General features: G+C 69.5%; 8 protein-coding genes and 1 pseudogene. 3 read left to right on the top strand and 6 right to left on the bottom strand.

All coding sequences use genetic code 11. The annotated features are described in order from the left end of the window. On the bottom strand, positions 1-1547 hold a 1547-nt coding region (locus tag ACIRJT_RS29440), incomplete at its 3' end, for a condensation domain-containing protein (protein ID WP_403914896.1). A gap of 14 nt (positions 1548-1561) precedes the next feature. After that, a complete protein-coding gene (locus ACIRJT_RS29435) occupies positions 1562-10039 on the bottom strand; it encodes an SDR family NAD(P)-dependent oxidoreductase (protein ID WP_403914894.1) in 8478 nt (2825 codons plus the stop codon). A gap of 842 nt (positions 10040-10881) precedes the next feature. Here ACIRJT_RS29435 and ACIRJT_RS29430 point away from each other — a divergent pair. Further along, positions 10882-11640 carry an SDR family NAD(P)-dependent oxidoreductase gene (locus tag ACIRJT_RS29430; RefSeq protein ID WP_403914891.1) on the top strand — a complete coding sequence of 253 codons (759 nt, stop codon included), beginning with the start codon at positions 10882-10884 and terminating at the stop codon, positions 11638-11640. A gap of 161 nt (positions 11641-11801) precedes the next feature. Beyond that, positions 11802-13064, top strand: coding sequence for an acyltransferase family protein (locus tag ACIRJT_RS29425; RefSeq protein ID WP_403914889.1), 1263 nt, complete (start codon positions 11802-11804; stop codon positions 13062-13064). A gap of 26 nt (positions 13065-13090) precedes the next feature. Here the strand turns inward: ACIRJT_RS29425 and fabD are convergent, their stop codons facing one another. From fabD to ACIRJT_RS29410, 3 genes are all read right to left on the bottom strand, one after another. After that, positions 13091-14998, bottom strand: a complete 1908-nt coding sequence (gene fabD / locus ACIRJT_RS29420) for an ACP S-malonyltransferase (RefSeq protein ID WP_403914887.1) — start codon at positions 14996-14998, stop codon at positions 13091-13093. A 166-nt stretch (positions 14999-15164) separates the two neighbouring features. Further along, positions 15165-25748 carry an amino acid adenylation domain-containing protein gene (locus ACIRJT_RS29415; protein ID WP_403914884.1) on the bottom strand — a complete coding sequence of 3528 codons (10584 nt, stop codon included), beginning with the start codon at positions 25746-25748 and terminating at the stop codon, positions 15165-15167. Beyond that, complete coding sequence (locus ACIRJT_RS29410; RefSeq protein ID WP_403914913.1) at positions 25745-39442, bottom strand: SDR family NAD(P)-dependent oxidoreductase; 13698 nt, start codon at positions 39440-39442, stop codon at positions 25745-25747. The genes ACIRJT_RS29415 and ACIRJT_RS29410 overlap by 4 nt, the downstream gene beginning before the upstream one ends. Here ACIRJT_RS29410 and ACIRJT_RS29405 point away from each other — a divergent pair. Further along, positions 39386-39640, top strand: a complete 255-nt coding sequence (locus tag ACIRJT_RS29405; RefSeq protein ID WP_403914916.1) for a hypothetical protein — start codon at positions 39386-39388, stop codon at positions 39638-39640. The two genes, ACIRJT_RS29410 and ACIRJT_RS29405, sit on opposite strands and share 57 nt — an antisense overlap. A 132-nt stretch (positions 39641-39772) precedes the next feature. Here the strand turns inward: ACIRJT_RS29405 and ACIRJT_RS29400 are convergent. Further along, positions 39773-40072 (bottom strand): annotated as a pseudogene (locus tag ACIRJT_RS29400) (GNAT family N-acetyltransferase); the annotation flags it as partial. Positions 40073-40620: the final 548 nt, after the last annotated feature.

Raw genomic sequence — 40620 nt, 5'->3', positions numbered from 1 at the left:
TCCTCGAACCACTCATGCACACACCGCCCCGGAGCCACCCAGCCCGCCGGCCCCTCATTCCACTCCACCAACACCCGCCGACGCTCAACCGCCGGGAAGGCCAGCCGCGAGACCTTCTCCTGCGGGTCGGCGGCGACGGAGGCGAGCAGGGTGGTGTAGTGACCCACCAGACGTCGAATGGTCTCCGGGTCGTACAGGTCGGTGTTGTACTCGACCTTCCCGACGAGCCCGTCCGGCGTTTCCCGCAGATCGATCGTCACGTCGAACTTGGTGACATCGATATCGAACTCGACCGGCAGGACATGGAGTTCGCCCAGACTCTCCTCGCGCCCCGTCTGCGCCTCCTGGAGCACGAACATCGTCTGGAAGACCGGCGAATGGGCGAGGCTGCGTTCCATCTGCAGAGCGTCCACCACGGATTCGAAGGGCACGTCCTGGTGGTCGTACGCTGCCACCGCGGTCCTTCGCACCTGGGTCAGCAGGTCGCCGAAAGCGGGGTCGTCGGACAGATCGGCCCGCATCACCAGGGTGTTGGCGAAGAAGCCGATGAGGCCCTCCACCTCACTCCGGTTGCGATTCGCCACCACCGTGCCGACGGCGATGTCGTTCTGCTGCGTGTAGCGGTGCAGCACGACGGTGTAGGCGGCGAGCAAGGTCATGTACAGCGTGGCGTCGTACCGCGCACCGACGGCCCGCAGCCGCTCCAGCAGTTCGGCCGGGCAGCGGAAGACCTCCCGGGCTCCGCGATACGTCTTGACCGGCGGGCGTTCCCGGTCCGTGGGCAGTGACAGCCTCGGATCGACCCCGGTGAGCTGCTTCCTCCAGTACTCCACCTGGCGCGTCCGCACACCGTCGGCGAGCCACTGGCGTTGCCAGAGCGCGTAGTCGGCGTACTGGACGGGCAGCGGCTCCAGTGGGGAGGGCCGCCCCTCGCAGAACGCCTCGTACAGGGCGACGAGATCCCGGAAGAGGACACCGACCGACCAGCCGTCCGAGACACCGTGGTGCATCGTCACCAGCAGCACGTGCTCCTGCTCGGACTCCCGCAGCAGTCTCGCCCGGAACAGCGTGTCACGCTCCAGGTCGAAGAGGGCGGCCGCCTCCTCCGCACAGATACGGGGCAGATCCGCGGGGTCCGCCAGCTCCTCCGGGCGGACCGCGAAGTCACGGCCGTCACCGATGTGCTGGTACGGGACGCCGTCGTGGTCGACGAATCGGGTGCGCAACGCCTCGTGCCGCTGCACCACGGCTTCCAGCGCGCGTACCAGCGCGGAGCGGTCCAGGTGCCCGCGCAGCCGCACGGCCATCGGGATGTTGTAGGCCGCGCTGGTCCCGTCCAGCTGTGCCAGGAACCACAGACGCTGCTGGGTGAAGGACAACGGCACCGGTTCGTCCGCTGACCGGGGCGAGGGCGTCATGAGGTCGAGCGCGGAGAGATCGACGCCCTGCTGCCTGAGGAGGGCTATCAGGGCGCGCTGTCGTACGCCGGACAGGGACCGGATCTTGTCGATCAGGGTCCGCTCGTGGTCTGGAGAGATGGTGCCCATCGTCGTCCCCTTGCCTAGTTCTCGATGAGCAGAGCTTCGAGCTCTTCGGCGCTCATGCTTTCGATACGGGCAATGCTCTGGAGGATTCGCTCCGTATCCGCGGCCCCTGTGTGCCCGGACGGCGTGCGGCGCTCCAGCTCCGCCGCCAGCTCGGCCACCCGGGGAGCGTCGAAGACGGCCTGGACGGGGAGCTCGATGCCCGTCCGCTGCTTGAGCAGGTTGATCAGCCGGGTCGCGAGCAGCGAGTTGCCGCCAAGGGCCAGGAAGTTGCTCGTCGCGCCGAGCTCGTCGACGTCGATCTCCAGCAGCTCCGACCAGACGTCGACCACGGTCCTCTCGCTCTCGGTGAGCGACCGGCCCCGCAACCGCTCGACGCGGTCGTCCTGTGCGGCGCCCTCCGCCGGCGCGGGGTGCTCGCCCTGCCCCGGGTGGCCGACGGGTGCGGTGCGACCGGCGGCCCCAGACCTACGACCGACCCAGTAACTGCCCTTCTCGAACTCCGTCGGCGGCAGTGAGATCATTCGGCGGCTCCCCCGGTGGAGCCCGCTCCAGGGCACGGAGACACCACGCACCCACAGCTGGGCGAGGTGGTCGAGGTCACCATCCGCGACGAGACCGGCGACGAACTGTTCGCCCCTCAGACCGGAGAGCACCATGCCCAGCGGTCCCGCACCGTCCTCCGTGTTGCCGTGGTGGACCCCGACGGCAGAGAAGACGCCGCCGTCGGCCTCGGAGCCGGCCGACAGGTGCCGCTCGAGCACCCGTTTCAAGTCGTCCAGGGAACCCGCCACCACGGCGAGACGCTCGGGCAGCGGTTCGCGGCCCAGCTGCGAGCTGTATGCGACATCGGTCAGGCCGACCGAGTCGTCGCGGTCCAGGAAGTCGGCCAGCCGCCGCACCGCCGTCCGCAGCCGGCCGGAGTTCCTGGCGGACACCAGGACCAGCTGAGGGCCCGTGTCCTGCGAGCTCCGGGTGTCCGCCTCGGTACGCGGCGGCGCCTCGACCACCAGGCTCACATGGCTGCCGCCCGCCGCCGCCGAGTTGATCAGCGCGCGGCGGGGAGCGATGGCGTCATCCCTGCCCGATGCGCCGCGCGGCTCCCAGGCGCTCAGCCGGTCGCAGAGCGTCAGTGCGCTGCCGTCGAAGTCGAGGGCGGGGTTGGGGGAGCCCACTTCTACCAGGGGAGCGAGCTGCTGGTGCTGCAGTTGCAGGACGACCTTGGTCAGCTGAGCGATGCCCGAAGCCGCCTCGGGATGGCCCATGTTCGACTTCACGGACCCGAGGGCCACGGGTTCCGTGACGCCCTCGAACACCTCGCGCAGGGCACGCAACTCGACGGCGTCGGAGAGCCGTGTCCCGCTGGCCGCGGACTCGACGTACCCGATGGAGTCCGGGGTGACGCCGGCCCGGTCCAGCGCCTGCCGCATGACCTTCGTCTGCGCGCGGTGGCTCGGTGTCATGAAGCCGTTGGACCGGCCGGAGTGCACGGAAGATGTGCCCTTGATGACGGCGAGGATCCGCTCGCCGTCGCGCAGCGCCGCGTCCAGGGGCTTGAGGAGCACGGCGCCAACGGCTTCGGCGGGCAGATATCCGTCCCCGTCGCGGAAGCTGCGGCTGCCCGGGTGGGTGCCGAGCAGTTGCAGCTCGGCCAGTGCCACGTACTTGTCCGGGTGGACCGTGAGGTTGACGCCACCGGCGACGGCCAGATCGCTCGCGCCGCTCCGCAGGTCGGCACAGGCCAGATGGATGGCCATCGCCGACGACGCGCACATGCTGTCCACGGCGAGACTGGGTCCCTCCAGCCCGAAGTAGTGGGAGACACGGTTGGCGATCATGTTGTACGAAGCCGCGGAGGTGAGCGCCGCGAGGGCGGGGTCCTCCTCGCCCGCGCGGTAGAGCTGGTAGGCAGCGCCCACGTAGACGCCGACGCGCCGTCCGTAGCGGTGCTCGATGACCTCCTGGGTCATGCCGCTCTGCTCCAGCAGATGCCACACGGTCTCCATGAACAGCCGCTGCTGCGGGTCCATCGCCGCGGCCTCACGTGGGGAGATGCCGAAGTGCAACGGGTCGAACCGGTCGATCCCGTCCAGGAACCCGCCGAACGTGCCGGTTCTCCTGGCCCCGGCACCCGCGTCGGCGCCGAGACTCGCGTCGTGATCCCACCGTTCGGCAGGGATCTCGGTGACGCAATCCCTGCCGTCGCGGAGGTTGGCCCACAGCTCTTCGAGATTGCCGGCCTGCGGGTAGCGGCCGCTGACGCCGATGATGGCGATGTCGCCATCGCCGCCGGCCCGGTTGTGCGCGCTCCGCTCCGGCGCGCTCTCACGGGGCGCCACGTTCTCGGCGCCCGCGTTCCGAATCTCCGTGTGCGCGGGCGGCGGAAGGTCCGCCGGAGCCACCGATGCCGATGAGGTGTCCGAGGCCGGCAGCGGCGCCGCGGGTTCTCCGAACAGCGTGCGCAGGGCCGGTTGGTGATCGGTCACGAAGTACCGCGCCAGGTCGCGGATCGTGTCGTACTCGAAAAGGAGGGTGCGCGACAGGGGGCCGAACGACTCCTCCAGCTGGGAGACGGCCTGCACCGCGATGACGGAGTCCATGCCGTACTGCTCCAGCGCCGTGTCCACGGCGAGGCGTTCCGGGCCGAGCTTGAGGGACGACGCCAGCACTCGCCGCAGGTGGCCGGAGACCCGCTCCTCCAGAACCCGGGCCGCATCGCCGTCGCGGGGCCCGGAAGTGGATGCGTCGCGCTGAACCGGCGCCACTCCACCGCCCCCGGTGAGCTGGGCCGGCATCCTGTCGCGACGGCCGACGACGACGAGCAGCCTGCCTTCCGTGGCGCCGGAGTCCACCGGGGTGAGCGCCTGGCGCAATGCCTCCAGGCCGCTGGGCGTGTCCAGAGTCGTGAGGCCGACGCCTCGCAGACTTTCCCTGACTGCGTCATCCCCCATGCCGCCCTCGTCCCACAGCGGCCAGTTGACCGACACGGTCCTGCCCTGACGCAGCCCGTCGTCGACGAGGCGGTTGCGATACACGGCGTAGGCGTCCATGAAGGCGTTTCCGGCGGCGTAGTCGGCCTGGCCGGCATTGCCGAAGGCGCCGGCTATCGACGAGAAGCACACGAACGTCTCCAACGGCTGCTCCCGGCTCAGCTCGTCGAGGTGGACCAGCCCGGCGACCTTGGGGGCCAGCACACGCGCCAGCGCCTCGGTGCTCTTGCGCAGGAGCAACGCGTCGTCGATCACTCCGGCGCTGTGCACGATGCCGGTCAGCGGCCCGTGGTTGTCCGTCACATGCGCCAGCGTGCGAGCGACGGAAGCCCGGTCGGACACATCGGCGCGCTGGTAGTCCACCGTCAGCCCCGCAGCGCGCAGGGCCTCCAACGAGCCGCGCTTCTCCTCGCTCAGCGGCGACCGGCCGGTGAGCACCACCGTGGCGTGGCGGACCGACGCCGCGATGTCCCTCGCCACGACCAGGCCGAGTCCCCCGGCGCCCCCGGTGATGAGGTAGACGCCACCGTCCCGCCACGGTACGGCGGCACGCCGGCCGGACGGTATCTCCGCCCACCGGCCGACGTGGCGCCGGCCGTCCCGGTGGCGTACCTCCGGCTCGGGGCTGGGCACGTCCTCGGACCGCAGGCGGGCGGCGACAACGGCCGGTGAGGCACCGTCGAGGCACTCGACGTACTGGGTGCGCAGCAATGGGTGTTCCAGGCCGGCCGTCCTCAGCAGACCCGCGATTCCACCGAAACATGCCAGACGTTCCCGTTCGACGTCCGAGGCGGCGGAGCCGGCCAGCACGACCTGGAGCAGCACCGGTTCCCGCAGGCCGCCTTCGAGGATCTTCCGTACCAGCGTCAGCACGCCCTCCGTGACCCCGGCGAACTGCCGGTCCAGCGAACCGTCCGCGATGTCCGCGTCGTGACAGACGACACCGGTGGGCAGGGCCGATCGCACGGCATCGCGCGCGGAGGCCGTGAGGGAGCCGATCAGTACAACGTGGTGGGCCGCGGAACTCTCCGCCCGGGCGGCGCGGGCGCGTGCGTCGGCGGGTGCGCCCTCCTCGACGACCCAGGAGGGACGCAGCAGGAGCATCTCGTCCTGGACCTCGGCTGCTCCCGCCCCCGGGGGCGCCGGCGCGACGGGGGCCGAGGAGGCGGGGAGGAGCGATTCCCGCGCGGCATCGTGGAGGTCGAGGTCGAACCAGCACCGCTCGCGGGCGAAGGGATATCCGGGCAGGCTGACGCGCCGCGCCGACGCCGTGAGCGTGGCCCAGTCCACTGTGGCTCCCTCGGTCCACAGGCTTCGAAGTTGGTCGTGGGCGCCGTGTTCGGTCCACTCGGACACGGCTGTCCGCAGCGCGAGACCGTCGGCCCCGGCAGCCATGTCACGGCCCCGGCGGGCGGTGCCGCGCGCCCATGTTCCCGGGCGCCGGGGAGCGGCGGCGAAGGCTTCCAGCTGGGCCCTGGCGTCAGCCAGTGACGTCGCGGCGAGGGCGAGCCGCTCGTCCAGTCCCATGCGCCCGACCTGGAGGGTCCATGCGACGTCGAAGAGGGAGTCGTCGGCCAGGTCCGCCAGACGGGTGTGGAGTCGCCTGGCCTGTTCGACGAGCTGGTCCTCGCTCCGCGCGGAGAGCACGAGCAGGGCCGGGTGGTGATCCGCCGCGGGCGGTACCGGGAGCGCGGCGGGCGACTCGTACTCGGCGATGATGACATGGGCGTTCGAGCCCCCCGCCCCGAAGCCGGAGACTCCGGCGAGCCGCGGGGAGGTGTGTCGTACTCCGTCGGTCTCCAGCGTCGGGCGGTGCCACGGCTCCGTGCGCTGCTGCACCCGCAGCGGCGTCCCCTCGGTGGCGAGGTGCGGATTGAGGGTGTCGGAGTGCAGGCTCGGCGCCAGTTCCCGGTGGCGCAGCTGCAACAGCACCTTGGTGACACCGGCGATTCCGGCCGCGCCTTCACAGTGCCCGATGTTCGACTTGACCGAGCCGATCGGGAGATCCGCCGGCGCGCCGCCCAGGGCATGAAGCGCCTTCTTCAAACCGCTGATCTCGATCGGGTCGCCCAGCGCCGTGCCGGTGCCGTGCGCCTCGAGGTAGCTCAGGGAACGCGGGTCGACGTTCGCGTCGGTGAGCGCCTCGATGATGACGTCCCCCTGCGCCGCCGGGGAGGGCACGGAGTAGCCCGAGGTGCGACCGCCGTGGTTCAGCGCGGTCCCCTTGATCACGCCGTAGATGTGGTCGCCGTCCGCCACGGCCCGTTCCAGGGGCTTGAGCAGAACCGCGCCGACCCCCTCGCCGGGTACATAGCCGTCGCCCCCCTCGCCGAAACTGCGGCAGCGGCCGTCGCCGGAGAGGAAGCGGCGCTGGCTCAGCATCAGGAATTTGTTGGGATGCGAGTGAAGATTGACCCCGCCGGCCAGAGCCGTCTCGCACTGGCCGCTCCTGATGGCCTCGCAGGCCAGGTGGATGGCTGTCAACGAGGATGAGCACATGGTGTCGACGGTCATGCTCGGACCGGTGAAGTCGTAGAAGTACGACACCCGATTGGCGATGCTCGCGGCGCTTCCCGACAGGGCGACCGGTCGGCCGGCGTACTGGGCCTGCGCCCCGTAGAGCTGGTACTCCTCGTACATCACTCCGGCGAATACGCCCACCTTGCCCGGCACTCCTCCGGCGTATCCCGCGTCCTCCAGGGTGTGGTGGGCGCACTGGAGGAACAGCCGCTCCTGGGGATCGAGCAGTTCGGCCTCGTGCAGCGAGATCTGGAAGAAGAGAGGGTCGAACCGGTCGATCTCGTCGAGGAAGCCCCCCCATGCCCCCGAGGAGGAACCTCCGGCGTCGGCGTACCGCCGGTGGTCCCAGCGCTCGGAGGGCACTTCCTGGATGCAGTCCCGGCCGGCGCGCAGGTTCTGCCAGAACTCGTCGAGGCCGGCCGCCTGCGGATAGCGCCCGCCGAGTCCGATGACAGCGATGTCGTGTGCGCCGTGGACCCGAGCCCCGGGCCGGTTCTCGCCCGTCCGCGCGGAACGGTGTACGTCTCGCGGAGCCCGGTCCGCCGCCACCGGGGGGTCCACCAGCGCACGTGTGCTCAGCCCGGTCAGCTCCGCACACACTTGTCCGCTCTCGTCGAACACCGTGACGTCCAGCCGCTCCGGAGCGGCGTCGCGCTCGCTCCCCGGCTGATGCCGGAGCCAGGCATATGCCGAGGCCGGCGTCTCGGCCACCGCCTCCATCCGCTGCAGGGCGAACGGCAGGGCCGGACGGGCATCCTCTCCATCCGACAGCCGCGCCGCCGGCAGAAGGCCGATGGTGGCCTGGAGGGCACCGTCGATGATGCTCGGGTGGAGTCGGTACCGGCCCGGGCGGTCCGCTGCCGCGGGCAGGCGCAGCTCGGCCAGTACCTGAGGCCGTCCTTCCTCGTCCGAGCCCACCCCCAGCTCCACCAGGGACTGCTGTGCGGGCCCGTACTCCATGCCCGCGCGGGCATACAGCTCGTACACGTCCGAGCCCTGGAGCGTCCGATCGGCACAGGCGGCGCGCAGCTCGGCAAGGCGCACACGTTCCGGGGCGTCGCCTTCCAGGAGCCTCGCACGGCCTTGGCCGCACAGGGTGCGTTCGCCGTCTCCGCCGACGCTGTGAATCGTGTACTCCCAGCCGTACCCGTGCAGTGATCGCACGTCCAGAGAGAGCTCCAGCCCGTCGGGGCCGCAGATGGCGGGGCGCAACCAGACGATGTCGTCGAGCCGCACATGTCCCGCGTGCGCTTCGCCGAGAAGACGTTCGACCGCCGCGTGTGCCATCTCCAGCTGCGCTACCGCAGGCAGCACCCGGGAGCTGTGGATGCGGTGATCTCGCAGGAACGGCTCCGTGCCGTCGAACCGCGTCCGACAGACGATGCCGTCGTCACTCCGCACGGCGTGGTGCAGCATCGGGTGCGGGCGCCCGGCCGTCTCCCCCGCCGGCACTCGGGAGTCGTCCGCGGCCGCCGCCCCGCCGCGGGCGGCGGCAACGTACTCGGCCACGGCCTGTGCGGTCCGGTGATCCGAGAAGACGGCGGGCGCGAGTGCCACTCCGAAGCGGTCTCCCAGCCGGGCGGCCAGCTGGGCCAGCGTGGTCCAGTCGCATCCGAAGTCGGTGAACTCGCCGTGGGGATCCACATCCCCGGCCGACACCTTCAGCAGTGCGGACAGCTCTTCGAGGAGCCCGTCACGGATGTCGTCCAGCAGGGCAGTGGGTTCCCTGCCGCTCTCTCGCACAGGCTTCGCCGGCAGCGCGGAGTACGCGGGTGTCCCGACCGACGGGGCATCGGGGAGAGACGCCCCTCGGCGTTCCGCGACGCGCTCTTCCAGCCAGACCGCGAGAGCCGCGACCGACCGGTACTCGAACATGATCGTCGGCGAGAGGGAGAGGGAGAGCTGGTCCTCCAGGGCGGGTACCAGCGACACGAGGTCCACCGAGACGAGGCCCAGTTCGTAGAACCCGCACTCGGCGTCGACCGTGGTCTCCGGCACCTTCAGACGCTCGGCTATCAACGTCCGCAGGACGCCGGAGACGTCCGGGCCGGTATCTGCCGGATCAGCGGGCGGCCCGGGCGTGGGGTACCCCGGGAGGGCCACCTTCGGGCGGCCCGTCGGAGACTCGTTCCGAGCGTCGAGAGCCGACACGTCACGGACCCGCTTGGCCACGAGCCGGCCGACCTCTGCGATCTTGAGACCGTCGGCGTCGTAGAACTCCACCGACAGCCGCATGAGTTCGTCGTCCCGCTGCGTCGATGCCGCCGGGACGCGGACGTAACAGCGATCGCCCAGTGGGGCGGCGGCGCGGAACGACTCGAAGACCAGCGGCAGATAGAGCCCCTCGCCCTCACTGCCCTCGTAGAGCATGTGGTTGCCGACGCTGCCGCCGAGCAGACCCGCCTCGAACAGGGCCGGATGGAAGAGGAAGGAGTCCGCGCTGTCGCGGTACGCCGAGGCCAGATCCAGTTCGACCACCCAGTCGTCGTGGCGCCGGTGCACCACCCCCTCGGACCGCATCAGGCCCGAGTGCACCAGATCGTTCCGCCGGAGCCAGGTGTAGATCTCGGCCAGCGTGGCGATCCGCTCCCCCACGCCGGCCGGTAAGGACAGCCGTTCCTGAAAGGCCGCCGGTGGACACACGTGTGCCGTCACCACCGCGTGCAGCACGGGCAGCGAGTCCGTCCGACGCCGGCTGCGCACCTCGATCCGCTGCCCCCCGGCCGGCGCGGGCCGCCCCTCGACAGTGGTCAGAACCTGCTCACCGGGCGCCGCGACGAGCGGCGCCAGAATGGTGAGGTTGCGCAGTTCGACCTCCGCCATGGCGATGCCATGGCGGGCGAGGACCTGTAGGACAAGATCCACGTAGCCGACGCCGGGAAGCAGGTGGAGGCCGTGCACGACGTGACCCCGCAGCAACGGGTTGTCGGTCGTCACGGTAAAAGTCTCGGTAAAAGAATCGGCAAAAGTCGCGGAGTTGGCCATCGGTTTCCCCCAGTCGATCGGTAACCAGCGCAGGACAGCGCCCTAACGGCGGTGATGCGCGCAGGCGGAACCGACAACGGGAAGGCCCGGGGTAAGTGAAAGAACCTCGGCGTCGCATTGCCGCGCACCGGCGCGAAAAGAATGAGAACGGATACCCGTCAACCCTGCACAGGCATGCACGCAAGTAAGGCCGGGAGGGCGGCGTTCACCACACGAAGGAAATGATCAGGCCTGGACGGCACCCAAGAGGCGCGGGAGCGCCGTCGAAATGTCGAGCGAGGCCCGCATAAATCGCAAAAACCCATTGAAATCCACCCCCGTGGCCCGCTGTTCGCAGCTCGGGCCGATCCACCTGGGGGCGGCCCACGCGATCCGAATGAACGTCGCGCTGCACTTCGCTGCTCCGCACGCTACCCGAACACCGGAAGGAAGATCAAGGAACACAGTGTGACGACCTCCCTCAGGAATGAGAGCGGAGCGTGACGCACCGGCCGGCCAGGACCGTTTTCTTCCCTTCATCCGCACATAGACTTCCATGAACCACCGACTCAAGAATTCCGTGCATCGATCGTCGCGCACAACAGCCGGCATCGGTAAGGTGCTCCCGGTGCGCGCTCCACAGGAATCCGGCACAGCAGTACGACGGGGGAAATGTCCGTCACACCGGGACGCACATGACGCTTACCGACCACCCTGCCGCCGGTCGTCAATCCTGGGTCTCTTCACATGAAATCGCGGCCGTGGCCGATGTCACACATCGCTCAGCTGCCCGCTCGCCACCGGCCCACCGGGGCGGGAGGTCCCGGCCATTCGTGCAGCCCTTTACAGAACAGGAACAACACGTGCGGATCGAAGGAAACGTCGCACTGGTCACCGGCGGAGCATCCGGCCTCGGGCTGGCGACGGTCAGGGAGCTCCGGAACCGCGGAGCGTCGGTGGTCATTCTGGGCCGTTCCTCACGCGGCAAGGAGGTCGCGGAGGAACTGGGCGAGCGTGTCGCGTTCTCTCCCGGAACCGTGACGAGCGAGGAGGACGTCACCGCCGCGATCGACCTCGCATCGAGCATGGGGCCTCTCCGCATCGCCGTGAGTTGCGCCGGAATCGGCAACGCCATCAGGACAGTCGGTAAGAACCGCCCGTTCCCGCTGGCCGCGTTCGACGAGGTCGTCCAGGTCAACCTCGTAGGAACCTTCAACGTCATCCGCCTGGCCGCGGCGCGGATGGACCAGGCCGACGACGTCGGCGAGGAACGTGGCGTCATCATCAACACCTCCTCGGCGGCAGCCTTCGACGGGCAGACCGGGCAGGCCGCGTATGCGGCCTCCAAGGCGGGCATCGTGGGCATGACTCTGCCCATCGCCCGCGACCTGGCCCAGTCGAGGATCCGCGTGGTCACGGTCGCGCCGGGGCTCTTCCGTACCCCGATGTTCGACTCACTCCCGAAGTCCGCCCTCGATACGCTCGGCCGGCAGGTGCCCCATCCGGCCCGGCTCGGCGACCCCGCGGAATTCGCCTCGCTCGTCGCACACATCGTGGACAACCCCATGCTCAACGGGGAGACGATCCGGCTCGACGGCGCCCTGAGGATGGCTCCGCGATAGCCGGACTTCGCAATGCGTTTTCAGCCAAGTATCGTGCCGTCACCTGAAGCTATGGCCCGTTCAATGCTGGTGGCCGAATCCCGTCTCCACTTTGATAATGGCCGGCAGCCGTTCGCTCCGGACGACCACGGACTGCCCAGGCCGGCCCCTCCCTCGTTCGCGTGCCGCGACGCGCCGGTGGTTTCGAAAGGCTTTCCTGTCCCGGCTCCCGGGAGCAGTCGCATTTCCGACACACCCCTATCCAGGAGGAGAAGTACCCCATGGCCAACGAGCTCTCCACAGGAAGTCGTCTACCGTCGCTGACGAGTCTGCGGTTCTTTCTGGCTCTAGTGGTGGTGTGGTACCACGTGAGCTTCGTCTCGGGATTATTCGACGGCGCCCTTCAGCAGGGCCTCGGCGCCGCCTCGCCATTCGCCGCGGGGGCGGTGAGCGGATTCTTTGTCCTGTCCGGATTCGTACTCACCTGGGCACACAGACCGAGCGACCGGTTCGGCGCATTCTGGCGGCGCCGTTTCTGGAAACTCTTCCCCAACCATCTGCTGGCCTGGACAGCGGTGCTGGTCTTCTTCGCCGTGACCACAGCCGAAGTTCCCATGACGTCACCCCCCGGGGACAGTGCGGGCGCAGCCATCGCGAATCTGCTGCTGGTCCAGGTATGGATACCGTACGCAAGCATATTCTCCGGCTTCAACACACCCGCGTGGTCGATCGCCGTTGAGCTGTTCTTCTACGCGCTCTTCCCCGCCCTCCTCATGGCCGCCCGCAGGATTCCCGCACACCGGCTGCGAGGCGCGTGGACCGCGCTGGCGCTGTTGATCGTTCTCATGCCGCTGGTTGCCACGACCATCCCCGGACCGAAGATGTACGACTGGCTTCCCCTCAACGAACGCAGTCTCTGGTTCATCTACGTCTTCCCGCCTGTCCGGCTGCTGGAGTTCATGCTCGGCATCGTGACCGCCCGTCTCCTTCAGACCGGCGCCTGGCCTCGCGTCAACCGCCTTGTGGTGACCGCGGCCTTCCTGCTGTTCCTGGCCGTGCTGCCGGCGTTGCCCCCGCAGTACGCGATGGGCTCGGCGATCGCTCCGGCGCTCGCCGCGGTCATCGCGAAGACCGCACTGGCCGATCTCGAAGGCCGCACCCGGTTGCTGCCCCGCCCCTCACTCATCGCTCTGGGCGAGGCCTCCTATGCCCTGTACATCACCCACTTCCCCGTGATGATGGCCATCCGCCATCTGATCGGGCCCGACCCGGACCTGACCGTCGGGGCGCGCTTCGCGATCGTCCTCGTGGTCATCGGCCTCTCGGTGGCGCTGTCCCTCCTCGTGTTCCGCTACTTCGAGCGCCCTCTGATGCGTCGCTGGTCCGGCGGCCGGAACACCTCGCGGCCGCAGTCGGCCGACTCCGTACCTGCCTCCGCCTCCTGAGTACCGCCCCCGGTGCCGGCCCCAGGTCACCGTGCTGTCCGGGCTTCCGTCGAGGACCCGGACAGCACGGTCCTCAGGCTCTCCCCGAGGTGCCGCATGGATACCGCGTCGGGCGTGAAGCGGTCGATGGCGGACGCCGCCCGGTAGTCGGGCCCATAGCCGTACTTGAGGAGGGTGACGAAGGAGCCGCTGGGGCTGAGATCGACGAAGTAGTGACGCTCCGGCGCTCCGAACGAGGCGGCCATCAGTTCGTCGAATCGGGCCCTTCCCCGGATCACGTCCCAGAGGTACGTGTCCCAGTGGTTCACCATGTCGTCCCGCAACGGCCCGGCACAGGCGGCCGAGTAGACAGGCATTCCGGGCCTGCTCACCGCGACGGCTCGACCCATGATGCGGCACTCGTGCCGGACGTCGTCGAGGAGCGGCGAGTGGAAACCGTACCGGACGGGCAACTGGACGGCGGTCACGCCCTCTTCGTCCAGCGCGGCCCGCACTTCGGTCAGCCGCTCACTCGTTCCGCTGACAACGAAGTGTCCCGACGTCGGGCTCGCGCAGTTGACGCCCGCCAGGTACAAGTCGACGAACAACTCCCGGCGCCGGCGGTAGAGGTCAGGGTCGGCGAGGACTCCGAGCATGCCGCCGGGGCGGCAGTGCCGCTTCATCAGGTAGGCCTGTTTCATGACGAGGTCCAGACCGTCCTCGAGGGACATCGCTCCGGCGACAGTGGCGGCGACGTACTCGCCCAGACCGTGGCCGAGCACCGCGTCGGGACGGAAGCCCTCTTCGCGCAGTGCCTCGGTGAGACTCCAGCCGGTGGCGTAGAGCGCGGCCTGCGTCTGGAGAAGGCCGTCGAAGTCCTGTCCGCGGCGGGCCTCGTCCTGGATCACGGCCACCAGCGAGGCACCGCAGGCCGCCTCGTAGAGAGCGCTGCACCGGTCCATGGCCGCCCGGAACGCCGGGTTCTCGTGGTACAGCTCGCGGCCCATCCCGTAGGACTGGGTTCCCTGCCCCCCGTACATGAAGACGATCTCGGGCCGTCGCGGGGTACGGGGCGGAGCAGGGGGCTTCTCCCGCACAGGGAAGGGCTCTCGGCGGATCTTGTCGGTGAGCTTGGTCAGGACGGTGCCCGGCCCGATCTCCACGAAGTCCTGATGTCCCTGACTCATGAGCCAGGAAATCGATTCGTACCACTTCACGGGGCTCGATATCTGCCGGATCAGCAAGTCCGCGTAGCCGGTTGCCGGATAGAGACGGGCGGTGCGGTTGGCGACCACCGGGACGCGGAGTTCTCCGAGTCCGACACCGGAGAGGTGGCGGGCGAACTCCTCCTCCACGCCGTTCATACAGCGCGAGTGGAACGCCGCGCTCACGTTGAGCGGGATGAGGGCACCACCGGCTTCCTTGCAGGCGGCGCGGAGCTCGGGTGCGTGGATCTCGTCGTGGGGTCCGGAGAGGACGCACTGCTTCCGGGCGTTGATGTTGGCGATGTCGATGTTCCGGTGCGGCAGCCCGGCAAGGACCTCCCGCACGTGTTCCACGTCCAGGCCGACCACGGCGGCCATGGCACCGGACGGGGCCCGGCTCATCAGCTCACCGCGCTTGCGGACCAGGTCGAGCCCGGTGGCGAAGTCGAACGCCCCGGCGGCGAAGAGCGCGCTGTACTCCCCCAGGCTGTGCCCGGCGACCGCTGCGGGCCGCTCTCCGCCCGCAGCGACGTGGTCGAGGTAGTGCAGTGCGCTGACCGCGTAGAGAGCGGGCTGGGTGTACTCCGTACGGTTCAGAAGGCGGTCGGGGTCGTCGGAGCAGAGCGTCTGTAGCGAGTAGCCGAGCACCTCGTCGGCCTGCCGGACCAGTTCCGGGAACTTGGGGAACAGTTCGTTGCCCATGCCCCTGCGCTGTGAGCCCTGTCCGGGGAACACGTACACCGATGTCATGTGATCACTCAGTCGTTGTCGTCGCGGGGATCGGAGCGCCGTAGAGGCCAATCCGCTGTTTCGGGCGGTGGTCCTGTCTCCCGCTCGGCGCGGCGGGTCGCTCGGGGAGGGGCCCGGCCGGACCCGGCCGGGCCCCTCCCCGATGTCGTCGACGGGATGTGCCGGTCTAACCCGGGGTGTTGTCCAACGCTGCCCGGCGCAGCTCCGCGAGGCTCGCTCCGGACCGCGTCACGATCTTCAGCAGCAAGCGCTCAAAGGTCCTGGCCATGGTCTCGACCGTCGTCCTGGTGAACAGGTCGGTGCTGTACTCCAGATAGCCGGCCAGGCCTGCGGGGGTCTCCCGGACGGTCAGGTTGAGGTCGAACTTCGCCACCTCCGTCTCGCCGGGCAGCGGCACGGAGGCCAGATCGGCGACGACCGTGTCGCCCTGGGATGCCGGATCGGCCGGAGGCACGAGGTTGAACATGACCTGGAAGAGCGGGGAGTGGGCCGGGTCCGGCTTCGGTACGAGCTCTGCCGCCAGACGGGTGAACGGGACGTCCTTGCGTCGATGGGCGGCGGCGCTGACCAGCTGGGCCTGTGTCAGGAGCTCGTCGAATCCCTGGTCCGCGGTCACCTCCAGGCGCATCACCAGCAGGTTGACGAAGTACCCGACGAGCGGTTCGAGCTCGGGGCGGGGACGGTTGGTCACCGGTGAACCGATGGCCAGTTCACGGTCGTGGCTGTACTCGCCGATCAGAGTCGCGAAGGCCGACAGAAGCGTCATGTACAACGTGCCGCCGCGCTTCTGGCTGAAACGGCGGAGCTGTCCGAGTACCTCCGGAGGCACCGCCAGCTCGACCGACGATCCCCGGTACGACTTGACCGCCGGCCGTTCGTAGTCGGTGTCCAGCGATATGCACGACGGTAGCCCTGCCAGCTGCGCGCGCCAGTAGGCCAGTTGCTGTTCGCGGGCCGATTCGTCCACGGCACGCCGTTGCCATCGGGCGAAGTCGGTGTACTGGACGGGCAGTTCCCGCAGCGACGGCTCCGTCCCTTGGCTCAACGCCCGGTAGACAAGGTCGAGTTCGGACACGTAGACGCCGGCCGACCATCCGTCGAAGATGCCCCAGGGACGGGTCACCACGACGATGTGCTCGTACTCCGACAGCCTCAGGACGTGCACGCGCAGCATGTACCGGTCGTGGGGGCGGAAGGGCCGGGCCCGTTCGGCTCGGCGCCATTCGGTGACGGCGCTGTCGCCGCTCACGTCCGTGAAGGCGACCGCGAAGCCGGCGGCATCGTTCACCCGCTGACTGATGGTGGAGTCGGCGTCGCGCACATAGCTCGTGCGCAGGATCGCATGACGGTCGACGAGCGCCGCGTGTGCTCGCGCATACGCCTGGCGGTCCAGTCGGCCGATGATCCGCTGGGCCCACTGGACGTTGTCGTACGACGTTCCCACGTGCTCGATCGGGTTGAGGAACCACAGCTCGCCCTGCTGGAAGGCGAGCGGGGCGTCGGTGCCGCCGTCGGTACGGGGCAGCAACGGAACCTCGGGGGCTGCGGTGCTCAGGGAATCCGTCTCCAGGGCCTTGGCCATTTCGCCGATGGTCGCGCCGGCGAGCATCATCTGCAGGGACAGTTCCCTGCCGGTCTCCTGCTTCACGCGGATCGTGAGCCGGGTCGCGAGCAGGGAGTGGCCACCGAGGTCGAAGAAGCCGTCCTGGAGGCCGACGCGCTCCAGTTCGAGGACCTCTTGCACCAGTCGGCACAGGGCCACTTCCATGGGGCTCCGGGGCGCGTCGTAGCTCGCCCTGTGGACATCGGCCTCGTCCGGCGCCGGCAACGCCTTCTTGTCGACCTTGCCGTTGGGCGTGAGCGGCAGCTCTTCGAGCGCCACGAACACATTGGGCACCATGTACTCGGGCACCTTGTTCGCCAGGTACTCCTTGAGGGTGCGGGTCAGCTCCCTGCCGGTCTCCGCGATCTGCGGCACGTTCGCCACATGGGACCGGCGGTAGGGGTCGCGGGCCTGTGCGCGCGGCGGTTCCTCCTTGGCGAAAACCAGGTCGAGCCCGTCCAGCCGGTGCTGGGACCATGTCATCGCGACCTGGTACCCCAGCTCCTCGGCGTACTGGAGCACGGCTTCGAGTTCCCGCACGCGCGCCGCCCCGTCGGGGGACAGGCGGTGGTCGCCGGTGATCGGTTCCACCTGCCGCTGGGCGGGCCATCGGGTCAGGCCCTGGCTCACCCGCACGTCATCGGCGATCCTCGGGTTGGTCAGGCCACTTGCCCCGAATCGACGGTGCCGGCCATCGCGGAGGAGGGTCCGCAGTTCGTCCACGGTACCGACGTCCAGCCACGGCAGGTCGTCCGGTTCCGCCGCGGCGCCCAGGGTCAGCACCACGTCGTAGCGATAGCTGAGCATCTCGTTGTCGCCCGTGCCCCGCTTGACGGCGATGTCCACCGAGCCGATCCGGTCCAGCCTCTCGGGCAGCCGGACGAAGTACGAGGGGCTGACCAGCAGTTCGGTCTCCTGCTGACGTCGGCGCTGCACCTCTCGGTCGAGCGTTCCCGCAGGTATCCGCGCGGACAGGCGGCTGCGCTCGACAGTACACAGATGGGCGGAGTAGAGGTCGAGATTCCTCACATCGCCGAGCAGGATGCGTCCGCCGTCGGCGACGAGGGGCAGCAGGCGCTCGATCACCTCCTCCAAGTAGAGCCGGTTGGGGAAGTACTGCACGACGGAGTTGATGACGACGGTGTCGAACTTCTCCGTGCCGGGCGGTACGGCGACCGAGCGGGCGTCACCCTGGGCGAGGGTCACATGCTTCCAGCCCCTGCGGTCGACGCCACGGCGGACACCGGCCAGGGCCGAGGCGGAAATGTCGAAGGCGTGCACCTCCTCGCAGGAGGACGCGTAACGGAAGAGCAGAAGCCCGGTACCGCAGCCGATCTCAAGGAGCCGCCTGGGGCGCAGTTCCTCGATGCTCCGGACCGTGCCGTCGATCCACTCGCGCATCTCCTCCTCGGGGATGCTCCCGCCGGTGTAACTGCTGTTCCATCCACTGATGTTGAGGTCGTCAGCGGTATCCGTGTCCACGGTCCGGCCCGCGGCGACCGGGTCCGGGTCCGGGTCGTCGGAGTACTGGTCCTCGAAGAGATCCTGCCACTGCCGCAGGCGCTCGGTGTTCTGCTCCCTCGCGATGCCGTCCAGCCAGTTCGCCGTCGGCCGGACGTGGGCGATCAGCTGCTTGGACTCGCCGGCCGACCGTGTGGTGACCACAGCGCTGTGCACCGACGGATGGGCGTGCAGCACCGCCTCGATCTCGCCCGGCTCGACCCGGTGCCCGCGGACCTTGACCTGGTTGTCGATCCTGCCGTGGAACTCCAGGGTGCCGTCGGGCAGCCATCGCGCCATGTCGCCTGTGCGGTACAACCGTGCACCGGCGTCGCCGGTGAAGGGGTCGCGGACGAACCGCTCGGCCGTCAGGTCCGGGGCATTGAGGTAGCCGCGTGCCACGCCGGCCCCGCCGAGGCACAGTTCACCCACCACACCGCGCGGGACCGGTCGCAGGTTCTGGTCGAGCACATACGCGGTCGACTGGGGGATCGGCCTGCCGATCGGGATGACCGCGCCCTCGGCGATGTCCCGCGGGATGACGTGGTGGGTGGCGGCGATGCTGTTCTCCGTGGGGCCGTACCCGTTGACCACGGTCAGGCCGGGGTGTTCCGCGTACAGTCGACGGACGTCCCCGGCCGAGAAGGTGTCGCCCACGACGGCCAGGTAGCGCAGCGGCAGATCCCGGCCGGCCGCGGAGTCCACGAACGCCGGCAGGAAGGCGGACGACAGCAGCATCGTGCTGACACCGGTCCGCTCGACGCAGTCCAGAAGCTGTCCGGGGTCCTTCGAGTCGCCGTCGTGCAGGACCAGGCGACCGCCGGAGACCAGCGGGGTGAGCACCTCCAGCGAGCCGGCGTCGAACGAGATCGATGAGTGGTGCAGTACCACGGTGTTCTCGTCGGCGGAGAAGAACTCCCGGTTGCTCACCAGCCGGACCACACCACGGTGTTCCATCAGTACGCCCTTGGGCCGGCCTGTGGACCCGGAGGTGAAGATGGTGCACGCGAGATGGTCGGGCGTCAGGCCGAGCTCCGCCCGGGACAGGTCGTGTTCCGGCTGAACGGCCAGCACCTGGGTGGCGGGCCCCCTCCCGTCCTCGGCGCGCTCGCCGGTGTCCAGGTGAATCACCTGGGGGCGTCCCTCCTCGGCCGGGCCGCCGAGGAGGGAGTCCGGCAGTTGGGACTGGCCGAGGATGAGGTCGACGCCGGACGACTCGCGGAGAGCACGGATGCGTTCGCTGGGGTATTCGGGATCGATGGGGACATAGGCCCCGCCTGCCTTGAGAATGCCGAGCAGGCCGATCACCGTCTCCGGCGAGCGCCGGACGGACAGTCCGACGAGAGTGTCGGGCCCCACCCCCTGACTGCGAAGGTAGTGCGCCACGCGGTTGGCCCGGGCGTTCGTCTGCGCGTAGGTCAGCCGTTCGTCCCCGTGCTCGACGGCGACCGCTTGAGGCCGCGCCCTGACCTGCTCCTCGAACAGATCGGACAGACACCGGTCGTCGGGGTAGGGCGTGGCCGTGTCGTTCCACTCGATCAGCAGACGGTCGCGTTCGGCCGGGGGCACGATGTCGATGTCGAGTGCCCGAGTGCCCGCTCCGTCGTCCAGAGCGAGGGCGGCCAGCATCCCCGACAGCGCCGCCTCCACGTAGTCGAGCACGGCATCCGGCGACAGGGCCTCGTCGACCTGGGCGTTCAGGGACATCCGGGTTCCGGTGTCGTCGACCGACACGCCGACCGGGTAGTTGGTCCGGTCGAGCCACCCGAGCTGAACGAGGCCCAGGCTCTCCAGGCTCACCGCGGGATCCTGGCCGCTCCGGGGCTCGACGTAGCGGTAGTTGATCAGGGAGCTGAACAGCGTGGCGTCGCTGTCGAGTCCGCTGCACCCCTGGGCGAGGGTCAGGGCGTTCTGCTCATACCTGATCAGATTCCTCAGGCCGGTCTCGACCTCGGTGATGAGGTCCTGGACGCTCCGGTCGCGCAACCGCACCCGTAGAGGGAGGGAGTTGATGAAGTTGCCGAGCATGCGCTCGATGTCGGGAACACCCTGGAGCCGTCCGGACAGGACGGTGCCGAAGACCACGTCGTCGCGCCCGCTGCTGGCCGCGGTCACCAGCGCCCACGCGGCGTGGAAGAGAGTGGCCGGGCTGATGTGCAGACGCTGGGCCTGTGCGCGCAACTCGTCCGTCAGTTCGGCCGGGAGCGGGCGGTGCACATGGCGGGTTCGGCCGGCGTCACCGTGCACATCGACGAGTTGGAACGGCGTGGTCTGTTCCGTGACGTCCCCCAGCTCCGCACGGAAGAACGTTTCCGCGTCGTCGGACGCGAGCTGGTGCAGGGTGTGGCTGACGAAGTCGCGGTAGGCGGCGGGCGTGGCCAACCGGTCCTGGCGGCCGGCCATATGGTTGGCCAGCTCGTCGAAGATGAGCCGCAGCGAGGTGGCGTCCTCGATGAGATGGTGCACGCCGAGCAGCAGGAAGTGACCATCGGAGTGCGGATCGGCGGCGACCACCAGCCGCAGCAGCGGCGCGCGGTCCAGCGGGATGCCGCCTGGCTCGGTCAGCCAGGCGCGGGCCTGCCGCTCGGGGTCCTCGTCGACGTCCAGGGTGCGCCGCTCCACTTCGAGGGGTACCTGGCGCAGGACGACCTGCACCGCCTCGGGCAGCCCCTCGGTGATCACGGCCGTACGCATGACGTCGTGCCGGTCCATCAGCGCCTGGACGGCGGCGACGAAGTCGTCAAGGACCTCCTGGTCCGGGGCACGGAACAGGATGGGGATGACGTAGGGGTCCTGCCCCGGGTCCATCAGGTGATGGAAGAGGATCCCTTCCTGGGACGGCACGAGCGGATAGATGTCCTGCACATTGGGGGCGCCGCCGGACACCTGGCCCACAATGGAGTCGATCTCGGGCTGGGTGAGGCGGACCAGCGGGAGCATGTCCGGGGTGATGCGCTCACACAGCGGAGGCAGGAGATTGGCCGGGACCTCGTGTTCCGGAGCGGTGGAGGTCTCACCGCGGTCCATCCGGGCCGCGAGGGTGGCCAGGGTCGGGCTGTCGAAGATGCCGCGCACGGTGGCGTGGAGCCCGCGTTCCTTGAGCCGCGCGATCAGAAGGGCGATCAGAAGCGAGTGCCCGCCCAGTTCGAAGAAGTTGTCGTCCGCTCCGATGCCGGATTCATCGAGCCCCAGCAGGCCCGCCCAGGCGGCGGCGACGATCCGTTCGGTGGGTGTGCTCAGCGCCGTGCGGGGGCGTTGGGCGTAGGCGTCGGCTCCCGGCGCGGGCAGGGCCTTGCGGTCGAGCTTGCCGTTGCCGGTGACCGGCAGCTGATCCAGCATGACGTAGGCGCTGGGGACCATGTACTCGGGCAGAGTCCGCCGCAGATGACGGACCACTTCGGCGCGCGGGACCGTGCCCCGGGGCGTCCCGTCGGGCCCCTGGGCCCCTCCGTCCGGCACGACATAGGCCACCAGCTGCTTCTCGCCGGGCTGGTCCGCCCGTGCCAGGACGGCGCAGGAGCCGACAGCGGGATGTTCGGCGAGGCGTGCCTCGATCTCACCGAGCTCGATGCGGAAGCCCCTGATCTTGACCTGGTCGTCATTGCGGCCCAGGTACTCCAGTGAGCCGTCCGGCAGCCACCGCGCCAGGTCGCCGGTCCGGTACATGCGCGCCCCGGGTTCACCACAGAAGCCGTCCTCGACGAAACGCTCCGCCGTCAGCTCCGGGCGGTTCACGTATCCCCGTGCCACACCCGCGCCGCCGACGTACAGCTCGCCCACTGCCCCGACCGGTACCGGACGGCGGTAGCGGTCCAGGACATAGGTCCGCAGATCGGGGATCCGGACACCGATCGGGCTCCCCGGCCGCTCCGCGTCCGCCGGCGACAGCGGCCGATACGTCACGTGCACCGTCGTCTCGGTGATCCCGTACATGTTGACGAGATCGACCGACCGGTTGACCTCGCGTCCCATCCACGGCTTCAGCGACGCCACGTCCAGCGCCTCGCCGCCGAACACCACCAGCCGCAAGCTGTGGGGCTCCGCGTCCTCCCCCTGCGCCGCGATCAGCTGCCGGAACGCACTGGGTGTCTGGTTCAGCACCGTCACCCCGGACGTGCGCAGGAGCCGGTGGAACGCGTCCTGATCGCGCGTCGTCTCCTGCGGCACGATCACCAGCCGACCGCCGTACAACAGCGCGCCCCACATCTCCCACACGGAGAAGTCGAAGGCGAAGGAGTGGAACAGTGTCCACACGTCGTGCTCGTCGAAACCGAACCACGGGGCGGTGGAGGTGAACAGGCGCGTCACATTGCGGTGTTCGACGACGACGCCCTTCGGCACCCCGGTCGAGCCCGACGTGTAGATCACGTACGCCGCGTCCGTCTCCGACGCTCCCGACCCCGGCAGATCCTCCGCCGCGAGCTCCGACCACAGTGCCGCGTCCGCCGCGACGTCCACGACGGGGGCGGATGGCGCCCTCAGCTCCGTGGGCAGTCCGCCCTCCGTCACGACCACACCCGGGTCGCTGTCCTTCAGCACGAACGCGAGCCTCTCGACCGGCGAAGCCGGGTCCAGAGGCACATAGGCACCGCCGGCCTTCAACACCGCCAGCACACACACCACCAGCTGCTCACTGCGCGGCAGACACAGGGCTACCAGGACTTCGGGCCCCACTCCCATGCCGCGCAGATGCCGTGCCAGGCGATTCGCGCGGGCGTTCAGTTCACCGTACGAGACGGTACGTCCCTCGTACTCCAGCGCCACCGCACCCGGCGTCCCCGCGGCTACCTTCTCGAACCTTTCGTGGACACGGCCGGGGGTGCTCTCCAGAGCCGGGACGGTGTTCCACTCCTGGAGCACCGTGCGCCGTTCGGCTGCGTCGAGGGCGTCGACCCGGGAGATCCGCTCGTGCGGCTCGGCGACAAGGGCCCGCAGCAGGGCCGCGTAGTTGCGCGCCAGCAGCCGTACGGTTTCGCGGTCGAACATGCCCGTGTCGTACGCGACGGCGCCCACCAGTCCGTCCGCCGTCTCGCGCAGGCTGAGCGAGAGGTCCGAACCTGACGGCGCGAAGTCGAACTCGGTACGGGAGAAGCTCAGGTTCCCCGCCCGTGCACCGCCGTCGGCCTCCGGCTCCCGAAGGGCGAACGCCACCCGGAAGGCGGGCGGGTGGCCGGGCCCGCGCCGCAGGCCGAGCGCGGCCACCACGTCTTCGAAGGGCACGTCGCGGTGGCCGTGGGCCTGGTGCACGACCTCCTTCATTCTCCCGAGCAGTTCGGCGAAGGTCGGGTCGCCGGAGAGGTCGGCGCGCATGACCAGTGTGTTGGCGAGCGGGCCGATGAGGCCCTGGGACCCGGAGCTGTCCCGGTGGGCGTCGGTGGTGCCGATGGTGATGTCCACCAGCTCGCTGTATCGGTGCAGCAGCACCGCGTAGGCCGAGAGCAGTGCCGTGTGAAGAGTGTCGTGACGGTCGGCGCAGAGTGTTCTGATCCGTCCCAGGAGGTCCTGCGGCAGATGGAGCCGCTCGTACGCCTCCTGGTCCGACCTGTTCACGGGCCGGGACCGGTCGGTCGGCAGGGACACATGGGGATCGATCCCGTCGAGCTGCTTCTTCCAGTAGCCGATCTCCCGGGCGCGGGCCTCCTGGGACAGCTTCCGGCCCTGCTCATGGGCGTAGTCCGTGTACTGGAGGGGCAGCGGTTCGAGGGTCGGGGGCCGGCCCTCGCCGTACGCGGCGTACAGAGCGACCGTCTCGCGGAAGAAGACGTCGAGCGACCCTGCGTCGGACACCCGGTGGTGCAGAGTGACGAGCAGGATGTGCTCGTGCGCCGAACTGCGCAGAAGGCTGACCCGGATCGGAGCTTCCCGGGCGGGATCGAAGGGGGCGGCGGCCTCCATCTCGTACACCGGACGCAGCCGGCCCGGGTCGGTCAGCTCCGCCTCGTGGAGCGTGAGTTCCGCGTGATCGCCCATGACCTCGTGAGGAACGCCGTCCCGCACGACGACACGCGTCCGCAGGATGTCGTGGCGCTGGACCAGGGTCTCCAGGGCCCGCACGAGCGCCGCACGATCGAGGGGACCGTTCAGCCGGATCGCCATAGCGCCGTTGCGGTAGGCGCTGTCGCCGTCCTGCCGGACCGGGAGCGAACGGCCGGGCCGGGACAGGAGCGGCCGGGCAGGGGGCTCGAACCGCTCCGGCGAGGGAAGGTCCGTCAGGGCTTTCCCCGCTTCGTCGCACACGGCCGCAAGGACGCGGACCAGATGCCCCGCAAGGCTCTCGACGAAGCTCCGGCTGTACAGCTCGGGCTGGTACGTCCAGTACAGGGTGAGGGCTTCCGCGCTGTTCCACACCTCCAGCGACAGTTCGTACTCGCCCTCCTGGTGCAGCTCGTCGACGAGCCGGTAGGGCCGGTGGGCGCCCTCGATGCCATCGAGCACGTCCTGGTAGACGAACGCCGTCTGGAAGAGCAGAGACCGGCCGGGGGATGCCTCCGAGGCCAGCTCCCGGACCAGCGCCGAGAGAGGAAGGCTGTGCAGCATGTCGTCGGCGACATTCCGTTGGGTGCCGACGACCAGCTCCGCGAACGACGACGACGCCGGAACCGTCACACGGACCGGCACCATGTTGACCAACGGGCCCATGGTGTCGGCGAGTTTCTCACCGCGGCGCTCGTTCACCGCGATGCCGACGACCACTTCGTCCTGTCCGGCGTACGAGGCCAGAGCCGCCGTGTAGGCGGTGAGCAGCGCGGAGGAGAGGAAGACGCGGTGCTCGTCCGCGAGTTGCCTGATCCGTGCGACGAGCTCCGCGGGCACCCGGCAGATGTGGGTGGCGCCGGCGAACGGCTCCTCCACCTCCTGGTGCGGACGGTCGGTGGGCAGGCCGAGAACGGGCAGCGGCCCGGCGAGCCGGTCGCGCCAGTACGGCAGGAGTGCGCGGCTCCGTTCCGGCAGCGTGCGCCGTTCCTCGTCCACGAAGTCGTGGAACTCCGCGCTGCCCGCGACACGGTCGGCCGACGCCGGACGGCGTCCGGCCACCAGCGCCTCGTACGCCTCGAACAGCGAGTTCATCAGCAGCGTCGCGGAGCTGCCGTCGAAGATGACGTGGTGAACGGTGATCAGGACGATCGACTCGTTCAGCGGACGGTCGAACACCCTGACCCGGAAGAGACTCTCCGCGTCGTGCGCCGAAGTGGCGTCCATGGCGAACGGACGCTTGCTCTCACGCCGGATGACGTCCAGCGCCTCCGCGCCGTTCGCGGCACCCGTCAGGTCCACGCGAGCGAAGTCGGGTTCCCGAGCGGGGTCGATCGACTGCTGGGGCGTGTTCCCCTCCCGGTGGATCACGGTGCTGAGCACCGGGTGACGTGCGACCAGAGCCCGGCACGCCTCCTGGAAGACCGACGGGTCCAGGTCCATGACACGGAAGCACAGAGGCACGTTGTACGCGGCCATGTCCGGGTACGCACGCTGGAGTCCCCATAAGCCGGTCTGTGCGTCGGAGAGCGGGTAGGCCCGGGCAGCGGTGCCGGGCGGAACCTGCGGCTGCGGCATCTGCCGCTGCAACGCGCGCAGCCGGTCGGCGACCTCACTGTCGCTGATCCCGCCCGCCTGGTACTCCGCGATGAGGGCGTCGATCCTGTGCTTCACTTTTCGTTCCTGTCTGTGTCGAGGAGCGCGATGGCGTCTTCCAGGGGCAGCTCACCGGTGTGCAGGTCTCCCAGTACCGCCAGGACCTCCGCGCGCACGCTCCCGGTGTGTTCGGAACGGGGCGGTTCCTCGGCCTTGACGGCAACCAGGCGGGCCAGCGCGGCCGAGCGCCAGGCGGCCAGATGGGCCGCCACCTCCGCGATGGTGGTGTGCTCGAAGAGCACGCTGGGCAGAAACGCCGGGTCGACCGTCGCGGTCAGTTCTTCCGTGAGGCCGACGGCGCCCAGTGAGGTCAGCCCCAGCTCGATCAGGCCGGTGTGCAGGCCGATCTCATCGGCCGCCCGTCCCAGACGTGCGGCGACCAACTGCCGCAGGAAGCCGCGCGCCCTCTCTTCGGGTGAGATCCGCGAGCCTGCCGGCTCCGCTGCCCCCGGCTCTGTGGGCAGTGGCTCGCTCTCGGGTACGTACCGCCAGTGGAGGGCATCGAGGCAGGGCTGTCCGGAGACCGAGGTGCCAGGAGCGGCTGATTGCCCGGGCGCGGGAGTGACGCTCTCACCGGATGCCCCCACCCAGTGCCGCCGCCTGGCGAACGGATACGTGGGCAGGTGCAGCCGACGCGGCGTCGTCTCCGCGTACAGGGGACGCCAGTCCACGACGTACCCCCCGGTCCAGAGCTCGGCGATCTTGTCCCAGGCACCCTGGGCCGCCCAACGGGCGACCAGTTCCGTGCGCAGGTCGTCCTCGTCGAGCAACCGCGACTCCGGAACCTGTCCTCCCTCCCGGCCCCGCCACACGTTGCCGACGCCCACATCGGTACCGCGCGCCAGGGCGCCGAGGGCGTCCTTCACCTCGTCCAGGTCGTACGCGAGGATCACCGCGCGCTCCGACAACGCCACGCGGCCCGTCTGGAGGGTGTAGGCCAGCGCCGACGCGTCCACCGCCATGCCGTCCTTCGACTCCAGGAAGCGCAGCAGCTTCTCGGCGTAGGCACGGAGGCGTTCGCCGTCCGTCGCGGACAGCGGTACGAGCACGGGTCCCGGCGTGCCGTTTCCGTACCCCGGCACGCCGGCCTTCCGGGGCGCCTCCTCCAGGAGGACGTGGGCGTTGGCGCCCGTGGCGCCGAAGGCGCTCACCCCGGCCCGACGCGGCGCCGCCGCCGGCCCGGTCACGTCCACCGTCCACTCCTCCAGCTCGGTCTGGAGGCGGAACGGCGAGTTGTCCAGGTCGAGGTAGGGGTTGGGCCGCTCCGCGCGCACCATGGGGGTCAGTGTCGCGTGGTGGAGCTGGAGCGTTGCCTTCGTGAGAGCGCTGATCCCGGCGGCAGCCTCCGCGTGGCCGATGGCGGATTTGACCGAGCCGAGCGCGCAGAACCGCTTGGCGCCCGTTCGTTCCTCGAACACCTTGCGCAGCGCCTGGACCTCGATGAGGTCGCCGATCTCCGTACCCGTGCCGTGGGCTTCGAGGTAGCCGAGCGAGGCGGGGTCGATCCCGGCGCGGTCCAGGCAGTCCTCGATGAGGGCCGCCTGTGCGGCCACTGACGGAGTCCGCGGTCCGGGGGTCCTGCCGGAGTGGTTGACCGCGGTTCCCTTGATGACCGCGTAGATGTCGTCGCCGTCCGCGATGGCCGAGCTCAGCGGCTTGAGGAGCACAGCCCCCACGGCCTCGGCCGGAACATAGCCGTCGGCACCGGCGCCGAACGACCGCGCGGGCGTGTCGCTCGCGAGCAGCTCCAGCGCCCCGTACGCCCGGTACTTGGCCGGGTGCAGGGAGAGGTTCACGCCGCCCGCGAGTGCGGCGTGGCATTCGCCGCGCCGCAGGCTCTCCACGGCCAGGTGCAGAGCGCTCAGCGAGGAGGCGCAGACCGTGTCGACGGCCATGGAGGGGCCGTTGAAGTCGCAGAAGTGCGAGACCCGGTGAGCGATGGACGCGGAGTTGAGCGACAGAGGGGCAGGCCCGACCCCGTCGGCGGCGTCGTGCTGCACCAGGACGTAGTCCTGGTGCATCACCCCGACGAAGACGCCGACCGCTCTGCGCGGTCCGCGGACCGTGGTCCCGGTGAGACCGGCCGGGGTGTACCCGGCGTCCTCCATGGCCTCCCAGCACACCTCCAGGAACATCCGTTCCTGCGGGTCGAGCTGGGCGGCCTCGTCCGCCGGAACACCGAAGAAGTCGGCATCGAAGCAGTCGACGTCGTCCAGGAACCCACCCCAGGAGGCCATCGTCCGCCCGGACGGGGTGCGCTTGCCCCGGAAGGTGTCACGGGGCCAGCGGTTCTCGGGAACCTCGGTGACACAGTCGCGTCCGGCCTTCAGGTTCTCCCAGAACTCGGTGACATCGCCCGCCTTCGGGTACCGGCCGCCGAGCCCGACGATGGCGATGTCTCCCGGACCGGTTTCCCGGGCCGGTGCGGCGGATCGCTCGGCGACCTGAGCACCGGGCACGGACGGTTCGTCGCGCACCGCCCGTCCGGGCGACGGGTCCGGCGCCTCCACGGCCGGGACGGCCGGGCCGTGGAGCTCCACGATGTGGGCGGCCAGCCCGGCCACTGTCGGGTGTTCGAACAGCGACGTCGGTGACAGCCTCGCGCCCAGCCGCGACCCGATCTCCGGTGCCATCTGCAGCAGGGCGGCCGAGTCCAGACCTAGCTCGTAGTAGCTCGTGTGGGTGTCGACCTGCTCGGCCGGAACCCCGATCCGGGCGGCGACGACCGAGGCGACGACTCCGGCCGTATCCCCCGCCGAGACCACGTCGGCATGGGCTTCTACGCCGCCCGCGAGCGGGCCGGGTTCGACCGGTACCTCACCGAAGCGCACGGGGTCGATGTGTCCGGCGTCCCTCACTGCCTTCGTGACAAGGTTCCTCAGCTCGCCGGTCCTGCGCCCCTCGGAATCGAAGAACTCCAGGGCCAGGGTGAACAGTTCGTCCCGGCGTGTGACGGAGTCACGCCGTACTCGCGTGTAGCAGGAACGCCCCAGCCGCGCGCCGGCCCGGAACGGGCCGTAGTGGATCGGGAGGAACAGGCGCCGCTCGGCGCTCTCCGAGTCGTCGTCGGCCCTCCCGTCGAGGAGCGCCATCTCGCTCGCGGCCACGGCGCTGCCGTCGATGAGGGCGGGGTGGAACAGCCGATGCGGGCCGTCGTCCGCCGCGCGCTCGTCGAGGGCCACTCGCAGCCAGACGTCCTCGGGCGTGACGTACGCCGCGCCGACCGTCTTCATGAGGTTCGAGTGGACGAGTCCGTCGGCGCGGAAGGCCCGATAGACCTCTTCCAGGTCGCGGGCCCGCCCGTCGTCGGCGCGCAGCACTTCCAGTACCTCGGCCGGGATCTTCGTGGCGTCGACGGCGGCGTGTCCCGTCCGCCGCATCTCGGCCGTGATGTAGGGCAACGCAGCCTCTTCGGAGCCGTGGGACGCCACAGCGGTCACGGTGATCCGCCAGCTCGCCGCCCCGTCGGCACGTGCCTCGACCTGGATGTCCACCGCACGGCCGGCGTCCACGGACAGCGGTCGGTAGATCGTCAGCTCCTGGAGAGTCAGCTCGGTGTACGGCACATCGGGGGCGAACTCCTCGAAGCAGCCGTACAGCAGGTCGATCCACGCCAGTCCGGGCAGCAGACGCCGACCGTGGACGCGATGGCCGTCGACAACCGCGTCCCCCGCGTCGATGCGCCGGGTCAGCACCAGCGGCTGTGCGACACCGCCGAGAGCCATGCCTGTCCGTTGGTCGCGGCGCTCGAGTGCGGGAAGCGGCACCGGGCCGCGCGGCCCGGGGCGGCCACGTCCGAGGACCACGTGCGCGTTCGTACCGCCGTCGGCGAAGCTGCTCAGCGACGCGTAGCGCAGGTCCACCGGCGCGTAGGCCCGGGGGAAGGCCAGACGCCCGGGGTCGATCGCGTGGTGCTCCATGGGTTCTTCGCCGGACAGGAACGGCACCGTCCGCTGGTGGTGCAGCATGAGAACGACCTTGATGAACGCCGCGATGCCTTCGGCGCACAGCGGGTGGCCGATGTTGGGCTTCATCGAGCCGAGGTCCAGCGGAGAGGTCCGGTGCTCGCAGTAGACCGCCTCGATGGCCTTGAGTTCGAGGAGGTCGGTCAGCTCTGAGCCCGAACCATTGACGTCCAGGTGTCCGACCTGGTCCGGCCGGACACCCGCCCGCCGCAGCGCTTCGCCCATGACCTGCTTCTGGGCTGCCAGGTTCGGGGTCGCGGGTCCGGCGGTGCGGCCGTCGTTGTTGAGGGCCATGCCCTCGATCACGGCGTACACCGTGTCGCCGTCCCGCTCGGCCCGGTCCAGTGGCTTGAGAACGACGACGCCGGCGCCCTCCCCCAGGACGACACCGTCGCCACGGCGGTCGAAGACGTGGAATTCTCCGTTCTCACGCAGCAGTCCTCGGCGGCGGAAGAGCTCGTGGGCAAAGGTGTCCGTCAGCAGACTGACGCCCGCCACCAGCGCCAGGTCGGCCGAGCCCGTCGCCAGCGCGTCGGAGGCCGTCTGCATCGCCACCAGGGAGGAGGAGCACGCCGTGTCGATGACCATGGCGGGACCGTGCCAGTTGAAGAACTGGGAGACGTTGGCCGCGAGGTAGTTCTGTCCGACCGTCATGATCGGGTTGCGGGCCCCGTCCACGAGAGCGTCGTCCGTCCGGTGGGAACCACGTGCACCGACGTACACACCCGTGCGGGTGCCGTCCAGCTCCTGGGGGTGGTAGCCGGCGTGGTGGAGCGCCTTCAGACTCTCCTCGAGCAGCACCAGTGCCTGCGGATCCATGGCGCGGACGTCCTCGGGACGCAGCTTGAAGTATCCGCCGTCGAAGCCGAAGACATCGTCGACCAGTCCGGCGTGAGCACCGTCCGGGAGCGTCCAACGGCTGTCGGGAACCTCGCGGATCGCCGAGCGTCCCTGGCTGAGCAGCTCCCAGTAGGAGTCGATGTCCGGGGCTCCGGGCAGCCGGGCGGCCATGCCGATGACGGCGACGGCTTTGTCACGCCCATGGCCACCACCCGTGGTCGTCGCGGTCCGCTCGGACGGCCTGGCGGGGTGTGAGGAGTCGGCGGACGGTGTGTCCCGCGCGTCCGCCACCGGCGCGCCCTCGGCCTCGGCCGGTTGCGGCTCGGCGCCGAACTGTGCGGCGACCACCGTGGGCTCCGCGCTCAGCAACCGCGCCGCGAGTTCGCTCAGGGTCGGGTACTCGAGCAGGGTCGCGGGGTCGAGGGTGATGTCCAGGTGCTGCTGGATCCGCTGGAGGAACTGGGCGAGCAGGACGGAGTCGGCCCCGTAGTCCGCGTAGGAGGTGTCCTCGTCCAGCTTCCCGGGTTCGAGCCCGAGCTGGCCTTCGAGAGTACTGCTGAGGAAGGCGACGAGCCTCCCCCACGTCTTTCGGTCGTTCCGCGACGGCTCGGGCGTCACGGGGGCGGCGGGCGCGGGCGTCCCCACCTCACCGGTCCGTGCCGCGCCCGCCGGCCGGCGGGCGTCGAGGAGCGAACCGGGTTCGAAGCGGCCGGCGTCGACGCGGACCGGCATGACGACGGGGCCGCGCGGCGTGGTGAGGATGTCGTCAAGGAACATCGTGCCTTCGTCATCCGTGATGCTGAGCAGCCCGGTGTCGGTGTATGCCTGGCTTCTGACCTCACCGAAGCCGGTCTCGCGCCAGCTGGGCCACTGGATGCTCGTCATCGGCAGGTCCGCGCCATACGCCTGTGCGAAGTAGTCCATGAACGCGTTGCCCATCGCGTAGTCGCTCTGGCCGACGCCCAGTGCGGGGATCGCGGCGGCGACCGAGGAGAACAGGAGGACGAATTTCAGCGCCCGCCGGTCGAGAGCGGCCAGCAGATTCCTGGTGCCGTCGATCTTCGGTGAGACGACCCGGGCGATGTCGGCGACGGGCTTGCGGACGAACGCGGGGTTGCGTGTGTCGACCAGGCCCGCGGCATGGATGACCCCGGTGATCCGTCCGAGCGTCGACTCGACCGTCGCTATGCCGGCGATGACCTCGTCGGCGCGGTCCAGAGGCAGTGCGAGGACTCGTACCTCGACACCCGCCGCCTCCAGCTCCAGGACAGCGGCGATCTTGTCGCGTACCGAGGGCGGGCAGGCGTCGGGGGTGGCCCACAGATGGCGTGGAGGCAGCGGCTCCCGGCCTGTGAGGACCAGTCGCCGTACGCCGTAGTGGTCGACCAGGTGCCTGGCGCAGAGGAGCCCGAGGCCGCGTGTGCCTCCGGTCACCAGGAGGACCTCGTCGGGAGCGAAGACCGGCCGGGCCGTCCGCGCGCCTCGCGGTGCCGCCTCGGCCAGTACGGGGGTCAGGCGGACTCCGGCGCGGTAGCAGACCTCCACGTCACCGGAGTCGTCCGTGAGCTCGCGATGGATGACAGCCGCGTCCTCGGCATCACTGCGCACGGCGGGGTCCAGGTCGGCGTGGCGCGAAGTGAGACCCCGGTACTCGCTGCCGAGCATCCGGTGGAGCGCTGCCCGCGCTCCGCCGGCGGGGTTCACCTGGTGACCGGCGTACTCCCGGCCGTGGGTGTCCGGTGATTCCAGGCCACGCGTCACGAACAGCAGGCGGATGTCACGGGACGCCTTGTGCTCAAGGGCGCTCTGCAGGAGGGACACCGCTGCACGACCGGACGCCTCCGGTTCGGCGAGCGAGCCGGTGCCCGGGTCGTCGGCTATTCCGGTGAGATCGATCCAGGCGGTACAGGTTCCGATGTGGCGTTCGAGGACCGCCTGGGCGTCGGGGTCGGATGTGTCCAGCAGTGTGGCGTCGTCGAACCGCTGCGCAAGTTCCCCGGCGAGCCTCGTCGTCGCCCCGTTGTGCAGGACGATGACGGAGAAGTGCCGCGCCCGTCCGGCGCCCAGCGCGGTCCCCTGCCACCGCTTGGTCAGGAACAGCGTCGTACCGGGCCCGGTCCGGCGCTCCGGCCCGGCCTCCGTGCGCTGTGCTCCCGCCGGGGCGGGCGGGGGTGTGGGAGCGGCCGGGGCCGTCTCGGGTACCCAGTACCGTTCACGGGCGAAGGGATAGGTCGGCGCACTGATCCTGCGGGGCGTGGGGCCCGTGGGGGCGTACAGTTCGCGCCAGTTCGGTGCCGCACCGCGCGACCACAGTTCGGCGAGCCTGTCCAGACCGCCGTGCTCCATCGGTCCATCGACGGGCGCCGCTGCCGGCATCGGCGGCAACGCCCCGCTGCCCTGTCTGGCATTGCCCCGGTACAGCCCATCGACGGACTCGTCACCCGCCACATACCGCTCCAGCTTCTCGGCGAGCGTCCGGAAGGAGTCCGCGACGACACCGAGGCGCTCCTTCATGGCCTCGCGCCCGCTCTGTAGCGTGTAGGCAAGGTCCGCTGGAGTGGTCCTCCGCCTGGTCCCGGCGGACTCCGACTCCTTTTCGCGCGCGAAACGCAGCAGTTCACCGGCGTACGCCCGCAGGCGGTCCTCGTTCTTGGCGGAGAGCGTGAACAGCAGGGGCTCGTGCGCGACCGCGGCCGGTGCCGGACGCCGGTCCACGTACTCGGCCACTATCAGATGGGCGTTGGAACCACCGGCGCCGAACGACGAGACTCCGGCGATTCGGGGGTGGGTACGCCCGTCCAGCACGGGCCGTTCCCAGTTCCGCAGCTCCTGGTTGACGACGAACGGCGTACGGGTGAAGTCGATGTTCGGGTTCAACGTCGCGGAGTGCAGTGAAGGGGCGATCTGGCCGTGCTCCATCTGGAGCAGCACCTTGGTGAGCCCGGCGATCCCGGCCGCGCTCTCGCAGTGGCCGATGTTGGACTTGGCCGAACCGAGGTAGCAGAACTGGCCGTCGCCGTCCTCGGTACCACCGGCGGCGGTCCTGAACGCTTGGTTCAGCCCGGTGACCTCGATGGGGTCGCCGAGAGTGGTTCCGGTGCCATGCGCCTCGACGTAACTGACGGCCCTGGGATCGACCTCGGCCTCGCGCAGCGCACTGTGGATCGCGGCCTGCTGGGCACGGGGGTTGGGCACCGTGTAGCCATTCGTGCGCCCGCCGTGGGACATGGCGCTGCCCTTGATCACCCCGTAGATGTGGTCGCCGTCGCGCTCCGCGTCGTGCAGCGGCTTCAACAGGGCGACACCGACGCCCTCGCCGGGGATGTAGCCGTCCCCACCGATGCCGAAGCTCTCGCAGTGCCCCTTGCTGGAGATGAACTGCCCCGCGCTGAGGGCCAGATACTTGTTCGGGTGCACGGTCACGTTCACACCGCCGGCGAACGCCAGCTTGGTACGGCCCTGGCGCAGATCACGGCAGGCCAGATCCACCGCGGTGAGCGAGCCGGAGCACATGGTGTCCACGGTCATGCTGGGCCCGTGCAGATTCATCACGAAGGAGACGCGGTTGGCGATGCTCGCGTAACTGCTGCCGAGCGGACTGGGGTTCCCTCCTGCGGACTCGGCACCCGGGAACAGCAGCTGGTACTGCCCCCACATCACACTCGCGTAGACACCGATCTGGCCCTCGCCGGCCTCGTGGTCCGTACGCCGCAGCCGCTCACGCGTGTACCCGGCGTCCTCCATCGCTGTCCAGGCGTGTTCCAGGAACAGCCGCTCCTGAGGATCCAGGTGCTTGGCCTCGCTCGGCGATATGTTGAAGAACAGCGGATCGAAGCGGTCGACCTCGGCGATGAATCCGCCCCACCGGCTGTAGTGGCGGCCGGGCACCGTGCGATCGCCGGAGTAGTACGCACGCCAGTCCCACCGGTCCTCGGGAACCTCGACGACGCAGTCGCGCCCCTCTCGCAGGTTCTGCCAGTACTCGCGCAGGTCACGGGATTCGGGATAGCGCCCGGACAGACCGATGATCGCGATGTCCAGCGCGGTGGACGAGCCCCGTACGGGAACAGGCACGGGGACGGACACCCTGGTGTCCTCGCTGGCCTTCTCCGCCTCGGATGCCACGACGGGCTGCACGACGCTCACGGCGGCGGGGGCCGCCACGGAGGCTGGGGGGGCAACCGTTCCCTCGGACGGCGCGAACATCGCGTCCAGCGAGGACCGGTGCTGCGCGATGAAGTACGCCCCCAGCTCCGCGAGGGTGTGGTATTCGAACAGCAAAGTCTTGGAAAGCGAGCCGAACGACCTCTCCAACGCGGCGGTCAGCTCGGTCGCCAGTATCGAGTCCATGCCGTAGGAGCCGAGCGGCTCGTCCACGTCGATGTCGCTCGCCGGTACCTCGGTGACCCGCGAGAACTTCTCCTGGAGGAAGGCCATGGTCCGTGCTTCCAGCCCGCGGTCATCGCGCTCGGGCGCGCGCTCAGGCTCGCGTCCGGCACCGTTGGATCCACGCGCCACGCCGGCGGCCGATGCCTGCCAGTCCTGGTCGAGATCCAGGAGGGCGCGCATGCGCTCCTCCTCCCCCGCCGCCACGACCACGTGGGGCTCGCCGCTGTCGAGAGCCCGGTGGAAGGCCCGAATGCCGTCCTCGGTCGTCATGGGGAGCAGCCCACTGCGCACGCGCAGGGCGCGCTGGGTGGCCGCGTCGGTGCCCATGCCACCGCTCTGCCACAGCGGCCAGCCGATGGCGACCGTACGGCCGCTGCGCCGACCCGCCTCGACGAGTGCTCCGCGGTGCCGCGCGAACTCGTCGAGGAAGGCGTTGGCGACGGCGTAGTCGCCCTGTCCCACACTGCCGGTCGCCCCCATGATGGAAGAGAACAGCACGAAGAAGTCCAGATCCGTGTCCTTGGTCGCCTGGTCCAGACTGTGGCACCCGGCGAGCTTCGGCGTCAGCACGCGACGGAACTCCGCTACGGGCTTCTTCACCAGGAAGCTGTCGTGGATCACGCCCGCGGAGTGGATGACACCGTGCAGCCCGCCATGGCGCCGGGTCAGTTCGGCGACGAGTTCCTCGGTCGCGTGCTCGTCGGAGGCGTCCAGGGAGTGGTACTCGGCCTTCGCGCCCAGGGCACGCAGGGATGCCAGCCCCGTCTCCTGGGCCGGACCGTGGAAGGACCGGCCGGTCAGGCAGATCACCGCATCCTTCACCCGGCGCGCGATCTCCTCGGCGAAGATCAACCCCAGGCCGCCGGCACCACCCGTGATGAGATAGACACCTCCGGTGCGCCACTGTGCCGGCCGCGCCGCTGCCTCGGCGAGTGGTTCCCAGCCGAGGACTCTGCGACGGCCGTCCCCGTAGCGGATCTGCCGGTCCTCCGGCGCGCGACTGTCCTCCTCCAGCCTCTCGATCAGGTACGAGGCAGGGGAGTCGGCGGGTACCGCGAGAACCTGTCCGGTGAAAGCGGGGTTCTCCAGCTGAGCCGTCCTCAGCAGTCCGGAGAGGGCCTGGTGCAGGGCCGACTCGCCGTGCGAGGGCGTCAGGACCTGAAGGAGTACCGAGCCCTCGGATCTGTCGAGCAGGAGGCCCTTGAACACACGGAGCAGTTCCAGCGCCTGGGCCGTGACGGCCTCGGCTCCCGGTGCGGCGGTGGCGATGTCCTCGGGCGGCTCCAGAAAGGTGAGGTGAGGTGCGCGTGTGCGCAGGTCCTCCAGCCGATCCTCGAAGCCGCAGGCGAGAACCAGGCGCAGCGTGCGCCCCCGGCCCGCGCCCGGTGACGGCGCGCCGGAGGTATCGGCCGGCTTCTCCCTCCATACCGGCTGGAACAGCGTCACCTCCTTCGCGGTCGCGGTCCTGGATGATTCCGTGGTCTTCCGCATGGAGTAGCCCCGTAGAGTCGCGAAGATGTTGCCCTGCTCGTCGCAGAGGTCGAGGTCCCACCGCCGTACCGGGCTCGCTGGACCCGGAACCTCACGGATCCATGCGTAGGCCGACGCAGGGGTGGCGCCGAAGACTTCCAGACGATCGAGCGCAAAGGGCAGGGATGTGTTCCAGGGCCCGTTCCCCCGGGCCGCCCGGGCCTCGGAGGCCAGCGTCGCCTGAAGCGCGCCGTCGAGCATGCTGGGGTGCAGAACGAAGTCCTGTCGGGTGTCCGCAACGGCGTCCGGGAGTACGAGGAGGGCCAACAACTCACCGTCGCCCAGTCGGATGTCGCGCAGGGCCCGGTGGGTGTCGCCGTAGTCCAGTCCGGCGTCGTGCAATGTCTCGTAGTAGTCCTCGACGGCGAAATCAGCCTGCTGCGTACGGGACTTGAGCGTCGCGATGTCCAGGAGCGGCGGCGGGGCCGTCGCGCGCCCGCGCGATCCCCTACCCCGTGAATGGACCACGTGCGTTCCCGCAGAGGTCTGGCCGGTGCTCACCTCGTACGTCACCCGCTGGTCAGCGCTGCTCCCCTCGCGGTCGGGGACACCCCCCTCCCGCGTCAGAACTGTGCGGACCGTGCGGTTCTCGGCGCCGACGACGATGGGCCGCGCCCATACGACGTTCTCCAGACACAGCGTCGCGTTCGGATCGTCCGTTCCGGGCAGCGTGCGGTCGACGGCCGCGCGCGCCATCTCGAGGTAGGCGACGGCGGGCAGCACGTGCTTGCCCCTCACCTTGTGGTCGCGCAGAAAGAAGTCGCGGGCTCCGACCTCGGATTCGAAGGCGAGGTGGTCCGCACCGGGGTGCCCCGGGGAGGATCCGGACTCGCGCGGGAGCAGCGGACGCCTCCTGCGCTCGCGGGTCCCGTCGGCGTCGGCCGTTTCGAGGTCGAGCCAGTAGGGCTTCCTGGCGAAGGCGTAGGCGGGCAGCGGCACGCGCCGCGGCCGTGCGACGTCTGCGTAGAGCCGGTCCCAGTCCACCTCCTCGCCCCGAACCCAGGCGACCGCCAGCTGTTCGGCGTCGGTGGCCGTGGTAGCGGCCGGGGCCCTCTCGCCCTTCCTCCATGCTCGCCTACGGCCGCGCAGGACGGTGGGCGGCAGCGGGACGGCACGTGACGCCACGCCCTCCAGGAGTGATGCGAGCGAAGCCACGTCCGTGGGCATCAGGCACAGCCGCTCGGTCAGCGCCTCTCGGCCCACCTGGGTCGTGTACGCCAGGTCCATGAGGTCGGCGTCGGTGAGCGGGCGGCCGGCGGTCCCCTCGGACCGCAGATGGGCCAGGAGGAGCTCCGCCTGCGTGACGAGTTGGGCTTCGCTCTCCGCCGAGAGGACGACCACCTGCCTGGGACCGCCGGTGAGCGGGGCGGGCTCCCTGTCCTCGGCGGTCCTCAGTCGGTGTCCGAGGGCCGGAGGTTCGGCGACGATGACATGGGCGTTGCTGCCGCCCGAGCCGAAACTGCTGACTCCGGCCAGGCGTGTCGGCCGGTTACCGGGGTCCCAGTCCCTGAGCCGGTCCACAACGGAGAAGGGCGTCCCGTCCAGGGCGATCTGAGGGTTGCGCCGCGTGTAGTGCAGGGTGGCGGGCAGCTTTCCGTGCCGGATGGACAGCACGGTCTTGACCAGTCCGGTGATGCCCGCCGCTGCTTCCAGGTGGCCCAGGTTCGTCTTGACGGATCCGATGGCACAGGGCGCGACGCTGCCGGCGAAGGCCCGGGTCAGCCCCTGGAGCTCGATCGGATCGCCGAGTGGGGTGCCGGTCCCGTGCGCCTCGACGTAGCTGATGTCGGACGGGGTCACCCGGGCGTCGGCCAGCGCCGCCTCGACCAGGCCCGCCTGCATGGCGGCGCTGGGTACGGTCAGCCCGCCCGCCTGGCCACCGTGGTTGGTGGCGCTCCCCTTGACGACCGCGTACACGTGGTCGCCCTCCGCGAGTGCCGTGGCGAGCGGCTTGAGCAGCAGGACAGCACCGCCCTCGGAGCGCACGTAGCCGTTGGCCGACTCGTCGAACGTCTTGCAGAGACCGTCTGGCGACAACATGCCGGCCCGGTGATAGGCGATGCTGTTCGCGGGATGGCACAGGACGTTGACACCGCCGACCAGGGCTGTCTCGCACTCCCCCGAGCGCAGCGCGCGCACGGCGGTGTGAACAGCCACCAGGGAGCTGGAGCACGCCGTGTCCAGCTGGACACTCGGGCCGCGCAGGTCGAAGAAGTACGAGACGCGATTGGCGATCACGGCCGTGGCCGTGGCCGCTCCGCTCTGCGCGCGCGGGATGATTCGCTCGGTGTCCAACACCCGCTGGTAGTCCGAGCCGCTGGCGCCGACGAACACTCCCATCGGTGCGCCCGCGACCTTGCTCGGTGGATATCCCGCGTCCTCCAGACAGGCCCAGGACAGTTCCAGCATCCATCGCTGTTGCGGGTCCATGAGGTGTGCTTCGCGCGGGGTGATACGGAACAGGGCCGCGTCGAAGCGCCTTGCGTCGGTGACGAAGCCGCCGCGGTCGATGCCCGGGTGTGTGCTCGGACCGATTCCGTCGGGCCACCGCCAACGGCCTTCGGGCAGCGTCCCGACCGCGCTGCCGCCCCCTTCGAGGAGCCGCCAGAGACTGGTGGCGTCCTCGATGCCGCCGGGTAGCCGGCAGGCCATGCCGATGATCGCGACATCGCGGGAGCCATCGTCGCCTCGCGCAGCACCACGCTCTTCACCTGCCCCTGCTGCGGGGGCGGGGAGCGCGGTGGCGGACCGGATCGGCGGGGATTCCTCATCCCTCAGGCCGTCAAGATGCTCGATGATCCGTGCGCCTGTGTTGTGCTCGAAGAAGAACAATGCTTCAACGGATATTCCGTACCGACTCTGGATCTTCTCCTGCAGGTCCAGGAGGCTCGCGGAGTCAAAGCCCAGCTCGAACAGCGGACTCTCTAATAAATGCTGGGCTTCTTCACAGACCTGGACCCCGAGTATGGCACGAAAGAATTCATGCATGTCGTCGGCGAGCTGATCCGTCGCAGGGATGTCCGCAACCATGCCGGAGGCGTCCTGAAGAGTTTCCTGAATCCGTTTCGCACGGTGCGGCAGATCGTATGTGACAAGGACACCGTTCCCACCGTTGACGAGATCAGCGGGCCGATACCCCGGTACGAGGTGACGGATTTGCGCCCCGTGCAGCTGATGCATACGTAAAACGGTGTCCAGACAGCGCCCCTGCGCATTGGTCGCCCGTATGTAGGCCCGGAGATCCATGTCCGGGTGTCGCCCGAAATCCCGACAGCGAGTGACCCCGACGGCTGTCGCCATCGATTCGCTTTCCTGACACCAGGTCAGCAGATGCTCCAGCAGCATGTCTCCGTAACCGAGACTCTGCTCACCGGGGTCGACGTTCAGGGAGAGCACATGAGCGACGGGCCCGTCCGGCCGGTGCAGCCGGTCCACCGTGTCGAAGCTCAAGGAGAACAGGTCATCCGCACTGTCGATGCGCTGCGAGTAGACAACACCTCGAACAGCTCCCTCGACTTCGACGACCAGATGCCCCACAGAGTTGACCAGTAGCCGCTGCCTGAGGGTCTCTTCGGGGACTCGTAAAAGCTCGGGCCAGCATAACTCTTCCAACTCCATGAGTCGGGGCATGTCAGAGAGACGAGCATGACGAATTACAGCATGGTGCGCGTGCAGCATAAGCCTGGTCAGACCTTCCCCCGCGTCCAGCACCTGCCGGTTGCCGGACGAAATCTGATTCCGCACTCAGAGCAGCGCGGTAAGAAAACTTGATGCGACAGCCAGACTTCGACCGAACTCACGCACAGTCGTACGCTGCCTTCAAGAAACCGAAACGGAATCGCAGAATCCCCTCCCCTCGAACCCAAGGTTCACGATCCGCGCAACAGAATCACGTAGCCGCCGGCAACGCTACCCGAGGCATGCGCCTAGATCAACAAGCAGATGGCGGTGATTCGATCAGGCCTCCAAACGGAACATTGAACTCAGGGCAATGAGAGAGGATCACCATCCGGACAGCGCACAAGTTGGCGTGCCCGACCGGCGGCAATACCACCACATGCACCGCACACGCACCCAACTGGGATATCACCCGTCGTGCATCTAGCGCATGCCTCACGATTCACACAAGTCATTTATTGATCCGCAGCACTTTGGGTCCAGGCTCA

The sequence above is a fragment of the Streptomyces sp. NPDC102283 genome (assembly GCF_044766265.1).
In the GTDB taxonomy this organism is placed as follows: domain Bacteria; phylum Actinomycetota; class Actinomycetes; order Streptomycetales; family Streptomycetaceae; genus Streptomyces.
The sequence above is the reverse complement of the archived record's forward strand: the minus strand, read 5'-3'. Positions and strand labels throughout refer to the sequence as shown.

Coding starts and splice junctions, on each gene's coding strand:
- ACIRJT_RS29435 (WP_403914894.1), bottom strand. CDS start 10,039: ATGGCCAACTCCGCGACTTTTGCCGATTCTTTTACCGAGACTTTTACC.
- fabD (WP_403914887.1), bottom strand. CDS start 14,998: ATGACATCGGTGTACGTGTTCCCCGGACAGGGCTCACAGCGCAGGGGC.
- ACIRJT_RS29405 (WP_403914916.1), top strand. CDS start 39,386: ATGCTGGGCTTCTTCACAGACCTGGACCCCGAGTATGGCACGAAAGAA.
- ACIRJT_RS29410 (WP_403914913.1), bottom strand. CDS start 39,442: ATGCATGAATTCTTTCGTGCCATACTCGGGGTCCAGGTCTGTGAAGAA.